Genomic DNA, 57,671 nt, shown 5'->3' on the forward strand with positions numbered 1-57,671 from the left:
AAGCTAAAATGTGCACCATTGGCAGGTGAGGTTGACGATGAATCTTTCGAAAGAGTGCTGGATGTTTGCGCAAAACTGCTCCACGATGTGCCGCCTATTGCGGCTAATGTCAAATAGAATGTTTTTCATTAAGTTGTATAAAGTTATTGCAGTTGTACAGGGCGCCTGCTGTATTTCCGCGGTTTCAGATATTACGTATGCTGGACAAGGTTTATTACACAGGGGCTGTCTTAACATGCCTGATTCATGGATATTTAACAACTTTTAACAGGTTCAATACTTTAACATACGGCATGAAAATGACAAAAGTTATAATACGGATGATTAACCGGGAATGGGCATGGGCCAGCATTTTAATGCTTAAAACAGAAGTTTAGGCTATTTTAAGAATTACCTGTAAACGCGTGCATAGATATAGTCCAACTGAGATCTTCACAATAGCGTTTTACAGTTTATGTGTTAAGCAGTTCGGCCTGAATGACAGGAACTTCAACAGGGAATTTTAATATTATTGTCAGTCCTTTATTGCTGTCAACAGAAAAGGCACCTTTTAGCTGTGCCGTCAGCCCTTTTAAGAGTGTAATTCCGAGTGTCTTTGTACTTGCCAAGTCGTAATCGGCGGGTAATCCTACTCCATTATCGCTGATCTGCATTTCTATAAACATTCCTGTTCGTTTAACAAGGATTTTAATGGTTCCAATCTGGTCATTTGGAAATGCGTATTTAAGTGCATTGGTGACAATTTCATTTAATATGATACCAACAGGTATGGCCTGGGATACATCCAAAGCGATATCTTCAATCTCGCACACGATCGCCACATTATTAATTTTTTGATTTAAAGAACCGTTCAGCGAAAGAATCAATTCTTTAATGTAGGATGAAAGGTTGATCTGTGTAATATGCTCGGTTTTGTATAATTGATCGTGAATAAGCGCTATCGAGCGGACCCTGTTCTGGCTTTCCAGAATGGCCTGTTGCGCGCTTTCGTTAGACATATAAACGGATTGCGACTGCAGCAGGTTCATGACGATCTGTAAATTGTTTTTGACCCTGTGGTTAACCTCTTTTAAAAGCAGGTCTTTTTCCAATAACAATCTGTCCTTATCTTCCAAAAGCTCATTTTTGTCCGTTACCAGGTGTTGAAGAGCGGTATTCTTTTGATCGATCTCCGACTTTTGCCGGGTAAGCAAAATATTGCTGCGTTGCTTCAATCGATAACGGCTATAGATTAAACCGGTGATGGTCAACAGCATGATACAGCCGCCAATCGTTACGTTTTGGATTAATTGATTTCGCTTCAATCTGCTGTCTTTTATCTGCGCCTGCCGGGTAAGTGAGTCGATATGCCTGTTTTTCTCCAATGTTTCATTTTCAATATGCAAGAGAGAAATCTGGTATGCTCTTTCGACATTTTCGATGGAGTCCTTGATCTCCTGTTCTTTAAGAAAATGCTGCATGGCAGACTTCAAATCCCCCTTTAAGGAAACCAGCTTATAATAACGGTATTCGGCAGTTCTAATACCTGCAATATAATTCAGCTTGTGTGCCATGGTGGCATATAACTCCGTATAATGATAGGCAAGTTTCACCTGTCCTGTCTCCGAATAATAGGAAGCAAGCGAATTGTATGCATTCATGAGTTCTTTAACGTTACCACGGGGAATGCGCGCTATTAATTCTTTAACTTCCTGTGTATATTTCCCGGCCTGCGACAGGCGTTTTGCATAAATCAGGTTATTAAGAAAGTCAACGCTTACCGATAGTTTTTCCAGATCATTACCGGCCCGGCTTTTCATTTCATTGAGTATAGCTAAAGCTTTGGAGAGTTGGTTGGTGTGGGTGTATTCCAATGCGAGTGCCGAAGACTCTGTGTTAATAAAGTCCCTGTCGTTGTAGCGTTTAGCCATCCTCAGTACTTCGAGTGAGTACGGGATTGCCCGTCCATAATCTTCCATTTTGACATAGGTGGAAGCAATTAGATGGTTTATGACGCTAACCTGCAGGGTGGTATCATTAACCTCCCTGGCCGTTCTAAGAGCTAATAGGTTGTATTTTAGCGCATTGTTATAATCGCCCAATCTAAATGATGTCCTGCCGATATTCCAATAGATACCCTCTACAGTTCTGCGACTTACACCTTTTCCCAGATTTAAAGCTTCAAACAGTAACCTAAGTCCTTCCGTAGTTCGTCCCGCCTGGAATAGCAGGTCTGCGTTTGCTGTTAGCAGAAAGGAGAGCCAGAGGGCGTTTCGGTCTTTCCTGAATATGGAAATAGCCTTGTTAATGTAGAATATACGGTCAAGAAGGGTGATAGGGTCTGAAATCGGGTAGTACTGAGCGATAAGGTGATACGATCTTGCCTGCCCGTCACTATTATTGTGATTCTGCGCAAAAGCAAGTGCGTTTTTGGCAATCTTTAAGCCTTGCGCCCTGTCACTTCGTTCGTAAAAAGTTTCTGCACTAAGCAGCATAGCGTTGATGATGCCAAAGTGGTAATTTAGTTTACGGCTGAGAACTGCGGCTTGGGCTGCTAAGTTAATGGCCGAATCAATGTCTTTTTCTCCCTTAGTGGGTTTATAGATCATTAAATGCCCCAAGGCCAGTTGTAACTGAACTCTGTTTGTATCGGCGGTGCTGTTGGCCAATTTTTGCCTTAATACGGGCAAAGGCAATTCGTCGAAATTACTGGTTTGCGCGACTGACTGTATGGCAAATAGAAGCAAGAAAAGGCATAAAAATGCGTTTCTCATGAATTGTGTCGATTATAGGTTCATATAAGTCCGGAACCTTTATTTCCCGAATATAAAACAATAGCAATTAAATGTAAAATTACACCTGTATACGGTAGCCTTACCCTGTTTATCCCATTGATTGTAGGGTAGCTGACGAGGTACCTAATTGCTTTGAATATGTTATAAAAATACAGATATCAGTTGTCGTTTTTTTGATAAAACGGACTGAAACTCTTTACTTTTTCCGTTCGGGATCGCTGATAAGACGGTGTAACCATCACCTCGTCAGTGTTTTCAAAAAAATGGAGGTCAAAGTGAAAGATTTCAAAGGAACTGACCCGCCAGCCCGGGTCTTAAAGATCAACTTAGCGTTTTTCCTGCGGAAAGGGAATGAAGTGGCCGGCCCTGTTCTGCAGAGGGTCTGCTTTATAAAAGAGCAATATACTGCACTTTTTGCTTGGCTTCTTTGTAAAGTCTGAAACTAACATTAAAAAGTGTACTTTGCTGCACTTTTTAATGTTATTACAACTATAAATAATATATTTGTAGTAAATAGAGCAGCATAATGCACTTTGAAAAACTTATAAAGATGATAAAGGAGCGGCGGGAGTCACTCCAGGTTACACAAGAAACGCTGGCAGAATTGTCGGGCGTGGGATTGAGAACCGTTAAGCAATTTGAAAGCGGCAAAGGAAATCCAACATTGATAACGTTGCAAAAACTTGGAGATGCATTAGGCCTCGAAATAACCATGAAAATAAAGACGAAATCGAATAATTAATGAGAACGGCACAAGTATTATTTAAAGATGAAGCAGCCGGTACATTAACCCAGCATGACGATGGATCGTTCTTATTTGCGTATGATCCTTCCTGGGTCGACGATCCGGGCAAAGCGGCCATTAGCCTTACTTTGCCAAAGAGACACGAAGCATATCATTCCGAATTTCTTTTCCCCTTTTTTTATAACATGCTGCCGGAAGGCTCCAATAAGCAGGTCGTGTGTAAACTCAACCGCCTGGACCGGGATGATTATTTCGGGTTATTGATGACTATTGCAAAAAACGATACCATCGGCGCGGTAACCATACATAAAGTTGAAAACGAATGAGTATACCAGAAATTGAATATTGCCCCGGCACATTAGCGTCCGGTTACGATACTTATAGCCGTACTTGCCTCGTCCGCGTTTTCAATGGCAAAAAGGTCAGCCACATTCTACCTTACGATTCACCCGCTTCTAATCCGGAAACTGATGAATTATTTGAAGAAAACAGGAAACGAATGTCCATCTCAGGTGTACAGGAGAAATTCTCGGTCTTGCTGGAAAAGAACAAACTTAGGCTGATTAGCGAGAGGGAGCGCGGAAAATATATTCTTAAACCGATTCCAAATGCTGGCCGAAAATCGGATCAGATGCCGGCAAATGAGCATGTAACGATGCAAATCGCCCGCCAGGTCTACAGTATTGAAACTGCCGAGAATGCCCTGATTTTTTTTAAAAATGGCGCGCCTGCATATATTACCAAGCGGTTCGACGTTAAGCCGGATGGCAGCAAACTGGCGCAAGATGATTTTGCTTCGCTTGCAGGCAGGACACCTCAAACGCACGGTGAACATTATAAATACGAAGGAAATTACCTTGAGCTATTCCAACTGATGGAAAAATTCGTGCCGGCATATAAACTCGAAGCACCAAAGCTATTGAAACTATTAATTTTCAATTATTTATTCTCGAATGGAGATGCCCACTTTAAGAATTTCTCGTTACTGGAAACGCCGCTTGGCGATTACCGTTTCAGCCCTGCTTATGATCTATTGAATAGTCGCATTCATATAAACGACCGGGACTTCGCACTTGATGACGGTCTATTACCAAAAAACATGGCACAAGGTAAATTAAGCCATCAATTCAGTGTGTTGGCCAGGGAAGCAGGTATCGCGGAAAAAGTATTTAATGAAATGATGGAATTAATGGTTTCACAATCAGACGTTGTTGAGCGGTTCACATTTTCCTCGTTCTTAGAAGAAACCACAAAATGGCACTACTGGCAATCCTATCAAGGCCGGCTCAAACAATTGCAAAAGAAATAAGAAAGCTTGTGAACAACCGAGCCTTATTCAACGCTTAAGCAACAAAAGCGCTTAGCCGGATCAAATGTCAAGGGCGGGCCAACCGCTGGAAGCGGACACAACGGCCCGCTTGTGTACCCTTGACGTTTGATTCCGGCGTGGGCTATCTTCGCGACTGCGGTGAATAAGGATTTTATTTTTTCTCACCAGGAGGAAAATCCACAATGCATAACTGTGGCTTGTCAATTAAACAACCGTTGCTTTTTATTCCAAATTTCCAGGTATAGTGCCTTTTTTTTGGGGCTCAGGAATGATGCTTCAATCATCTTACCAACCTCCTTATTACCGGAGGAAAATTTGTTATAGGTATTCCGAACGGCGGTTTCAGGTATATTCATACTTCTTGCCAACACATCAAAATCAGATAATCCAATTCTTTTCTTTTTGCCGTTTATCGTCAGGGCCAGTTCTTCATCGTCCTGTGGATTAACAAGATTTACATTTAAAAGGTCATAGGCAGGGCTTAGGCTTACTCCTTCGTCCCCGTACAGCACAGAGAAGTTCTTCAGGTGCATATCATTGTTGCCTGTCAAAAAAGAAAATAACACCAGTTCAAAATAAGTCAGCGCATCAAAACCAGTTTGAGTACAGTATTTCAGGATAAGCTTACCGATCTTTTCATAAGATCCCTTGTATTTATTTTCTGTTAAAAATTCAGAAAGCTGGCAGAAATCTTCCATGTGAACCTTATGGCCTTTCACCCGGTCAAATCTACGGGCAAGATAAACCAAACTGCCGTCTGATGCCTCCATTAAAGTATGATCACAAGTTGGCATTTTAAACAGGCTTGCCAAATGCATAGTCAGATCTTCTGATTGCGGCATTTCCGGAAAATCAGGATGCTGCGGTTTAAGTATGTATTCTCCCCAAAGTCCTACTATAGTCAGACGGTTGTGCCCCTTCGTTTTTTTCAGGGTAACAGAAAGCTTGGGCTGAACTCCGGTTACAGCGATCCTCTCGTTGATGGTCTGTTCGGCCAATGTTTTAAAAAGTTTATTATTCAATTCCAGCTCAGGGACCTTAGCCGTACCGAAAAATCGCCTTGAACATTTTTCATGATAAGACGATGTACCTGCATCCTGATAACAAAACCAACAATTTGCCATAGCTTAATCTATTTCGGGAATAACCGTTACAGCTCCGATTGCATCCCTGCATGTTAATAGTAATAATTCAAACCGGTCATTGCTTTTGACCTTCCAGTGTGTTGTTGCCAAATCCAGCAGCCAACCTTCCGGTATCAAGCCATCGAAAAAAGCAAACAATACTTTACTTTCATATTTCCGGGTTGACAATGGCAGCGTTAAGCTTACCGGCTTTGCGTTCTTATTCTCTAAATAATCAGCCTGGTAAGTAAATTCGTAACCATCATCAGTTTCCGCTAGTACACCAGCCAGCGTGTCCTGAAAATACACCAAACCTTTCCTACTCATCATTTTTTACCTTTAATACCACTCCGAGTTCTGCGCCAAATAACATCAACACCTGATTCACTTTATCCATCCGCAATGTTGGTTTTCCCTGTTCCATCTCACGAACAACCCTAAGCCCAACACCTGCCTTTGCCGCCAAGTCTTCCTGTGTAAGATTTAACGACTTCCTTTTTTTCTTCAAATACTCTGACAACATATTTATACCCTTTCGGGTACAAATATAACCTAAATTTGTTAACTATACCCTATCGGGACCATACCTTCTATTAATGTCATAATTATACCCTATCGGGACTATATAGTAAAATTATGCTTGTTTTATACCCTATCGGGATTAGTGGTTAGTTTAAAAAAAATCCAATACTGTTACTCTAAGTACCAGTACGCTCTTTTACCATTCAGATTTTCAAATAACGGGGCCTGATGAATCAGCATCGCTACACACTTTTCCGTGACAAATCCTATAAGTTAAAGTTTTAAATTATTCGATAAACGTTTAGCATATCCCGAACGGATCGTTGAAATTTATGGTGTAAACGGAAAGTGTTTTTGTATTAATGTGTCCTGAATACTATGGGTATTAGGAGAGCGACTTTTCTGTAGGGTTTCTGTCAACAAACAATATTCAGATAGCCAATAATGGGATGATAAAAAGTGCAAAAATATTCGGCGAATAAGAAAAGTAATAAGTCAACCCAATTGTTAATTGATCAATTAACAATCGGTAATGTCGATTTTATCATTTGTTAAGTACGTTCTGAACCATTGTTTATTGACAAAAAGACATCCATACTATAACTTTAACCAGATGGGATAAAACTCACGTTTTAGCTAAAAATTGCGAAAAAAGGGTAGGTAAAGCAACTTCATTTGTGATGTATATTAATCCATTTATTAAGGTAGAACGACCTTTTTTGTAATGTAGATCAACTCATTTTGTAATGTAATCGATTGATAAAAGATTTTCAGGAGCATAACTTTAATCTGATAAAATACAGTGTTAACACTTTAGCAAAAAATTGCAAAGAAAAGGATAGATAAGATAAGTGCACGATCATCTGAAATAAGGAAACAGATAAGTAGGAGAAAATTAAAAGGATACTTCGCCGGAAGATTCTCCCGATACATATCAGAATAAATGGTTCGGTTATGATGAAACTGCTGTCATAGAGAGAAGAATTTTTTTACAGGGGTAAAGGGTAGTAACTATTTTTTACTTTTTTTCATCGCGAAGAACCCCAAAAGAGCCGATTTATGCAATAATTGTTGGCGTTGAAGTGATAATCAGGCAAATTATTGGGTGTTTGCTCCCTTTTTCGCTCCCAAAAGTTACCACCCTTTTACCACTGTTTTCGCATTAAAAAAATGCATTTATTCAACCCTGAAAAAAAATTTACGCATGTCACACTTTTGAATATAAATAACGCCGAGATTAAGCAGCTTAATTAAATAAGCTATTGCAATATTAAAATTATCTATGATTAAACACATCTAAGGCAGACTCCTGATACAGATAGGGGGCAGCCAGATTTTTAGCAAGCCTATGAAAAACCCTATCATCTTATATTTTTCTTCTCCGGTTATTTCCCGGAGCCCCATTCGTCAAAAACCGCCAGGGTACAGTCATTACCCGGTAAACTATACCGATGCCGAGTTGATCCGACTGGAAGGGGGTACATTACTTCGCCAGTATCATAGCCATTACCTGTTTTATATTGAATTGTATGAATTTAAACTGGACAAGGAGTTGTCTCTGAGTTACCAGGTGGAGGAATCAGCCCTGTTTCTTTTTTTCATGTTGGAGGGGTACATTCGTTTTTCCACTCCCGATGGTACGCTCATTACCGAAGCAGACAAGGGCACATGCTATGCCACATTCAACAAGCCAGGCGAGTATATTGGCCAGCTACAGCCGGGCATTCACCGTATCTTTTACATCGCTCCAAGAATGGAGTGGCTGAAAAAAGATATCGGCCAATATCCCCAACTAAAGATATTTGTTTTTGACCTCGATAATGGCAATTCTTTATATGGACATATGCCCCGATGCCCGATAGCAGGACCGATCTACCGGACATTGCTCCAGTTATACGAGCTGAATGATCATAAGGCAGCTGATATTGAAGCAGAGCTGCTCCGGTTCTTCAAACAGTTACTGGCCCAATACGACGAGATGGTTTCGATCAAATTGGAACAACCGGTATACCGCGTTAAAAACTTTCTGGAAAAAAACTATACAGACTCCGAACTCAGCAACCAAACACTGATCCGGACTTTTCATATCACGGAGAAAACGCTGATCGAAAACTTCAAAGAAGAATTTGGCACCACACCCCATGCATTCCTGATCAATCTGCGTTTACAGAAGGCAAAACAATTGTTTGCGGCGGGCCAGCTATCCACCAATGAAGTATATATGTTAGTGGGATATAAGGATGTGCAAAGTTTTCGCATACAGTTCAAGAAATTTTTCGGATACCCGCCTTCTGATAGTCTTTAGGGCTTGTTTTATGCCCATTCTCCCTTTTTTCTCAAAAACAGGCATAAAAAAACTTACCCTTTTTAGTGGTTTCCCTCCCTTATTATCTCTGTTTTTTTATGCTTTAGGGGAAAACAGATACCGAGATTTACTAAACGCAACGATCAATACCGTTGCAAAGATACGTAAGGAGAGTACCGGGAGCCGAGCCGCCATTTCCTGGCGGTAAAGTATCAGCAACATGATAGCAGCCCCTAAAGTAAAAACTATCAGAGGGATATCCGGCCGGTACTGTTAAGATGGCACCGGATGCTGATGCATGGAACGCGGGTACAGCGATAAAGTGCACAAACCCAGGACAGGTGACGCCAAGGCTGCGCCGCTGGTGTTAAGTTAATTAACAAGAAAAAATGTAGAGGATGAAAACGTTTGATGCAGCAACAATCAGGGACATGGCAGAGGATTATAACTCAAAGGTCATGCTGGCCGCTATGGCAGCACTTTGCATCCGTTTTATCCGGAGGTACATGGCAGCATGTCTGTGGTTTTATACCATCAACATCCGGCCTCTTTTTAATCATGCTTACGTCCGAAAGAGAATTACCCACACCAGTGTTCACGACCGTAAAGATGCATTATTCACGAAAAACCCGAATAGCCGTGCCGGGCTATTCGGGCAAATGGAAACAGCAGCACCCAGGGCGCAAAAGTTTCCGGTGAGGCCTGCCTAAAGGCAAAACGTCACATAACTATACGAATATAAAGTTTTTGGAGCCCTTTTTTGCTATTATAAAAAGTTCATACCTGTGAAAAAAATCACATTAAAAAATAAAAAAGTATGGCTGGGAGCTATACTTTCATTAGCCTTCGTGGCAATTATAGGCGTAGCTTTCGCCTTTAAACCGGATGTAAAAAAAGCAGTTCCGGTTAATACCACAAAGGCAGCAGCCCTGTATTGGTATCATGTAGATGCAAGTACCAATGAAACAACAGGGGCCTACTCTTACAACGATACCAAAGCAAATGTTATTAATGCCCAAAGTTGCAAGGACAATGCAAATCAGCCTATTTGTTTATTTGGGTCCACAAACGCGTCATTGCCGGTGGGCACCGATGTTGGGTCGCCGGCTCCCGATAGCCGGATACTGGAAAGGAATTAAGACCCAGTTTCCGGTATAATTTTATTGACAGGGAAATTGGCATATCGCCAACTTCCCTGTTTTTTTAGTGTTAAAACCTTAATTTTCTTTTAGAGAAAGAACAGTTAAATCAACATCTTTTTCAACCAGATCAAGATCATAAATTTTCAAGGCACTACGCAGATTTCCTAAAGCAATCCCGTCCAATGCATCTGCTTTGAATTGAATATCGATATTGCCATTGTACCCCGTTTGATCTACAAAAGGTTTTTTGAGCCCGTATTCTATCAACGCTGTCAGCCTTTTCGAGAATTTGCTGAATGGCTGATTGATTAAAGAACGCGTTGGGCCATAGTCTTTACCTATCCTGTCTGCGTTGAAAAACGAATCAAGGGGTTTATGCCCCTGTGTTTTTATTTTATCAATATTACTTGTTCTGACCAGGACAAGGCATCTTACCGGTCTTTTTTCAATACCGGCATTTAAGTGAAAAGCGCGGTTTAAATCCTCCTTCATTAGCTCATAAGGATTATACGGTTTGTCACTGGGAATGGAAGATTGGTACCAATAAAGATTATTCTTCTGCCATACCTGTTCATCATAGCCGTGAAGGTTCTTAGGCTTGATGTAGCTGCTCGAATCTTTTGTTTGAACAACTGTCCTGCCTGGTCTGAAAAACCCATACTTCCCGTTTGTTAATCCTTCCCATGCCCTTTGATACAAAAACATAATGGTTCCACCTTCTGAAAAACTTTGACCAATTTTAGATTTCTCTAACTTAAGGCCCAGATCCGCGCCCTTATAGATATAGGAGGAATATACCATATCATCGCTCCAGCGTTTATCAAACAAGGATTCAACGTAATTATTCTTAACAGCTTCGGGGACTTTCATTGTTTTATTGAAAAGGACAGCCTCAATATGGGATTGTGTAATTGGCACATCATCTAACAGCATCTTTCCATCTTTTCCTATCCAAACGATGTAAGGATTACCCTGGTGAGGGAAGGTTTTTTGCAGTATGGTATCGCCTGTAATAAACGGCAAGGAAGGCAGGTAAACTTTTGAATGGCTTTTGAAAAACCGCCTGATAGAATCCCTGTCTAGGGGATTAACCGGAATTATCTGAATTTCATTATTGAACATTTTTTGCAAAGAATCAAGCTTTGGAAATTCCTCAATGCATGGAATGCAGAACACGCCCCAAAAATCCAGTATGACCAGCTTACCGCGCAAGTCAGATAATTTGATTTCTGCATTGCTGCTGTTAAATATGTTTTTGAATGTAATATCGGGCACTTCGTCACCTACTGTTAACGGCTTATTTTGCGCTTTCAGACAGGTCTTATTTATTAAAACGATCAGTATGATCAGATGTAACAGGACAATTGACTTTCTCATGGTGTTGAACTTTGGCTGATGCTATTAATAACCGGTGTTTTGTATCAGTTTAACATTGTAGGTTAACTGATCTAAAGGGAGGGGAAATAAGGCTGCATAAGGTTTCCAGTCAGGCTTTTCAGCCCCAAGAATGCTATCTATGGTTCCCCATCTTTTCAAATCAAACCAGCGGTTACCCCACTCTGTAAAAAGCTCTAAGCGCCTTTCCTTTTGTATCGCCAGTACGCAATCTGCCTGTGACATGGAAGTGGGGTAGGCAGACAAGCCAGCCCTGGTATGAATTATATTCAGATCATTGACTGCTCCAGGCAAATTGGTGTTTTGTTGTGCCCTTGCCTCTGCGCGGATTAAATATTGTTCAGCAAGCCTGAAAACCACATTGTATTCAGTAATAGAGGTTGTGCTGCTGTTTTTAAACTTGTTGGGATAATAATAAGTCGCACCGCCGATAGTGTTGCTACCCAGCCAATTGGTTTTGCGCTTATCATTGGCATCAAACAAATTGAGTAAATAGGAATTTATGGCGAATGTCGGTTCCACATCAGATGATTCGGGGACAAAAGCGCTGGCCTCAGCCGAATTTGCGGCATTGTTTGCCGGTGCGATCTCCCAAATGGTTTCCCCACTGTTGATCAGGAAAACAGCATTTAGATCAGGCAGAATATTATACAGGTTTGAGTTGATAACAGCTGAAGACTGCACTTCTGCGTTAACCCAGTCTTTTTTAAATAAATATATCTTTGCCAGTAATGCAGTGGCCGTTAGTTTATTGGGCCTTAGCTTACCTGTGCTTGGATATGTATCTGTAAGCAGCCCCTGTGCATCGGTCAGGTCAATGATCATTTGCTGATAAACCTGTGAAACCGGCGTTCTTCCGGCAATAGCATTTTGCGCATAATCAGGGGAGGTAATCAAGGGAACATCGCCATACAGGTTAACCAAATAAAAATATATCAGTGCCCTGACCACTTTCATTTCCCCTTTTAACTGATCCTTAACTGACGAAGTAAGGCCGTTGCTTTTATCCAGTCCCTGCAGAATAGTATTAGTGCGGTATATGGTGTTATAGGCTGTAGACCAGAAATCACTGATATTCCCATCGTTTGACAGGATATTATTATTGTAATATGGATCGTAAGTCGAGCTTGATGAGGTATTGTAAATCTCATCGGCAGTAAGCCCCGTGTAAATACTAATGCCACCATTGGCAAAAGATGGGTTACCGGAACGCATCTGAACATAAACGCCGCTTACCGCGGAAAGGGCAGTATTGTCATTTGAAAAAATTGCATCTGTAGCGATTAACTGTGGTGAGGGGGCAATGTCGACAAATTTTTTACAGGCTGACATAGCCATGCCCAGCAATAAAATGAGCAGTAGCTTTTTATATAGGATTTTCATGTTGTAATGTTTAAAGGGTTAGTTGGATACCTGCGGTAACTGTTCTTAATGGAGGCAGTACAAAAAAGCTTTGGTTTTCAGGGTCGGCTCCGATGTAATTGGTCATCGTCAAAAGGTTCTGTCCCTGTAAATAGATCCTGCAATTAACCAAATGCAGCTTTTTCAGTAACGATTGCGGAATACTATAAGACAGCGATACGTTTTTAAGGCGTATATAAGAAGCATCTGAATAGATCGCGTTTGAACTTCGCAGGTAAAGATTGGAAGCTGTTAATGCAGGGCCGCCTGCACTGGTAAACTTTTGTATGTCGGCGATATCTCCGGGATTTTGCCAGCGGGATAAGACGATTACAGGTTGATTATAATACTTGTACCCCGGAACGGTTCCGGCAAGGTTCGACAGGTAATTAACGCCGTTTTGTTTTTTAAACTCGAAAAATATATCCAGCTGGAAATTTTGATAACTTACACTGTTCTGAAATCCACCATAAAATTTAGGGTCGGTGTTAACAAGCGTGTTCCTGTCTGCCTGATTATACTTTCCATCATTATTAACATCCTGGAACTGATAAACGCCGGTTTGCGGATCAACACCTAAATAGTGATAAACCAACCTGCTCGATACGGACTGGCCAATAATATAGGTACCGGCATAGGTTGAACTTTCCAATCCAGGAAATGCAAGTAGCTGATTTTTAGGTATGGTTAAATTAAATGAGCTGTTCCAGGTAAAGGCGTGTGAACTGATGTTTTTACTGCTTAACTGAAACTCCCAGCCTTTATTGACAATAGTGGCATTGAGATTCTCTAATATGGATGTAAAACCGGTTTGTGTCGGTAAAGTATAGTTAACAAGCTGGTTCTTTGAAAGCGATCTGAAATAAGCGGCAGACAATAATATCCGGTTATTTAAAAAACCTAAATCCAATGCAAGCTCAGCCTTTTTATTTTTCTCCCACTGAAAAGACGGATTATACAGCGAAGTCGGATTTAAACTGCTGACGTTTTGATAAGTGTCGGACACCGGTGTCCAGGTATCCAGGTATTGATAATCGCCGATCTGGTCATTACCTGTAATGCCATAGCTTCCCCTGAGTTTCCCGAAACTGATGATGTTACTAAGCTTATTTTTTATAAATTTCTCTTCCGAAAAAATCCAGGCGGCTCCTAACGCTGCAAAATTACTGAACCTGTTTTGTGGGCCAAACCGGCTCGAACCATCTCTTCTGCCGCTTATATTTATGATATATTTATCCTGTAAGTTATAATTTATCCTCCCATAGATTCCTTCATACCGGTACTGGCTGTAACTATTGTTGCTCTGTATAGTACCTGCCGCTGCTATGGAATTTAACAGCAGATCATTATTGTAATTTGTGGCGGCTACGGTCAGGCCGTTGCTGGATTGATCCTGCCATGTTCCCCCGATCAGGACATCCAATTTTCCAATACCGAGCGTTTTTGTGTACTGGGCTTGTGGTTCAATTATCCAGCTTTGGAATGTCCGATTTGCAAAATTACTATAAGGTAGTTGCAACGAATAGGGATTAATAGATGTGCTTGGAAAAGTAGCGACCTCATTACTGTTTACCAAGTTATACCCCATGCTTACTTTTAGGAGAAGATCAGGTATGATATGATATCCGATCATTAAATTGCTATTCAGGTTGTTAAACTTTCCTGTGTAATTCTGATACTGAAACGCAAGCGGATTGGGGTTCAGGATACCGAGGCTCGAATAAGCCTTGCCTCCTTCTGCCCAGTTTAACTTCCCGTCAGGCGTGTACAATTGCAGCATTGGGTTCGAGTTGATATAGCTGCTGAGGTCAGTCGTTGTCAGGTTATTTTTATTGGTGGCATAACCTGCGGTGAATGCAATGTTCAATTTATTATCAGTTGAATGATGATTTAGGCTCAAATGAAGGGAACCGCGTATATCGCCCAAATCAGTTGGGAATACGGTTGTTTCATGATGATAGCCCCCTCCGATAATAAATTGTGTATTAACATTCCCTCCTGATAAGGAAAGCTGTGCATCAGTCGTATGAGCAGTACCTCCGATCAATAGTTTTTTAAAGTCTGTATACCTCGTGGTATCCCAAAGCAGCAGGTCAGGCGCATTTGTTGTCGTTGGTGTAAGCCCGCTATTTTTGAACCCTTCCCGCCGCATTTGCAAATACTGCTGCGTATTCAGCATATCCATTGTCCGTGACACTTTGCTCACACCGGAATAGGTATTGAAGTTCACTTTAACAGATCCGGGTTTACCTTTTTTGGTGGTTATTAAGATCACTCCGTTAGCACCCCTGCTACCGTAGATAGCTGTTGCATCGGCATCTTTCAATATCTCGATGCTTTCTATATCAGCAGGATTAATTAATTGGAAAGGGCTCATGCCGGTGCCGCTTGAAGAAGAACTGGCAGCAGATGAAATCTGGTTTAAAGCAGAATTACCGGTTACAAATGGAACACCATCAACAATGTAAAAAGGGTCTGAACCTTGTAAAAGTGAGCTTTGTCCGCGAATCTGAACCTTAAATCCTGCTCCGCTAACCCCGCTGCTTTGTGTGACAGATAATCCGGGTACGCGCCCTTCTAATGCTGCTAAAGGATTAGATACAGGTTGTTTTTCAATGTCGGCTGCTTTGACAGAGGATACATTACCTGTACTTAGTCTTTTAGTCGTGGTTCCATAAGCGATTATTTGTACTTCATCCAATAACCCAGTATTGTTCTTTAAACGGATGTTGAATTGTTGTTTTTGAAGTTCGGATAGTCGTATTTCTATTAGTTGATAGCCTATGAAACTAATTACAAGTATGTCATTTGTAGAAACAGGGCCAATCGTATAAGTTCCGTCTACGGCTGTATTTACGGCAATTGAGCCTCCTTTTAATTTAACGGTTGCTCCGGGAAGCGGGGTGCCCTGTTCATCAGTGACTTTTCCGGTGATGATTTGACCTTGTGGCTTATTTATGATTTGTCCTGCCGCCCTGAAAAAAAGGCAAAGCGCGGCCAGCACTATAAAAAGTATAGTTTTTTTCATGAAATTTCTTTAGTTGAGTTGATTAAAAGATTAGTCAGATAAGACTATGAAAAGGAAAACGACAACCTGAAATTGACTATTAACTATTAAGCTGATCTTAGGTTGCCGTTTACCCTGGCAACTCAATCCGGAGATTTGATGATGTTTTTAAACCGGTTTTTAAGAAATTGAGATCGAATTTCTTGAAGAAATGAAAAATGCACTAAATGACCGTCGCTGTAAATAGCAGTCCTTGCATAACCGAAGTGCGACAGTTTTAAACTCATTTTTTATTGATAATGAGTCTTATATTGGTAAGTAAAAAGGATGAGCCTTACCAACCACCGCCCTTCGTTGACACCCCAAGAAGTGGAATTACGGCAAGCCCCATCCCTTTCACAAAATACAAAAAAGTATTAAGCAAAGGATATGGGCATTTAACTTACCGTCTCGCATCCTGGGTGTCAACGAAGAGCGACGAGACTCTTTCAGTATTTATAACCTAAATTTTAATAACCTTTCATTAGCTAATTTTATTTAAAGGTAAATAATAAATTTATACTTGTCAATATTGACAAGAGAATATTTTCATAAAGGGGCGAAATTTCCCTTATGAAGGAGAAGTATCTCAAACACTACGAAACTATCGGGAATAATGTTAGAGAATTGAGATTAAAGAAGAATTGGACCCAAGCCGAATTGGCAAATAGATGCAGTGTAAATGCAGAACAAATAAGCAGAATAGAAAACGCAAGAAGAGACTATATGCACTCGACTTTACTGGAGGTATGTGATGCATTAGAAGTTAGCATAATGGAAATCATGAAGGAAAAATGATACGTTGATTGATCCCTTTTCCATAAGGGACAGGTCACGGCAATACCCGCCCAGAATAATAATATTTTATTGGCTTTGTGATTAAGTTGCGAGAAAGATTTTAAATCATCGTTACCTTGTATTAGTCCTTGCCTGTCTTTTCCTATGGCGATTTCTCCCATGTATAGCCTCATCATCAACATCATCCTTGATGTCGACATGGACAGGACTAATAAAATCTTCAAGAGGCTGATCTATGGTGGGAAAATATGGATGAATGCCGAGTGCTAAGTCTATACCGGGCTGATCTTCTGCAAGGCCGATGCCTGAGTGTATGGCTTCTTTTTCCTGATTGCGGGTTTCCATCAACACCCGTTCGGCAAGGCTACCGTTTTTCTGAACATTGGCATAGGCCATTGTATCTTTCAGTAGCCTGTCAAACTCAAATAATTCATCGAACAGGGTTTCGCCACACTGTTTAAAAGCCACCCGATCAAACTGCCCCATCTTTTTAGAATGATCTTCATTCCTCCCTCTTGATGTATTCATCGGGCTAAGCTTGATTTTGTTGGTCGCATCTTTTCTGCTGACAATGACCTGCACATGCATCTGCTCACCTTCCTTGCGATCGCCCCGCTTTTTGATGGCTTGTTTAACCTCCGGGTCATTGTGGGTGTAATAACGGTAGTTTTCCAGCTTCCCAAACCATATCAGATCTTCATGGCTGTTAATGCTCTCCCGTTTAAAATTCTGCGCGTAGGCATCCATCACTCTGACAGCAAACCCTTTCATTTGGTCTTTGGCACCACCCTCGCCGTATTGCTCCTTTAAAAAGGAGATTTCCTTTTGACTGGGGCTGATATTAAGCAGGAAGAATTTCGCATCGTCCTTCCCTAACTTAGCGATATTGTTATCTATTGTCCGCATAGCCACGTATGGATCTATTCTGACATGTAGCCCATTGAACCAATACTCGGGTTCACCCTTATTATATATCCGGTTCTCCTTTTCCAGGTAATGAACCAATCCGCTGCTGCTGCCCTTGTTAGCAGCTTCTTTACTGTCGGTAATATTTATAAACATAAAGTTGATTCGTTATAATAACCTGATCTGCTCTTTCGTAATAGCGATCAGTTCATCTTTTTCCCTGCCCGATGTCATCATGCCAAAAGCCTCCCTGGATCTGATATAACCATCCAGAATAAACAGGAACTGTTCTTTCAGAGTCTCCTTACTTTTCATAACCTTCAAGATCGCATCCATGACGCGGGCTACTTCCCCGAAGGCTTTGGCATGGCTTTGCAGGTTATTTAACACATCCACATTATGCTTCAGCACTTCGGAATTAAAGCGGTCGATGATCTTCCGCTGTGATTGGGAAACCCTATCCATCTCTGTTTTGATAGGAATGAGCAGCATAGTTTCCTGTGCCTTAATAAAACCGATGTACTGCTGATGGTTCTTCATCAGCGCATTTTTTAAGAGTTCATCATTCAGGTCTATAGGATCTTTCTTGCTTTTATAGAAATAATCGACCATCTGAATAAAAAGCAGACGCTTTGTGCGGCCCAGTTTAAGGGCGATCTTTTCAAACTTCTGATCAACGGAAACTGGGTACCTTACTGATCTTACATTAATATCTTCCATCGTTTAATTTTTAACGAGGCATTAGACTGTATAACAGGATATGCCTTTAAATATCTATACAGGATACCGCCGGGTATCCTGTTTTCTTCTTTTTTGCCGGTAAAAACGCGGTAAAGTATCCCCGGAGGATACGCAAAACCCCATTTGCAGCGCAAATGGCAAGCAAAGTAGGGCTCTGCCCAACTTCCGCTTGCTCCTTTTCTTCCAAGAAGAAAAGGACGTTTTGACTGTCGCACATTCCAGATCGCTGCTACAGGAAAGTTGATAGAGTTAATGCTGCTAAACTTCAAAAACGGACTTGAACAATTACTCTCCATAAAATTATTTGATTTGCGCATACAGGTTATTGCATTAGGGATGTCTTCGTTTTTAAAATCTTTTGGAAATAGCGTTTCGCTATTGGGGGCGAAGCATTCATTGTGTGGGTTCATTTCGTATCTGGGTATCAACATATCTAACGATCTTTAGATCATGTGATCAACTGATCTTGCTATCCTTAGATCAAGTGATCAGCCGATCTATTATCATGCTTATCCTCTGGCCACTCAACCAGGCTGCCTTTTACCGGGTGATACGATGGGTAATAACAGATGTACCCAAACGTTTCCAGTTCCTTTATACATTTATGATAGGTAGCGGTGGATGCGATCCGGCTATAGGACATTAGCAACTGTCGGCTAACCGGAAACGGGTTACTATACCCACTCCGTTGCCAGCAGACAAACAAAGCTGCATACATGCTTACGTGGGTAGCGAGCAGATGCGGATTCTTACCCATTTGCCTTACTCGCTCGGCATAGGCAGCCATTTCTTTTGTTTTAACTATTGGTTTCAATGTTTCCCTCCTTCCAGTACTTTATGAATATCTTCCAGTTTGTAATACATCATGCCGCCAATCTTGGTATAGCTAAGCGCACCGTTGATACGCAGGTTTTGTAAAGTACCAGGGGAGATGTTCAATAGCTTTCTCACATCTTTGCTTTTTAACCATTGCTTGCTTTGTCCTTTCCCCGGCTGAAGAATAATTTCTATTTTTTCAATGAGCCTTTTCTCGAATGCTTCCAGATCCCCTTTTGTAATTAATTCATTTGATGTCATTGTATTAAATTAATAGTAGTCATATGTCTCGCCACTCGCTACTTTATGGGAATGGCTACCCCTAATCCGCAATTAATTGAATTGCAGTCGCTTTCACATAAATCAAATATAAAATATTGTTTTGATAAAATAAAATATGTCAAAACAAATGATTAATTTTAACCTGTTCAATCAGAAAGCACCTTAATTTGGTTTGCTTATTTTTGATTAAGCTTAATAAATAATCATCGGTTAGTTAGAAGCAGTGAACACCGAAAACAGCCAAATAGCATCAAAAAATATTTTTTAAAAAAGTGAATAAAATCAGTTACAAAACCTACTTAAATGACCGTCTGAAGCAGGTTGACTTTCACGGACAGCTTACATATCCTTTATATGTGCAGGTAACTTTTGAGCGGAAGACCATATTTTTTAAAAGTTATTATTTCGAGTTGTTCTCTAAATCTAGGTATGCACTGGAGTTGCCGGATGGTAGTGTTAAAGGGGTCGATATGGAGCAGATCATCGAAAAGGAAAACGAAGTAATCCGTTTTGTCATTGATAAACTGAAGGACGGATTTTCATTGGAGGCATTTAAAAAAATCTATGCCTACTTCAGTAAGGATCTTTGTGATGTAACCGAATTCGATTTTATCACTTACTTGTATCTATTCTTTGATGACAAGAAAATGCCACACATGGCGGAATTAATAAAATGGGGTACCCTGCATGTGGTAACTTATGATCTAATCATGGATTTTAAAAAAATACTTAAAGAAGCTTTATATGATGAGCTTATTGAGCAAGCATTTGAAAAGGCACCGCCATACCTCCAATTATATAGTTTTATGATGCACACCAAAAAATGGCCGATGCTTTGCCTCACAGCGATGGAATGGGATAATATTGAAACGATTAAGTCTTTTAAAGAATACGTGGAATTGCATTATCCGAAGTTGAAGTCTACTACTTTGATTGGACAAGTGAATAGCTGGCCGAATTATCGAAGAAAGGGTTTTTAGATTAAATATTTTCACTGTCCCAGGTTCGAGCCCCAGGTGGTAATAGAGATGGTAATAAAGAAGTAATAGAGACAGTGGCTTTCGATTGGTGATGTTAAATTGCAGCTATGAATATAGATAAAAACACGCGTTTGATTGACCTGACCGTTGCGGATTTAATGGTCATTATAAAAGAATGTATGACCAGGTTCATGCTGGTTGATGAAACCTTAAATGACGAAGACGAAATTGGCGGATATGAGATCGCCGAAACAATAACCGGGTATTCCCGTCAAACGCTTTACCAGTTAAAATCTGCCGGAGAATTGCCTTATATAGGTTTACCCGGTGGGGGTATCCGGTTTTCAAAAAAGATGTTAATGAACTGGTTGCAATCCCATCAAAAGCTTACGCACAGGGAAATACAGGAAAAAGCGGCAACACTGAAACTTAAGCGCAAGCTGCGAAGAAAATAATGGTTAGCACAGGTTATTCAGATAGTATCCTGTACAGTTCCAGATTTAGGTAATAATTGCCTTTACCGATTACTCTCTTTTCCAAAACACCCATGTCTGTTAACTGGTCAAGGTATTTTCTGGCTGTATTTTCCGCATAAATATTGCCGCCGACCAGGTGCTTTACCCGCGTGTAAGGTTGGGTGAATATGGCGTTGACCAGCGATTCGGGGCGTGCGATGTCGGTATCTTCGATGATGGCTTTTAAAATGGCATCCTTTGCACTAACGATGTCATTGATCTTGTCATAGGTGATGTTCGAAGTCACCTCGACGGCTTTCAGCATATACAACAACCAGTTCTTCCAACTTCCTCTTTGGGTTACCCCGGCAAGTCCGGCGTAGTAATCTTCTTTATGGTCCATGATATAACGGCTTAAAAAAAGGATCGGATAATCCAGCAAGCCTTTTTTGGTCAGGTAGTGGATATTGAAAATCCTGCCAGTGCGGCCGTTGCCATCGCGGAAAGGGTGTATCGCCTCAAATTGAAAATGACCAATGGCCATTTTGAGCAATGGATCTACCGAATAAGTTTTGTCGTCATTCAAAAATTCGATCAGATTGTGAAGTTTAGCTTCGACTATTCCTTTGCCTCTTGGCGGCGTATAGGATACTTTACCGGCATTGGGACCGGTGCCGCCCTCTTTGATGACGATCTGGGCGATGGGTGTTCTGATGCCATCATTAAACTGGCTAACGATCCGGTACATTTTCACAAAGTAATCTTCGTCAAAAACCTGATCTTCATTCAAATAGGCATAACCTTCCCATAAGGCCTCACGATAATACAGCACTTCTTTAGACGGTCCGGTGAGTTGCTGAATTTGTTCTTCACTGTAGGCCTGGTACAATTCATCATCAGTTGTAAAGATGTTTTCTATTGCGCTGGATGCTTTCGCTTCCTGTAAACTAATAGAATTAATGAGCAGCCCTTGGTTTGGAATGACGATACTTCTGCCCTGTAAGCGGCCAAGCGCCGCTTTGGCATTACCCAATTGACTGTAAATTTCCACATCTTCATAGAGGTGTTTGTCAATTGGCAGTTCCGGCAAGGTATTCCAGGGAACATTCCGGTCAGGGTTTACTCGGTATGGCATAAGCAAATGTACATTATTGACATTAAAAATCAAACATTTTAAGGCGAAAGGCTTTTGTGGCATTAATGCCATGCCAGAGGGTATCGATGACCTTAAAATTAGAAAGTTTTAAGGTATAACTCGATTTTCGCTTTAATATGTTTTTGGAAACTTTATAAATGTAAAGAAGTTCTATTAAGCAATTACTTGTTTAGTACACTAAATTTTTCATGATGGCACGTAAAAATGTCTACAATTTCTGTTATGAATACGGTTACCGAGAAGAAGGTGACGGTATGGCCGTGGTGATCTGCCGGCAATGGGAGATCTATTTTTGAAAACAGGCACCGCCAGACAAGCGCTCACTTGTCTGGTTCCGGCTCAAACCCGGATCATCTGCTATTACCTAGATACCTTTACTTTTCCGAATGATTCCAGTTCCAGGAATTTAGAGTCAAAAAGGTGAGGTGGCATTTTCTTTTTTAATAGGTTATGAAAGTTTGAATCATGCGTCGAAAGTATTATCTGTTTGTTTTCATTGACGATGATGCTGCGGAATAAGTCGATTGTTGATAAAACATTAATGCTATCCATTGACTGGACCGGGTCATCGATAAAAATGCAATCGTATTCGGGTGAATTAAGTGCTGACGCCAAAAATATGCTGAGGCTCAAAATATTGATCTGAGCAGAACTGAAGTAAAGGTTCGGCACAAGGGACTGTTCGCTTTCGCCATTGGTGACAAAAACGTCGAGCGTCGGCGTGGCGGCATCAAAATTAGCTTTGAATTCTACGGCTTTAAATTCCGGGTGCGGGTCGATCTTATTATAGATCTGGTTGATCAGGCCGGTATAAAAAAATGACTCGATCTTTTCCTCCAGACTTTTGCGCACGGCTTTTTTTTCCGCTTCCAGGATGGGTAAGATCTCTTTTTCCAGCTGCTTGAGTTCTTCCTGGATAGCGACGGCCCTTAGCCTTGCATTTTCAGACCGCAAAAATGGCAGCAGGTTTTTGGCATAGCCGGACAGGGTTTGGTAAACCGTATCCAGTTCCTGTTGCCGGGCGATTTCTTCCATGCTGATGCGCCGTAGTGCCTCCAGCTCGCGGACCAGGCGGTCTTTGTCGGAACGGGCAGTATCCATATTTCCGAACCGGGAAATATAGGTCTCGAAGTTAGCGATCGCTTTGATTAGCGTTTCCCTGGACGCCGCCAGTACTTTTTTCCGGGCAAGCAATTCCTGTTGATTCGCTGCCGCCAGTTCTTTTTCAGCGCGTTCACGTTGCTGTTCGAGCTCAGCAACTCGGGCCAATAGTTCAACAATAGCGACTTTAAGTTGATTGATGCGGGTTGTGAATGGCAGTGGTGAGGGCTCGGTATTGGGTTCGTTGGTCCTGAACCAGTCCAGGATCAGTAAGTAATCCGGGTTTGCCCTGAGTTGCGCGATATCCTCCTCCAGCAGTTTGATCTTGACTGCTGAGATCTGCTCCGTCTCGGCCAGCGGTGCCATTTTGTTTTCCAGTTCCTTTAATTCAGCCAGCAAGACTTCCTGGGTCCGTTGAAGATCGGCAATTTCTGATTCGATCTTTTTGACATAATCTTCCTGCGACTCGCTTCCCAATTCTTTGTTGATCCGGTCGAGGTCTGCCTTTTTATTGGATTTACTGGCATTGACCAATTTCAATTCATTATTCAAGTTATCGCCATGTTGCTTCTTCTGGCTAAGGCGGGTGTTGAGTGCGGAAATGACGCCATCGATGATCACCCGCAACTCACCGTCATGAACAGCGATCTTTGTTTTGAGCGTATTAAGTTCCGTTTGGATGAGCGTTTTCGACTTGATCAGATCTTGCAGCGCGCTGTCAAGCAGGTTGTTGGCAGCCACTTTGCCGGCCAGCGTTTTATAGGACTCGTAGCCTTGGTTACATAAAGGGCAGATATCTGTTTGTGATTGATTGATAAGGTCGAGGCCCATTTTGATGAACGCCTCCAGCTCTTTATTGAAAGATTCCTGCTGACTGATCCGCTGGTCAATTTCATTCAGGGTCTTGGTCCTTTCACTGAGCCGGCTTTTTTGATCCAGCAACCTGGCAAAGAGGTCGGGGTGCGATTCCTGTATGGCTTTCATGAGTCTGCCGTAGTCACCCGAATTAACATGCTCCTGCTGGGCAGTGGCCGTTTTGATCTCTTGCTGCAACTGCTTAATGTCATTGGTAACTGCCGAAATCTCTCGGCCTATCAGCGTGATGTCGACATCGGATTTTTCCAGGTTTTCCTGCAAGCTGTCAATGGCCAGCTTAAGCGTTGGAAAATTTTTCAATTTGGCTTCAAGATCTATCCGACGGGAGTATTGGTAATCATTTTTGTTGCGCAGTTCCTGTCGGGTCTTGCGCATTTCGTTCAGGGGCTTGCGCGTTGTCGTCAGGATCTCCTGTTCTTTAAGCTTGGCTTTTCCCTTTTGGTTCAGGGTATCTACTGTTGTGCGGTAACCGGAAAACTGCAGCTGCAACTTTTCCAGATCATCTATTTTCGCATAATGCTCTTCCTGGATCTGCCTCAGATTTTTGATCTCGCTGATACTTTTATCAAGTAAGGTAAAGCCAGCCAGCATGGCGTCGGTTGACTTGAGCTCGGTTTCTGACGCTTCTTTCTGCTCCATGTGTTCGAAATAAAGATCAACCCCTGATATTTCTTGATTACCGGTCATTGCCGCGCCCAGTTCCCCGTATAGTGTCCGATGGGTCTTGACGCGCTCCGTGATCGAAATTTGTCGGGCAGCGATCTGGTCGATCAGGTCGAGCGCTTCTTTATTGGTCGAAGTAAGCTTGATCGGTGAAAGTGATTCGTTTTGACGGTGTAGACTGGCGATGGACGCATTGACACTCTCCAGTAAATTACCCTCTTTGATCTCCACGATATTCTCTTTCTCCTTGGCCAGGTCGGTGTTTAAGGTGGCCATCACGGCGGCATTCGCATTGATCAGGTCGGTCAGGTTGCGATAATAAGCGTTCAAACCTGCCAGGTCGGGATTATCCATAAAAAGGGCCAGCCTTTTTTCACCGTCGACCTCCTTTAAAAACGCCGATATCCACTCCTGGGAAAGGATCACTTTGCGGAAACCGCGGTTCTCACAACTGTCGCTATCAGCGATATCCCATTTTTTATTGCCATGCGCCTTCAGTACACGGTTCTGTTCAGCGGTATCGGTCGTTATCTTTACGTATGATGGCGTTTTCCGAGTCGAAAATGTATTCCGGAGGATCTTGACCTGTTCATCCGAACTCCCTTTTTGGGAGGTCATGGCCTCATGAAAAAGTTCGTTCTGCCAAAAACGCTGGATATTATCCGTCATTCCCCATTCGACCGCGTCATAGAAAGAGGTTTTCCCAAACCCGTTTGGCGCGTAGAGGGATATAAAGTCGGCGGCTTTGCCGGTCTTTAAGGTGAAATCAAAGGTTGCATCGGCCGGCTTGTCATAGATCCGGAAGGCAGAAATCTCCACTTTTTTAAATCGCATCTTTTGGGCTTTTAAGGGTTGAACGGATATTCTGCAATACATCCTTGGCATCGGGCCTATAGGTGCTTTTGCCGCTTACGGTTTTATTTTCAAGAGCTTTGGCGATAATTGGATTTTTTACGAATTCTTCCTGGGCAACTGGCGCTTGCTTAACAGCCACCTTCAGGTCACCGTTGAGAACGTGTTTTTGGATGATCTCCTGGAAATCCATATCGTTTTCGATAACGATCTTACGGCTGGAGAAGGTATCATTTTCGATCTTATACTTCAGATCCCGATTTACGGGACCGGTATTGATAAAGAAGAGGTAGGTATTCCATTTTCCGAACTCGTCAGGCAGCTTGGTTTGGAAATAAACTGCTATGGCGTTGGATAGCCTGCGCCAGCCATCCTGTAAAGCCTGGCTGTTGCTGAACCGGATCAAAAAAACATGAATGGTCCCGCCGAGTTTCTGCTGGTGGTATTCAACATCCGCCGCCGGAAAGTCTTTTTCCAGTACCGCATCCAGGGCGTCATTATTTGATGTACTGCTCATATTTTTGTTTTAACAGGTTAAGGATAGCTTTCGGATCGCTCAATTCCGCGTAATCGTTAAAGTCCTCCACAATCAGTTTGCGTTTAAAGTATTCAATATGGATAAATTTGAATTTGTCATAGGGGAAACTTGTCCCGCAGTGAATATCTATCGCCTCCGGCCCGTAACTCGGCAATGCCGGCTGCGTGTCCTCATATTCCTCGCGGACCCAGCCAATCTCATCCAGTATCTGCGCCTTATCCAGGATATATTTGCCCGGCCGCGGCACGTTGCGGGAAGATATAATGACAAGGCCATCGTCAGCCAGTGAGCCGAAGTCCGTCCTGCCCACATCATACAAGTGTTCTACCCAAAAATCATTTTCCGTTTCCGAATGTAAAAGCCGCAGTTTGTTAAAGAGCTCGTTAAAATCCGCCTTGACCACCGTTTTTCCCGTAGCGACCGCCACCATAGCCATCAGCTCCAGCCAAAGGACCCATAGGGATTTCAAATACAGCAGCTGGGGATCCTGTCCAGACATCAGCAACTGACTCTCGCCGAGGCTATTCTTGATGCACATCGGGGTAAAATCACTATCGCAGGCCGCGGTGAGTTTTTGGTTGATGACCTTGGTGATCTTCCCGATCACCGTTTTGGTTTCCAAATCATAGGGCAGGACAAAGGCGTTTTCTTTTAAGCAGCCGAAACCCTTCATATAATAGGGGACCAACTGCTCCAGTAGTGCCTGATTGGATAGGATGATCTCGCCGAAAACTTCGATGGGTGTAAATTCGACCTTGCCGAGTTGTTCGTCCTCGGCGGCGATCTGGGCCTGGATACCGGCAACAAACAGCTTCTTGTCCTTGATCTTAAAAAAGCCTCCGCCTGACTGCCCTTTGAGCTCTTTTAAATTCGGATTTTTACTGATGTCTGCTTCGCGTCTTTGGAATTCTTTATCCTGCAGGATGGTGACGTCGGAGTCCAGTCGGATCCGGTTCAGCCCCTTGGCGGAACGCCTTAACTGGGGAAAGCCGGCCAGTAGGTAGTCGTGGTCGTCATGAAGGACGTCTTCCTTTAATAACAGGTCTGCCGGAGTATCGAGGCGGTCGATCTTTAGCAAGGCGATATCGGTGCCTTCGACAGGATGCGGGAAATAATTCACATCTGGCTTAAGCGCGAAGGGCGTAACTTCTTTAAACCCGGCGGTGGCTACCTCATAATATTCGATTTTGACCGTACCCGCGAAGCCGGTATCGATATCCTCAAATACATGTTTAGCCGTCAGTATATAGGTACTGGAAGCATCCATTGGCTGGAAGATCACGCCGCTGCCGCCGTTGATGCAAACTATATATTTCTTGATATCGTCTTTGTTCATGGCTGGATTTCCAGGGGCTTTTCTGCATAGACCAATTCGAAATCCGGAAAGTCCTTTTTGTCCTGATCCGTAAAGATCGCTTCCATGCGCCTTTTATAATTAAAAATAAGTCTGGCGTTGCGTTTGAGATTGATCAGCCTTGCCAGAAGCTGTTTGTGCGGATGCTGGCTAACGCTCCCGTCGGAACTGATCACATAATTGGCACTCTCAAGGCAATTGAACAATTTGACGCTATTATTGCCCTTACTGCCGTGGTGCGCCAGTTTGACCAGCTCGGCATTCAGCGGATGCTGCGGCGTGTAATTGAATATTTTCAACCCTTTAACGATAACAGAGGGGTGGGCATCACCCAGAAACAGCAGGTTTTTGCTGCCGTAAACCAGTATAAACGCGATCGAACTGCCGTTGGGATATGCGCCATCCTGGGTATATTTATCCTGGGCGATATGCTCCAGTAAGCTTTTACGATAGTCATCCAGCGCTGTCGCCGTTTTAAGGTCCGGATCCTTCTTTTTCCAATTGCGTAATAGTAGTTCCAGTTTAGGTTTACTTGGCGACAAAATCTTAAAAGTCAAGCCAAAACGTTTCAATACATCGCCCTGAAGGATCGCTTCCCTGTTCCCCTTATTATATCCCTGGATGTAGTTGGCGAATTCGATGCCCTGTGCGATGGATGTCTGCGGGCCAGTAACCGGCCTGATCCAACTCTTAAGGTCAGGGTTCTCTTTAGCCTTAAGTGTGGTTGCAATGATCTTTCCGGAATTGAACCAGACCTCGACGATCAGCCCGTGAGCCTCAGGGTCCTGTTCAAACCACTTGAGAATGCCGCCGATATGGTCGTCATCCACGTGGGTAATGATGAGCAGATCGATCTTTTGGTCATTACGCCGCAGGTCGGCTACCAGATCCTTTAGGTCGCCGTCCTCCGTACGTCCTTTACTGCCCTTATCTACTTGGTAAGTGTCGGCGGTCCCGCCATCGATCAAAATGTTTTTTATGTGGCCGGCCGTATCCGGAAAACAGATCCGGATGCAATCGCCATAAGTGGCCTTTAAAAAAAATATCTTCATCATTTAAGTAAAAAACAAAACGGACAGCATTCTTTCTCAAACTTACTATCCATGGCGCACTGTCGGGAAATATTGAAAAATAAGGTTAAGATATGGGTTCGCCTGTAAAGATATGCAAATAAATAGTTAATTATATTTGTGCAAACCTTTGGGCCGGCAAGCACTGGCCCCTGCAACAAGACAATGGAAAAACTACAATATTTACGGGCACTGACCGAGCAGCCGCGCCTTTCCTATAGTGAAATGGAGGTGGTTTACCCCCTGATCTTAGCGCTGTCCCCATCTGAAGCTGCCATGTTTTTCGATCTTTCCTTCGAACAGCATTACCAGGTGAGGCAATGGGCGGCTCGGAAAATCAGCGGGGATATGGCCGAAACGGCTGAAGGTCTTCATTTGGAACTGATCGCCGAACTCATGTCAATGGTCAATTTGACCGGATTTGCCAAACGGGAAAGCTGTGGGTATACCCTAATGTACCTGATCGGTAACGTCCACGAAGAGCTGCAGCGTGAGGTTATCGTTGCATTGTTGTCCTCGCGCTACCGTTGCGTACGGGAGCGGGCATATAAACGGTTGCAAGAACATTGGGATACATATTTTTTAAAGAAGGTCGCGGACAATTGGGAAATATTTAACGACAAAATGTGTTTAAAACTGATGCTGAAGCATTTTCCGGAGGGTCATTTGATCGCGAATTTTGACACGATCAGGGAATCGCTGAGCAATTTTCAATTGACAGGGCTGTTCTTAAAATACCAGGATGGGTTTAAATACCATTGGGACATGCTGAAGTCGAATGATGGGGTGAGCTATGCTTATTTATTGACCAAACTCGGTTCCACGCTAACCCCGGGGGAAGCTGCGCAGATCCTTGCCGAAAATTATCTGAACGACAGGATCGGTCTGCTGTTATGGTGCTTCGGAAAAATGGGCCTTTGGGAAACTTTGGTCAGCTATAACGATACCTACCGTCAAAAGATTCTGGACCATAAGCTCGGGCAATTTCAGGTGAGCGTATTATAAACCCTGAAGCTAACGTAACGGTAGTTAGTAAACGATTTTTGCAATGGGCTATTCATGAACCTAACATCACATATCTAAATAAATAACTACGGCCTGCGCTTGCCCGGTATAATGTGCAATGGCAATTCATAAAATTGATATATTAGCTTGTTACACGATAAACTAAAATATGTCCTACCAGTTAGAAGTTTTAAATGATAAAGATTTTGAAGAGCTTTGCAAGGACCTCTTAGAGCGGGAGATTGGCCTGTTGTTCCAGATCTTTAAAACGGGAGCAGATAAGGGCATCGACCTGCGTTATGCCGCTGACCAGGAAAACCAGGTGATCGTACAGGCCAAGCATTATATACGTTCCAAGTATTCGGACCTGAAGACGGCTCTGGTCAGGGAGAAGGCCAATATGGACGACCTTTCCCCGCAGCCTTCACGTTATATCCTGATGACCACGCTGGATCTGAGCGTTGACCAGATCGATGAGGTCACCGCTTCGATGGCGCCGCACTTGTTAAATTCCCAGGATATTTATGCCAAGGAGCGCATCGTCAACCTGATCGCCAAGTATGGAGACGTGCAGAAGAAATATTATAAGCTGTGGCTGACCAGTACGAGGGTCATGGAAACGGTGTTGCACAATGCGGTGAACGGCCGCTCAGAATTTTTTCAGAAGAAGATCCTAGATAAGGTAAGCCGTTACGTCCCGACCATCAGCTTTCAGCAGGCGGTCGATAAGCTCAACGAGCATCATTTCCTGATCATTTCCGGGGAGCCGGGTATCGGTAAAACGACGATATCCTATTTACTGATGTGCGATATGATGGCCAACGGTTATCAAATGATCTATGTGGACGACCTGCTCAGTGATGCGGAGGATGTCATGGGCAATGACCCCGACCGCAAGCAGGTCGTTTTCTTCGATGACTTCTTCGGGCATAACCTTTCGGAAATACTGAACCCGCGCAATTCAGAAAGCAAGATCGTGGGGTTTATCGAACGTATCAAGGATACGCCGAACAAGATGCTGGTCATGACGACCCGGACAACGATCCTGAACCAGGCCGAGGCACGCTTCGAAAGGTTCCACCGGGCGAAGTTCGGGGAAATGTCCAAATACGAACTGTGTATCGAGGCCTATTCCCAACTGGACAAGGCCAAGATCCTGTACTATCATCTCTATCACTCAGGATTGCCGGCGGCGCAGTATGACATATTTTTTAAGTCCAAAAATTACCTGAAGATCATTGACCACCGCAATTATTTCCCACGGCTGATCGAACATATTACGACCAAAGAGAACCTGCAGCCGATCAAAACGGAAAAAGTAGAAGACCAGATTTTTTACTGGCTGGAAAACCCCAGCCTGATCTGGGAGTATGCTTTTAATGAAGAACTGACCGGAGAGGAACAATTCCTGCTGATCACCTTGTTTAGCCTCGGTGGCTACCAGGTGGGCTACGCTACCCTTGAAAAGGCTTTTGAGGCGCGGCTCAGTTACGAGATAGAGTTCAATGGCTACCAGCGAAAACTGGACATTTTCCGGAAATCGCTGAAGAAGCTGATGAACGGATTTATCACCGCTCACAAGCACCTGGAGACAGGCTACCAGACCTTCAGCTTTTTGAACCCTTCAGTGGGTGATTTCATGATCCATTACTTGAAAGCCCGGCCGGCAGAGCAAAAACGGATCTTATTCTCCGCGGCCTACACGCGGCAGATCACCAATTATTTTATGCCGGGGATCACCAACGGGATCGTATTCCCCGCAGAGCATTTGGCAGAATTTTATGAGCGGTTCCAAATACTGGCGCCGAAGATGATCGGCCATGCTATTAATACGAACGCTTGCCGGCTCATCATCTTAAGGATCTATGTGACATTTTTCCTGTACCATGTTGACCAGGATACCTTAATGTCAGAGCTGACCGCTATCGATCCACGCGCCCTGGACGGCGTGGCTTTTAGCGAACTGAAAGATGTATTGGATCAGTTAGATGAATTTCCAGACGCGGAGGCCCATATCCGGGGGCATTGGACGGCCTATTTTATCGCGATGGTTGAGCTCGCGGAAGACAGTATGGATATCCACCGCATCATCAGGCTCTTGCGCATCTATGGTATAGCGCAAGAGGAATGGGAGGCAGAAGAGACTTTTATGAAGGTACTCATGCGAAAAGTCAATGAATGTTATGCCTCTACCGCCAATGACCTGGACATCCAGGCCGATGAGGAAGAGATCGTTACGGCCTACCGGGAGTCCGGGCGGTCTGACGCGATCTGGCTGGTCCAGGAAAAGATGCAGGAAGACTACTCTGTTTTTCTAAAGGACTGCGGCCTTGAAGATTTTCACGATGAATTTGTGACCGAGGTTGATTTCGACGGTGATATCCTGTTCTCCAAAGTCATCGACGAAGACTATGATCACGATGATTATGAGCCGGGATTGCAAACGCCCGCCGAGTCCTTTCCTTGGGATGATGAGGAAAAGAAGATCGAGCGTTTGTTTGAAAGGTGAAGGCGGGCGATTTTTTGGAAAAGACCTCCAGGTGTGAGAGCCATTTCTTCGTCAGATCATCGATGATGGTCGGGTGATCAACGAGAAAGTCAAGCGTCGAGATCAGGCCCACAAAGTTTTTATACTGGGTTAGCCCGGGGTGGCTCTTCAACTTGCCGGGAGGTCTGATCAACGATGGGTTCTTCGGCCTCGTCTTTTGGCGGCAAGGGCGGCTGTTCCACTGCTTGCCGTGTTTGAGCCTGGCCCAGTTCTCCTGTTCGGGCATTGGGATATCGCGTTCGTAGCACCAACGTTTGATATCCCAGCTTTTAACGCCCCATTTTGCAACTAAATGCGAGACGGATTTAGACCAGACGGCATTGTACAATTCTTCGCGGCTTGCTGCATACGTTCAAAATACGAACGCAGGACACGCCCCTGTAAAAAATTGCGATTTAGGCATATTGCCTGTGTCCGCTGCAATTGGCAGGCATTTGGACAGTTCCAGGGAGTGGCGATAATACCTGTATAAAATAATTAGTTGAAACCGACGGTCAAGTCATCAATAGTTTTGAACGATCCCTAAATTACAGCCACTGCCACAGGGCAGGGTGGGAATGGTGCCATCGGTTAAAGCGATGTGGCCGCCGGTGGTATCTTTCCTATTGCTGTGTCGGTGCGCGGTAACAGCTGGCGCGCGGGGATGACCATAACTGTTTCCCGCACCAAATGAATAAGCGATGGCATTTCTGCCCTTGGCTCCCGGAACGGGCGCGTTCAAGGCATCGAATTCTGCGCCATGGTGCGTCGCCACAAGCCCATCGCAGGTTCCGTGCCCGGGGATGTAGGTATAAGCAGCATCAGCAGGCAGTAGCACTTCCGCTATCGTATTCGAAACGGGTGACAAAGAGGCGATCATCGCCAGGCCGGAATGGTTTTTCTTCTTCGGATCGGGATGAGTACAGCGCTTGATCGTTCCCCATTGGAAACTGCGGCTTCCCAGGGTTGCCGGCCAGATCAGCGCCTTGCCTGCACTATTTAATTGAAGGAAAAACTTTTGATGTGCCGGGCCGAATCTTTGGCGGGGAACTATCCACGTTCCGTTTTGATAAGCAGTATTCCTTTTGGCGCTCTCATAATGGTCAGTATCCCAATGGGAGAGAATGATGATCGGCCGGTAAGTCATGCAAAAATTAAGCGTGCTGGGATAGGTTCCTTTATTTTTATAGCAGCCGCCGCCAAGATCGAAGTACAGCAGCGGGCTGCCCTGGTCATTACAAATCGCATTGCTGTTACCCTGCCCTACATTATAAACGGCTATAAATTCAGGGTTCCAGCCAGCGTTGTGCCGGAGTTCTGTATCAATGACGTCCACTTCAGCATCTTCCACATCATCGATGCTCGTAAGTCTGTTCAGTGCATCTGCAGTTTCCGGTGGCAGCGGTATCAGTTCTTCGATAAAAATAGGATTCGCTTCAGCATTCTCATCCGGGAAAAGATCGGCAGGCAGGCCACGCTGCTGGGTGTTAGTGCGCAAGCGGTACCAATCCGATTCCAGATCCCCTGCCTGCTGAAAGGGTAAACGTTCGCGTAAACCGGCCTGAGTGCTGCCTAGACTGATCACCGGAATTTTGCTTTCGAGCAATATGTTCCGGAATTGTTGACTACCCAGTGTGGGCCAGTCACCGGCTGTCAGCACAGGCAGGCAATGGAACTCCAGGAAGATATTTTCTTCCTCTGCGTTCGACTTGTCCACATAAGCGTAATAGTCGCTCATAGTCAGGTGTTAAATGTTAGCTCAATGAATTCCTTGTCTATTTTATAACTGGAGGTAAAGGCGTCCGCATCGGCTTTGCTAAACTTTGCACGCTCGGCTAATGCCTCTGGTGTGGCGATCAGCCCATCGTCTATGCGGAATACACGGCCCCTGGCTTTGCGGATCAGCGTACTGAGCACACCAGGCGACGGCATGGTGTTTTTCCAGATCGTATTGATATGTCCATAATCGAGTGTGGCTACCGACATCAATTCCTGGCTTTCCATCAGATCAAGGCCGCTCCGGGAGGCGGTACCGTTATGGCTGAGATGATGTCCTACTTTATAAAATACAGTACGCCGCAACAGGTCTTTTACGGTAACAGTAACCTGGCCGCCATTTTTTTCAATGAACCATTTCAAGTTAGGGTCATGCCAGCTTTCCCAGTTGCCGGATTGCGCATCGCCTGGGAAAAGCAAAACCTTACCGCTGTCGGCAAATTCGATGGCCAGTACCAGGCTGGTATTGTTAATGTATTTTTCCAGCCGGATAGCCAGGCTGCCTGCGTAATTGAGCCAGTCGCAGTCGATATTCCGGTATTTATTATCAGGCTGTCCGAAAGCTTGTATATAGGCCTGCTGCTTTTCATTTTCGCTTAGGGCAAAGCAATTTAAAAAAGGCAGGCAATCTTCATCAAGGCTGCCGGCAAGGGCCGTATCGAAACCTAGGTTATCGGCAAACGAGGTTTTACGATCGTAAACATCGTCCTTGACCACTTCCGTTTTAAGGGCGGTTTCGTCCTGCGGCGGCCCTAGTACATAAAAGCGGATACCCTCGGTTCCGGGTAATGCAGGTACAGGCGCGCCTGGCTTACAGTAAAACGGTGACTGCCCACTTTTCTCGCTCAGCACTTTGAGGACATAATCCATCGCGCGCGACATCTCGGTTCGTCCGCTGCCGCTCTTCGCTGGCAGCGGTTCCTGATAAAGTTCGAGAGATTCCTGCAAGCTGGCAGCAAAGGTCTTTTTTGCACCCAGGGTTTGGCTCACGCCGAATTCCCCGCCGAATTTATCCGCATAACCCGGGTCGTCCAGGAATCCGTTCATTTTTGAAATGGCTGACTTCAGCGCCGCTACGTTTTTGCCGTATTTCTTTTTCAGGTCAGCGGCAAGCCCGTTCGTCGGGTCCTCTGTCCAGCCAACCCAAACCTGGCCTATGTTCATCTTGTCGAATTCCGCCTGCGCCCTGGAGAAGCCGATGATATGATCCAGGTGTTCGTGCGTAATGACCAACAAGTCTATCTTCCCCTGAAGATCCGCATTGATGGTCTTTACAAAGCCGCTGAAATAAGCGCTGTCGCCTTTGCAGGAACCGCAGTCGATCATCATGGTAAAAGAAACCGTTCCTTTTTTCAGGAACTTGAGGGTGAAACAATCTCCGGTACCGATGCGGTACGTACGGAAGACGATCTGTTCTACATGTTCTATCATCGTTAACAGCTTTGGTGGATCAGGGCAAAAGGCTCGGCAGGCGCGCTTTGGAAAGCATCGCTGAAATAAAGACTGAAGGCATTGAAGTTATCCTCATTACACATAAATCGGAACTGCTTACGCAGTCTTTCGTCATTCAAGACTTTGATATTACTGCCCAGCTTAGCCAGGTCGAGCAAAGGCTTGGCAATGACATATTTCAGTTTCAGGGTATCCAGATCGAAGATCAGGGTACAGGAACCGCGGAACTCAAAACAATCCGGGGGCAGCGGGGCCGCAGGCTGCGGGTTGGCACCCTCAAATATGGCAGAGTCCCGGTCGTCCGGATCAGTAAAACGGAAGCGGATCACGCTGCGCTGGATCATGGTCAGAACGATCTGGTTGATGATCTTACCATCCGGTCCAACCCGGTTCGCCAGTTTAAGACTGTCAATACTGAAGGATGGCGCATCGAAGTGGTGAGCCTTGGAAGTTTTAATGCCCATTGCCTGCCAGTCATCAGTAAAAACGAGTCCGGTGAGTTTTTCAAAATCCCAGGAACCATCAAACTTTTTGGTGATCCGCTCATGCAGTCCCTCGATATAACCGTTACCAATATTTCCGCCGGCGATGAACGCGTTGGTGACCTCAAATATTTTGGAGCGGACATCTGTATAATAGACCGCTTCCCGGAATTCCCGCAAAAACCGGCCGAGGATATCGAACTGCGTATCCAGTGTCGGTATGTTTTCGGCTTTGTAAAGGAGGCTTTCGACCGAAAGGGTTTTGATCCCGGCCGGGTAGATACCCCGCTTGCGGAAAGCGTCGATAAAAGCCAGACGGTACCCCCGGCTGTCTTCGTGGATACTGTCGACATCGGCCGTGATCAGTGCCCTCAGGTAATCCCCGAAATTGAGATCTGTCGGCGGACAGTAGTCCAGCGCGCGGATGCACATGCGGAGAACATGTCCGGAGGTCTTGGCAGCTTCGTCGGCCAGCCGGTCGACCAGGTCGGGGTGGATCTGACCCTCAGGTAAAATACCTGTACCACCAGTATAGATCCGCAACAGGTCTGCTATCCGGCTTTTATAGATGGAAAGAAAGGCTTCGAAAACGGTAGCGACCAGGATACTTCCCCGGTCATGAGGTTCCATGGTATTGATATAGGCGGCCGGGTCGGGCACCTGAGGTTTCCACTGTTTGGTCACCGGATCGATCCCACCGATCGCGTCGCGCAGTGCGCCGTAGTGTCCGATCGCCTTGCCGAATTCCTGAGCCAGTTCTCCCAGCAAGTTCTGGCTTTCCAGGTCGCCGCGGGTTTTGCAGATCTGGTGCTTGAGGACTTCCGGAAAAGTGAAGTGCTGGAACAGGGCGACGATATCGGCAAAAGCCTCGTGGAAGGCGAGCATATCGGGGTTAGACGGACTGGTATAACTACTGTGCATACCGTCTAATAATGCATGGCTCGTCTCGTGCGCTACAATATCGTGGCTAAGGCACGTAAAGACAAGGGAACCCGGCATTTGCAAGGTCACGTCTTCCGGACTGGCTGAAAAATAACCGAACAGCAGGGCCTTTTTTTGCGGACTGTAGTAAGCATTCGCCTCGCGGAGCGCGTGGGGATATATCCGCAGCTTTTCGACGAATTGCAAATAATAGGAACCTTTGTCATTGTCGATCTTGCGGTTGCTCCACATCGCCCTGCGCCCCAGGGCCTTTTCGAAATTCTGAATCGTGGTCATTGCCACGGCATAGACCATTTGCTGATGGAACATGGGATTGCTTTCGCTGGTATCCAGCCCGTCCGCGGCGAGGATATGGGCGTGGTTCAGGTCGACCGGCATATAGAAAATGCCAGTAGAAGGATCATAATCGATGACCTCGATATATTCGCCTTTAGGACCCGGCAAAAGCCCTTCTTCCCAGTAGACCTTATAAACGATCTGATTGATCTGAACGGTATCCATACGAAGAGATAACGAAGGGTCGAAGGCATAGCCCCGCAATTTGCGGTAATCTGGCTTCCGGATAAGGTAAGGTGCGCTGCTCATGGTTTTAAAATAAGGATGGACAGTAAAGACGTAGCTGGAGTTCGGTCATAGCGGACGAATGTGTGATCATATCATTGATCAGATCGCGTTTCAAACAGGTCAGATTAGTTCCGATCTGCCTGATCGCCCGTAAACGCTCAGGCGGCAACAGACAGTCTGAGATGGTTGCATATTGAGCGTTCAATTCCAGTTGTGCACTGATTTGTTGCCGGTAAGTTTCCGGTGCCGCTACCCAGTCTTCAGGCAATTTGTGTGCCGCGCTCAGAGAGGCGGGGATATTCCCGCCGTTCATGTTATCGACAAAACCGCTGACCAGTTTATCCAGGTCCCAGCCAAGGGAAATATAGGCGATCTCCTTGCTTTGGTGGTTCTCATAGACATTGCGGCTGATCTGCATATTTTTGATGCGTGTCATGAACACCTCGACTGTGCGCAGGAGAAGCGTAAACGTATTATTGTAGGCGCCTGAAAAAGGCAGCTTATTTCCGGCATCACTTACACAGACGATATCGCAGTTGTATTCCGATTTTTCCTGGGTCAGTTTGTGGATGCCCTGGTTATCATAAACGCCGCCATCTACAAGTCTGGGGTCTATTTTTTCCGCTAATTCAGGTTTTTCAAAGAATTCGGGGGCAATAGTGACAGGTGTAAAAGCGAAAGGCACACAAGAGGATGCCATTACCGCACGGGCAATAGGAAATTCACCGGCTTTGAATAACACCGGCGCAACCCTGCTTGAATAAGAAGAATCTCCCATCCGGTCGTCAGAAAACGTAAATGGCCGTGCGCTTTGCAGGTTTGTCGATCCAATGGCGATCTTCGGGCCAAGGGTAAGATCCTTCAATGTCTTACCCTGGTAGAAATATCGGTCATAAGCCCTCTCGATCACCCTTCCGGCAGGGAAAAGCCTAAACTGGAAGCGCACGAGCACAATGCCAAGAATAATCACTGGAATCACTCCGGCCGGTGCCCAGGAAGACAGGCTAATGGCTACCGAGGAGCCGATGAACAGCAGAGCCAGTAAAACAGTACGGATGAACTCCCAGGAGCGCAGCGCAAAACCGATCGTGTTTTTTTGACATAAAGCAGCGATCATTTCTCTTTCGAACGTTGGGTATGGCTTGCTACTCAGACATAGCGCTGCCCCGGTGATCGAACCGCCCGATATCGTAGAAAGTACGGCTACCTTTTCGAGCAGTCCTAACTCGTGCAATTTGCGCAAAGTCCCCAGATGAAATCCGGCTGCGCGGTAACCGCCGCCAGAGAGGGCCAGCCCGAAGCGTCTTATTCCATTCGGTGTTGTGATCAAACGGTTTTCCATGCTTTTTGTGCATTAAGGTTGGCAGACTTATCGATCACTTTCAATACGAACTCCTTTTTTGAGGCTTCTGCGCCTTGTGGCTGGTAATCAAAGGAGATCAAAGTAGCTGTGATTACCGGCTGATTGACAGGTTGATCATTGATCGTGACCGTAACTGTTTTCTGGTCAATATTTTGACCGGGTATCTTCACCGGGTTAACCGCCGCGGGATCGATCTTTTCCGGAGTTACTTTATAAATATCAATTGTCGTAGTTTTAGCCGGAGGCTGGGTAGTTACCGGTGGAGCACTTTTATCAGCCGGCTTGAGGATAGCCTCAAAAATAACTTTAAGTTTTTGGGTGGCAATGTCAGTAAACAGCCCCGCTAAACCTGCTGCCAACATGATGGGGAATAAATTAATTGGGCCGGTGGTTGCCGCGCCGCCACTGTTGGTCGCGAAGTAAATCAACAGCGCCAGTCCAGAAGCGGTAAAAGGCTTGATGAAATACCAGGGTATCCAACTGCGTTGGAACTGCTGCATGCCAATATAATAGGTAAGAGATCTGCTGACATGGATCAGATTGCCCAGAAAGCCGCAGGCGGCGACCAAGATCAGCATCAGGCTGCCGAGCTGAATAGTCCAGCGGCAATCCTTGGCCGGGCTGACCGCAACAGTAGCCGGGTGATTGGTGGCAGCTTTTATTTTTTGCTGGATTTCTGTTAATTCCTTTTTGTCAATTGCCAGCTTATGCTGGGATGCCGTATCGGTCGCATTGCCCAGCTTGGTGATCTCTGCATTAAGCGTTGCAACTTTTTTATTCAATTCGGTGGTTTCTGCGCTGGCGGTGCTGCTGGGCGCACCGGTCTGGGCAACGGGCCGGACATGAAATGGCTGAAAATAATATAATGCATTTTTATCCGAAGTAGGGTCGGCCGGCCACCAGGCAATGATGATCAAAAGTGCCACGATCATCGCACTGAGGATGATCGCTACAGCTCCTGCGCGCTCATTCGGTGACAATTGAGGGTTGTCAGGCATGTTGCCTGAATTGTTTTGGTCGGTAGTATTTGCCATGATGTGATGGTTTAGCTTTTATGGATTTTCAGGTTGCTTAAAAACTGAACAGCGAAGGCTCGGTCTCGACCGGGTGAGCTAATGATCGGTCTTCTGTTGATTTGGAATATGCGACATCGGTTTGATTTAGGTAAGTGGTTTGATTACAACTTGTTGTGCTAAAATTAATAAATATTAAATATGATTTATCGAAAATGATGTTTTTTTTTTCGAGGATGTTTTGTGCCCGGCCCGGCGGCTGCTTCGGTACCACGGCCAGTAGCCAATTTGGGCCGCGATCTAGATCATGACCCAGCAGTGTCCGGGCACTCCGCAAAGCCAGCGGACGCGCTCCTGTCTGTGGGGTAAATAGAAATAATTTCTCGGGTATTGTCAATGTGCTGGATAACACTATCTTAGCACTATCTTAACCTGAAGCAATTATCATATATGTCCAAATCCTCTGACCGCGTTTCGTCACTGAAAAAAATCGCAGACCTGCTTACGGGACTTTCCTTACAAGTGAAAGCATTGACCCTGTCAGGCGACAGCAGCGTGAACGCGCATATGGAAATGATATATATGCAGATATTAAACCATATTTATGGTCTTCAGCTCAAAAATCTTAACCACCTCACGCTGAACTATCCCGCCTTGGATCTGGTGGACGAACAGAACCGCGTGGCTGTACAAATTACGGCATCGGCTAATATGGGACAGATCGACAGGACCCTGGAACAGTTTTTCAGTCATAACCTTCATAAAAAAATAGATCGGCTTTTTATCGTCTTGACGACAGAGCGGACGGCGGCATTTTATCCGGCACAGCTCAAAAGGCGCACCGAGCGTTTTGGGAAGGATATCCCGTCCGAGAATTTCCTGACTGTGCTTGACCATGCAGCAATCTACAAGGAAGCGGTGGCCATGAATGACCAAAGAATCAATTTAAGGCTGATCCAAATATTGGAAAAGGAAACCGGCGGACTCACCGGATTGCGATCTGCACCGGCAAGTCCGCCTAAGACCATATTAGTAGCATTCTCTGAAGATAATTACCACGTCGTCCTGGGGGTCGTTGAAAAATTGCTGAGGTCGAATGTACAGGTCTATCACAGCAGCAGCCGTTTACAGGCAGAACTAAACGAATTCGTTAACCTCTACCTATTACGTTCAGAAACGCAGCAACCCATGGATTTTTGCGTATTGGTTCTGTCAGATGACTTCATCGTTAACAAGTGGCAGTCTAACAGACCCTGCCATATCCTTACTTCAGCATTTAACCAAAAATCGACGGTGATCATTCCGTATTACCATAATCTAACCATACGGGTACCGGCGTCGATCTCTTCGAACTATCAGGCGATCCCTGTTGAACTGACGCTGAACAACGTCCAGCAGATTGTCAATGAGATAATCGGCCGTTTTGACCCGCACAGCAGTACCAGCGTTGTCCGGCAGTTACAGGAACATAAGGAATTTGAAAAGATCCTGCAACTAACCGGTTCCGGTTACACCTATCGGCCCGTAGCCGAGGAGAAGGGTCTGGGCTTCCACATATTTGAACAGATCAACCCCTTTAACGATCTCAAGATCCTATTTATTTTTATCCTGCCGGGAGCTAACCAGCAGCGGAGTTATCAGCATATTGTCCAGGAATATGGCAGCGAAAATCTGCTGCGGTCCTGGATCTTATTGTTAAAAGACCCTGACCGTAAAGAGTCGAACATCCGTTTTGAAAACATCAGGAAACTGTTTAACCCTTATCGTATCATTTATCTCGATCAATACGTTTGGGAGTTTTGTACACCCAAAGAATTCCGGGAAAACGCACAGCGGTTCAACATTAAGAATTTCGTGACACCTAACCTGTATGATGAATCTGAACAACCAATCAGTGTCGAAAATTTATTTGAATGGCTGGTCAAGCCGCAGCTGCCCGTACTGGTGCTCAAAGGCTCAGGGGGGATCGGTAAGACCACTTTGGCCCAGATGCTGGGGGATCGCTTCCTGGATGACAACCCGGCTTCCCGGGTTATTTTCATCAATTCCAGGGAGATCCTCAACAACCTGCGGAACCAGCGCCAACCCAATGTGGGTATCGACCTTTACAGTTTCTATCATGCGACGATCGATACCGATACCCATTTGGATTCAGAGAAGTTTATGGTCAATATGGACCATGGCAACATTTTAATGATCATCGATGGCCTCGATGAGGTCATGGCCAGTATCCCACAATTCGACGCTAATGATTTTTTTAATTCGATTCGCAAATACACCCCTTTTATCGGCAATGCCAAGGTACTGATCACCTGCCGGAATTACTTTTGGGACAATTCACAGATTCAGCGGACGGATGATCTGTCTTGTATCGAAATACTGCCCTTTGATGATGGATTGGCGAAAACCTATTTTACCATGCGCCACGCCAATTCGCCGAACCGCGTGCAGAAAAGTATGCGTCTTGCCCATCAGTTGGCCTATTATAATGAAAACACCGGCCCTGCCGAATACCTACCCTTTGTGCTCTCTATTATTGACGACTGGGTAGAAAACCAGCAGATCGAGGAGGAAGAACACGAACCGGATAATTTTTTCACCTCGATTTACCTGAACGAAAAGAACCCATCGGATTTTATTCTTCACGGTATTTGTACCCGTGAGCAGCTGAAAATGAACGAAACAATGACCGTTGATAAGCAGCTCAAATTGTTCATTGATTTCTCATTGTGTAATATCACCCCTACAAATCATGCAGATCCGAATCCACACCTGTTAAAAGGTCAGTTCATAGCCCTGGCCAATGCTATTTTCCCTAATATTTCAGAAAGTGCGCTATTGTCTTTACTGGCACATGCCTTTGTCGAGATAGCTGGCGAGATCGTCTCTTTTCGATTTGATTTCCTGGCCGATTATTTCAAAAACATTTTTATCAGCCACGCTTTGCGCACCGAAACTGATCCAGACTTTAAGTTGATCATGATCCTGGCCAGCCACGCAAAATATTACTCGTCCTTCATGAAAGAGATCGCAATCCGGATCGATCAGGTTTTGGATGATGATAGCCCGCTGATGTACCGGATCTATGATCTGCTGGATTACATCCGGCTAAACGAAGACGGCCTGGACATTGCGTTTATCCATAAGGCGGTTTCGGGTCTCTTCTCCACGGCCTTACACCTGAAAAACCGCCAAAATACACCTAATATAACCGGCAACACCCTCCTGCTGAAGAACCTGTTTGAAAAAGACAAACAAATCAACCATTTGGCCTTGATCGATGTGCTGAGTTTTGATGACAGTAAACGGATCCTTTTTGATTTTTCCGGCCTGCGATTCATCAATTGCCATTTTAACAATTACGCCTATTTCTGGAACTGCAAGATGGATAGCGATACCAGGTTCGAAAATTGTTACTTCAGGAACATGCGGGCGGATGAGATCAGCAATAATCTCCGTATCGGCATCGGGCAATTTCCGGACTGTGACATGGACGATTCTTTCCGGGAGGTATTGGAAAAAATTCAGCCCGATGATGTCCTGGAAAAAGATCTCAAATTGCAAGATTTAAGAAAGTTGCTATTATTATTTCAGGTACAAGGACGCTTATCGACACGCTCACGGGAACATGTACTGGAGAAGAAATATGTCAAAAGGATTTTTTCCCTGGAGCAACTACTGGCCTTTTTGACCAAGCATGGTGTACTTAACTTCAGCATTGATCAAAAAGACGGCTTGCTGGTTACCGAAAAGTTCCAGTCAGATGTTCAGCGCTATTTAAATGAAGGCGTCCGAGCGCCTAATTTGAAGAGAATCATCAATGCTTTGATCAACGAGCCCGCTGAACCTTAACCACAGGCTTTCGTTACTTGCGCGACTGAACAGAAAGGAACGACCATAACTGTCATTATTAACAGGCATTACCGACTTTACCTTAACTATGAAAAAAATTACCCTTCCGGAATTATACAAGGTCGAAAAGCTTGGTAAAAATGAGATCACCCAGTTTATTGCTGACGAAACCTCTTTTAAACCTGACAGCATGGAGCTTGGCGATACTTATATCGTAGCGATGGATGGCGATAGGCCGATTTGTATCGCGCAAAAAGGCAAGGCATTTCCTCATACTTATACGCGTGTGTTGGTCGCGGATAAAAAACCAACTACGGAGAATATCTATGCCCAGCCCTTAACCTGGCTGAAGCACCCCCAGTTAAACCGGGACTTTGATCCGGCAGAAGCAAGAGAGTCCTGGATCAATGCGTTTCAATTCAAAGAAGAAGATCTAACGGAAAATATCTTCGGTCTTCGAAAGCCGCAGATCGCGGCGATCTTTAGTGTCCTGGCGCATTGGCGTGTAGGTGACGAGATCGGCACCGTGGTCATGCCGACGGGTACCGGGAAAACGGAGACCATGTTATCGTTATTGATCGCGCAGCGCTGTGCGAAGGTTTTAGTGATCGTACCAACCGACCCTTTGCGGGAACAGATATCGGAGAAATTTATTTCACTTGGGTATTTGCAGCAACCTGAATTTGGAATTGTGACGCCCACAGCTCAAAAACCGGTCATAGGCGTTATTAATGAAAATTTTAAGACCGTTGGGCAACTGCAGGCTTTTCTGGATCAGTGCAACGTGGTCATTACCACGATGGATATGATTAGTTCCGGAAGCACGGTCATGCAGCAGCATTTGGCAGATAATGTGACGCAGGTATTCATTGACGAAGCGCATCACGTCAAAGCACCGAGCTGGTTAAGATTTCGCAGCCTGTGTCAGCCGATCAAGGTATTACAGTTCACGGCAACGCCTTTCCGGAACGATGGTCAGGGCCTCGACGGTAAGTTTATTTTTAATTATTCGCTGAAAAAAGCCCAAGAAGATGGGTATTTCAAAAAAATAAACCTCATCCAGGTCAATGAGTGGGATAATGCGAAAGCTGACCAGGTCATCGCCGATGCCGCTGTCGCGCGTTTACGAAAGGACATTGAAAAATATGATCACATTTTGATGGCCAGGTGCAATACGCAGGCGCGCGCCGACAAGATCTATGAACTTTATCAGCAATACCCGGAATTCAATCCCGTGGTCATACACCGGGGTATTAGTGGCCGGGAAAGGACGGCAGCTAAAGAAAAGATCTTAAAAAAGGAAGCCAAGATCATTGTCTGTGTCGATATGCTTGGTGAGGGCTTCGACTTGCCTAACCTGAAGATCGCCGCCTTTCATGATATCCGCCAAAGTTTGCCGATCACCGTACAGCTGGCCGGCCGGTTTACCAGAACAAAATTCGATGAACAATTGGGGGATGCGAGTATCGTCGTCAACTTGAAAGATGCGGACGTGCCCAAAGAATTAGAGGAGTTCTATGCATTAGGCGCCGACTGGAACACGATCCTGCCGAGGGTAAGTACCAGCCGTGTCCACAAAGAGGTCGATTTTGCCGAGTTCCTGAATGGGTTCGCTGACCTTGATGCCAGCAAGATCCCTTTTCAAAGTTTAAAACCGGCCCTGAGTACGGTGGTCTATAAAAACCATACCGATGGCTGGTTCCCTGGCAACTTTGCGGCCGGTATCCCTCAAGCCGATGATCTGGATTACCTCTTTCCTTCTTTGAATTCGGAAAAGAAAACATTGATCATTATCACGGGCAAAAAACAAAATATCGACTGGGGTTATTCCAAAGAAATCTACGAGATACTGTGGACCTTGTACGTGATCTATTGGGATACTAGAAATAACCTTCTATTTATCAATGCCAGCGACAACGCCGGCCTTTATCCTGAACTGGCCCATGCGCTCATCGGGGAAAGTGCCGAGATCATTAATAAGATCAATATTTTCAAGGCTTTCTATGGGATCGAACGTGTGCGTCTGCAAAACGTCGGTCTGAAAGAGTTTTTGGGCCGGAATAAGTCCTTTAGTATGCACACCGGCTTTGATATTGAGAAAGCCTTGGATTTGGCAGACAAGGAAGGATCTGAAAAAGCTTTCGTCTTTGGAACAGGGTATGAATCGGGTGAAAAAGTGTCCATTGGCTGCTCCTATAAAGGCCGCATTTGGTCCCACGCTAAGGGTGATGTACAGGAACTTGCAGCCTGGTGCAGCGCTGTCGGAAATAAATTGATACGTACGGATATCGATCCAAACACGATCTTGAAAGAAACCCTGATCCCTAACTCCATACCCTTGCGTCCGCTGGTCACGCCGTTCGCGGTCGACTGGGACGAGTCGGTTTTTTTGGAACCCGAAACACGGATCACTATCTTGGTGGGCAACAAAGAATACCCATTCTATCAAACGGAACTGGAAGTTGTCGAGCCAACTGAACGCGGCGAACTGTTATTTGAATTGGTGACACCTATCGAACGGATCAGATTTAGACAAAAGTTGTTCAACAATGGACGCTTTGATGACTTCGAAATCGAAAACATCACGCCTTCGCTCGGCCAGGTCATGGTCAACAAGGGGCGCAAACAGTATAAGTTCGAAGGTTATTTACATGAGAACCCCGTGATCTGGTGGTTTGTGGATGGATCATCATTAGCTGGGAATAATTATGTCGAGCTCAAGCAATTGATCCCTTCGTATCCCAAAGATCAGATCCTTCCTCGCACTTGGGCCGGGGTTAATTTGAGTAAAGAATCACAAAAGATCGATCCTAAAGAAACAGATTCCATTCAATATACGCTGATCAGGGAACTATCCGCAGGGGATTATGACCTGATCTACGATGATGATTACAGCGGAGAGATTGCCGATATTATCGCCATTAAGCAAAACGAAGAGGCGATTAATATCCAGCTCTATCATTTGAAATATGCCAAATCCGGCAAGGTCAGCCAACGGGTGGATGATCTTTACGAGGTTTGCGGACAGGCGATGAAATCTATCAACTGGAAATTTAAAGACGCGAAAGAGTTTTTCGAACACTTGTTAAGGCGGGAAATCAAAACCCGCAAAGGCAAGTCGTGCTCCCGGATCGAACTCGGCTCGAAAGATACGATCGTTTTTCTCAAAGAGATCGCTAAGAAAAGTTACCCTGTAGAATTTGAAATGTTTATCGTTCAACCCGGGCTTTCGGCGAGCAAAGCGTCTGCTGAACAATTGACCTTACTGGGTGTAGCCAGTTCCTATTTAGCCAGCAAAGGCTGCATAGGCCTGACTGTTATCGGTTCTGCTTAAATCTAAGCCTAAATAAAAATAAGATGGCTGGGGGAATGATTGTTACAGGCGATGCCTATCTTTGGAAGAACCTGCCATAGAAAAAACGTGAACCTGCCTGCTCAACCCAATTTGCCCGTCAACCGTTTAGCCGGCTGTTTCAATAACACGGTGCTGACGTACAAATTCTATTGGTTCCTGGCCGTGATCAGCCGCCTGGAACACGGCGCGACCACCATCAGTAAGCGGGAACTGTTCGCCGAAATGGTTGCCCATGCCTGGTTCACCGTGAATTACTTTCATGTTTCTTTCGGCAAACAGGATAAACTCCAGCAGGCTATTGAACGTATCCGGCTGGCAGAAGCCCTGACCGTTGACGCCAACCGTTCCTCGATATTTAACCAACTTTTGAGCACCGGTAATAAAGCTACAGTTCAGCAATTGAAACATTTTGACGCCGAGGTACCGCACCGCTTCCTTAGTCCCTGATTTCCCGCGGGTGATAAAGCGCAGGCTTACGAACTGTCACAAAGTTTTACCAATAATTGTCCTTACGCTGTTTATAAAGAGCATATCGAGATCAACCCGGAATGGGTTACTTATTTGCAGACCAACGCGGGCGTCTTAAAAAGCTTTTGTTATTGGCACCTGGCGCTCTACCTGCAGCAAAGGAATCCGAATGTGCCGGACATCCCCAACAAACTGATCAAGATACCGGTACGCAAAACGCTGACGCAGCAACGCAACTTTTGGGACATGGTCATTGCCGAACTCGGGGGCGTGGATTGTATTTACACCAATACCCGTCTGCAGACGGGCAACTATGCTGTCGAACATTTTATTCCCTACGCTTTTGTTTCGCACGACCTGATCTGGAACCTTGTCCCGGCAAACCAATCGTTCAATAGTTCTAAAAGTGATAAGTTGCCTGACCTCAACCGTTATTTCCAGCCATTCTTCAACCTGCAGTCTCAGGCTACGGAGATCGTTAAGCACAAAGCGCCGAAAAACAAACTACTGGAGGACTACCTGTCCTTATTCCCCCTGTTTGAACACGAGCCACTTGACCAGCAAAAATTCCTGGAGCAGATCCAGCCGCTCGTTACGATTGCCAGCAATAATGGCTTTCAATTCATGTGAACGTATTGCAAAGGAATAACCTTTTTATAAATTTGCGTATGACCCATCCGATCAATTTGCAGATCAAACGTGCCGATAATACCTGGGATATTATTGAGGCGGCGCCTTTGCTGATCGAGGAACGACAGGACCTGGTGTCTACCGGTGTTTTCCAGTCGTACCGCGGCTTCCCGGAGTTTGATAGTAACCTGTTTGACGCAGATGAACTACGCGAGCGTTACATGGAAAGCATGGAGTTGGTAGGTGAGGCCAATCCCGGCTATTTCGGTGAATTGCACTTTACCTGCATTGGTTATTACGAATGGAAATATGAGGGTAACCGCCTAAAGGAAAGCGAGGTCTGGCAGATCGTGGACTGCATTCAGGATTACGCCGCCGGTAAAATACCAGTTACTGCCAATGGGATCATCATGTCACCTCCTGAGAATCCTGAAGAGCTGCCCCTAACATTTAAGTTTGGCAAGAACCAGGTGGTGAGCCAAATTCGTCTGGAAGAAATGGAAGGCCATTTTATCGTGCTAGTCAACGGCGAGCCGACAGCGCAGATCGAATTAATGGGAGAAGACTGGGAGATCACCGGGGGCGATATTTACGACCGTGACCTATTAGACGAAATACTACGCCGCATTAGAGCGAATACTTAGGCGGCCATGGACAGAATTCATCCTGCTATTCTCGCTAACCTACAAGGCAGCCTTATCGGCAGACTTAAGCTCAACCTTTATCGGAAAATGACGGGCCGTGAAGGCATCGCGCCCTCGGCCAAGGAACGCCAGCGTTTTGTTAAACCGTTGGTAGGTAAAGATCAGATCGTGGCCTTGGAGCTCTTCCATTATGTCCTCCAGGACGCGCGCTATGGGGTACTCCAGTTCAAAGACCTGGAAAAGACTGTCGATATGCCGCAATTGCTGGCCAAACTCGATAGCGCTCCCCTGAAACAGCCCATGTTCTACGAGGTCCAGGGTTATACCGAGGCGCCGCTCGGTATCTTGATCCACTGTCATCAGCTGCGAGACCTGGAGGGATACTTTTATGCGCTATGTTTCCTGAGCGAGCGGGACTTTCCTGACAGGATCGCTTATTTTGAGGTCCGCAGCAGCCAAAAACACCCGGAACCAGCATTCGTCTACCATAATGAGCAGGGGATCAGTACCACTGCTGGGCAGTCGGACAGCATTATCCGTGATGACCCTAACCTATGGTTGTGCCTGCAGGCCCTCGATTTTTTGGCGAATAACCATATCGACTCTTTTGTTCCGGTGACCACCGCTGTAAAAAATCAGCGAAAATTCAACCTCAAGGGCCCAGGCCGGGGCCCGGACGATCCGCGTTTTATGACCCTGATCAAAAAAGCCTATCTGCGGCAACTGGCCTGTCATAGCGGCTGGGTAACTATCGGCCAGGTCGTGCCTTTCAGCTACGAAGCCTGCCTGGAGATCCCGCTCCCGGAGTTAGAACATCTTAAACGTGATCTGGATAAGATCCGGCAGTTGGGTATTGTGGTTTATTATAGAGACGGCGTTTTGGTAAGCAGTGATGATTACCTGATCTATTTGGCTTGCCGGGCCTTCGGCGATAAGGAGATTAAGGTGATCCTGTTGGGTAATGAGGGTTTGGAACTGCTAGGCAAACACATCAGTGGTGACGCTTTACTGATCCCAGACCTGTATGTCCGGCCGGCCCGGAACATCGACCAGCTGTCACCGGCTTACCGCGAATTGCTGCTCAACGACCACGTCGGTAAACTGGCGGCCTGTATGAATCTGGAATCGCTGCTGCAAAGCAAGTGCGTCGTATTGTCCGAGGACAGCCTGCTGCAATACTTGCAGGTGCTCTTAAGTGCCAATGGTTTCCAAACGTCGGAGACCACCCTGATGTCTTATGAGAACTGCACCAAACTGGACCTGCTGCCCCTCACGCTGGAAACCTTGCGCCGAATCAATCCGGCCCTGGAATTTATCATCCACCGGGATCGCGACTACCTTTCGGACGAAGCTGAGGCTGCGATAGTCGCCAAGATCAGGGCACTTGGCGGACAGCCACTGATCACCCGCGGCACTGACATGGAATCCTATTTCCTCGATCAACAGCATATCAGCCACCTTTATCCGCAATTGAGTCAGGACACCATTTCCAATATCTTACAGCAGGCCTTTGCCAGGACCCGTGCGCTGTCCACAGAAAAAATGCTGAAGGCACTATATAACAACCGTTATACCGAACATCTTGGCGAACTGCCCGGTCTGGAAGCACAGTACGACGCCAACCCGGAGCGGTATGCCAACGGAAAAGAAACGCTTCGCGCGGTCAAAGACCTCTTGCGTCCATTACTTTTCAGTAACGCCGAACTGCTGGCAGAAAGCCCTTTTCTCAGGACCGGACTACTAACGCAGATCAGCGCGCGGCTCTGGCCATTTTAAGCCCGCGCCAACCTCAAATCATCAATCATCGTACGGAAAATTGATCAATTCTCTAAGCATTAGTCGCAGCATATATTGCAACAATCAGTATTAATGATTATTTTTACATCAGTCATTAGGAATCAAACAATATCAAATTATTTGTGAAAACTTCGGGAGTTTTCATGAAGCAGAATTTGTAAGTTATTGAAAATAAGGATAATACTGAACTGTGTTCGAGTCCCGTCCACCTTCGACCTCCTTCATTAAAATGTCCAAAATCCTATTAGAACACGCGGTACGTAATTCGGTGCATAAACTCTATAAGGTGCCATTTTGCCACCTTATAGAGCTGTAATTATTAAACGGTTAGGTATTTCTGTTTGAGAGCTGCCATATCCTGGCTCACTTTTAAGTCCAGGATTTTAGCGTAGTGCTGGGTTGTTTTGATATTTGTGTGCCCTAACATTTTGCTGACTGTTTCTATCGGTACGCTATTGGATAGGGTAACAGTTGTGGCAAACGTATGTCTCGCCAGGTGAAACGTCAAATGTTTAAGAACATCCGATAAGTCAGCTATTTCTTTAAGGTAGGCATTCATTTTTTGATTACTCAATACAGGTAATAGCAATCCTTTATCTTCACATTGGGGATGATCGTTATAGCGGTTTAATATTGCTAAAGCTACTGGAAGCAGCGGTATGCGGGAAGATGTATCTGTTTTTTGGCGATTGGTAAATATCCACTGCTCACCATCCATGCCAATGCCGATCTCGCTGCGTTTCAGCTTCTTGACATCGGCATAAGACAAACCGGTGTAACAGCAAAAAACAAAAATATCTCTTACCTGCATCAGGCGTTCAATCGTAATCTTTGGAGATGTCGTAATATTATCAAGTTCCTGCTGCGTGAGAAAAGTGCGTTCTTTTGCCTTTGCCGTGGATTTAAAATTGATGAATGGATTTTGCTTTAGCCAGCCATTAGCAATACAGTGATTAGCTATTTTTTTAAGATGTTTAATGTACTTGGCGGCAGATACACTGGTAATTTTACAATCTGCTTTCAGGTAAAACTCAAATCCTGTAATAAAGGCGTAGTTTAATTGGCTGATCTCTATATCTGTTTTGCCATATTTTTTTTGCAGGAAGCCAGTAAGGTGTTTTTCGGACGTATTGTACCCTTTTAATGTATTTGCTTCAAACCCATTACCAATCAATGCCTTTACTTTGGCATTATGTTCAGCAAACAGTTGCATCAGATAGCGGTTCTTTTCTGTTTTTCCTGTGAATTGGTTCTGTAGGCTTTCAGTGGTGATGCGCTGGTTTGCATCAATCAGCACCTGGTGCGCATTTCTAACTTTGGTTAGCAGGCTGTCCAGATAATTATTAAGCGATTTGATCTCTTCTTTTGCGCCGATAGCCCGACCCGCATGGCTGTTCCATTTGGCCGGATCACATTCACGTCCGGCAGACATTTCTACGCGTTTACCGTCTACAGTAATGCGCATGTAGACGGCCATAGGGCCGCCTTTGTAGTTTTTTTGCTTTCTCAGGTAAAAAAGCAGGTGGAAATTACTTTTCATAATTACAAGCTTAAAAGTGAAACAAAAGTAAGTTTGTAGCCTGCCATTATCAAGATGTTTAATGATTGAACATCTTGATAATCAATTAATTATAAGCAATTCGGTGCGTAGCATTTTTCCATTTAGGTACGCACCGAATTTGCGTCTTTTTTGTTGCAATTTGGTGCATAAAATGGTGTTTTGATATAAACAAAAAAACCTGCAATCATTTGATTTGCAGGTTTTTAGCATCTTTCGATATTGTTTTTAGTAGCCCGTAGGGGAATCGAACCCCTGTTTCTAGAATGAAAATCTAACGTCCTAACCCCTAGACGAACGGGCCTTTTTTATTTTTGTTTCCCTTATTTTGGGAATGCAAAGATATAGCTTTAATGATAAAAATAAAATAAAATTTAAATTTTATTTGTTTGTCGCTGATAATGAATGTTGTTTTTTTATTTACCAAACAAAATAGCCCTATTTTCATTGTAAATCTGCAGCTGTTAAGGCTATCTTTACCATAAAATCAATTTACTTATGAAAGCAATCTGGAATGATAAGGTAATCGCCGAAAGCAATGATACTATTATTGTCGAAAATAATTATTACTTCCCTAAAGATAGTGTTAAGGCCGAATACCTGGAAACTACTGATACGCATACCACCTGCCCGTGGAAAGGCCTTGCATCATATTATACCCTTAATGTAGAGGGCAAAAAAAATCCGGATGCGGCATGGTATTATCCGCAGCCCAAAGAAGCGGCTGCAAACATTACCAACTATGTTGCATTTTGGAAGGGCGTTAAAATAACCGACTAAACATGAAGAAATACGATGCCATCGTCATTGGCGCGGGTCAGGCCGGCGCTCCGCTTGCCAAAAAACTTGCCCTGGCCGGCATGAAAACCGTAATTATCGAAAAACGATTTTATGGTGGCACCTGCGTAAATGATGGTTGCACGCCTACCAAAACCTGGGTGGCATCAGCAAAGGCGGCTTATATGGCCGCCAAAAGCGCTGATCTGGGGGTGCCGGTAAAGCGATTTTCGGTTAACATGCCAAAAATTAAAAAGCGGAAGGATGATATAGTGATGCGCTCACGTATGGGCGGCCAGCATGCAGCCGAGAAAACAAAAGGGTTGGATGTTGTTTTTGGTGAGGCTACTTTTACCGGCGAAAAAACAGTTACAGTTACCCTTAATAACGGCAAAAATCAAAGCCTGCAGGCCGATCTTATTTTTTTAAATCCAGGTGCAAAACCTTTAATCCCGGAAATAGAAGGGCTTAAAGAAATTGAATACCTCACTTCAACTACCATACTGGATCTGGATTATGTGCCAAAACATCTTTTGATTTTAGGGGGCAACTATATAGGCTTAGAATTTGGACAAATGTTCCGCCGGTTCGGGAGCAAAGTTACCATATTAGAAAAATCAGCCAGGATAGTTTCTCATGAGGACGAGGACGTGTCGGCCGAGATGCAAAAGATACTGGAGGCGGAGCAGATCAATATCCATACCAATGCGCAAGCCACCAGATTTAAGCAAAAGGCCGATGGTAAAATAACAGCCACGGCAACAATTAATGGGGAGGAAAAAAAGATTAAATGCACACATGTTTTAGTGGCTGTTGGGCGCATTCCACAAACCGAAACGCTGGGTTTAGTTAAAGCAGGTGTAAAAACAGATGAACAAGGGCATATTAAAGTAGATTCAAAGCTGGAAACCAATGTGAAAGGTATTTATGCTTTAGGTGATGTAAAAGGAGGCCCGGCTTTTACACATATCTCTTACAACGATTATACCATTGTATACCGTAACCTTATCGAAAAACAAAACCTAAATACTATCGATAGACCTGTGCCCTACTGCATGTTCACCGATCCGCAATTAGGCCGGATAGGGATAGATGAAACCGGGGCCCAAAAGCAAGGATTAGATTACAAAGTAGCCCGGCTGCCTATGACACACGTTGCCCGTGCTATTGAAACTGGCGATACCCGGGGATTTATGAAAGCGGTGGTTGATAAAAAAACCAAAAAGATCTTAGGCGTTACCGTATTGGGTCCCGAAGGTGGCGAGATCATGACGGTGTTGCAGATGGCTATGGAAGGCGGTATTACTTACGACAGGATCCGCCATTGTGTGTTCGCGCATCCACTGTATTCCGAATCATTGAATAATCTTTTTTTAGCTTTGGAAGATTAGTTTTACCATATGATAAAGGTTGAAGGTATAAGTAAACAGTTTGGCAATATTAAAGCCGTTGATGCTATATCTTTGGAGGTGCAGGAACAGGAGAACCTCATTTTGCTAGGCACCAGCGGCTGTGGTAAAACCACCACGTTAAAAATGATAAACCGTTTGATAGAGCCTACCAGCGGCAATATCTATATCAATAACAAAAATATATTTGAGCAGCAACCCGAAGCTTTACGGCGGGGTATTGGCTATGTATTGCAAAATAACGGACTATTTCCCCATTATACCGTTGCCGAAAATATTGCTGTAGTTCCGCAATTGCTTAAATGGGATAAAACGAAAACCATACGCCGCACTGCCGAATTGATGGAAAAGCTGCACCTTGATGCCAGCTACCTGAATGTTTATCCAAATGAACTCAGCGGCGGGCAGCAGCAGCGAGTTGGGCTGGCAAGGGCCCTGGTATCCGATCCGCCGGTTTTGCTGATGGACGAGCCTTTTGGCGCCCTTGATAATGTAACCCGATCGAACATTCACAAGGAATTTAAGGCGCTTGATGAGTTGAAACGGAAAACCATCATTATGGTTACCCATGACGTGCTGGAAGCCTTTGAACTGGGCGACAGGATTTGTTTGATGGACAAGGGTAAAATTGTACAATCGGGCACCCCAGCCGAATTATTGTTTGAGCCTGCCAACGAATTTGTTGAAGGTTTCCTAAAGGATCAACGCCTGCAGCTGGAATTTAAAGCAGTACGATTGGATGACCTTTGGGATTTGCTGCCTGATTTGTATAAGGAGACTAATACCTCTTCGTTATCATCTGATATGGATGTTTGGACTGTATTGGAAAACTTCAAATTCAGTCGCCAGGAAACCATCAACATCGCTAAGGATCAAAACAGGCAGAAACCAGTGAGCTTTGAACAACTGATGTCGGCTTTTTATCAATATAAAAACAAGCGGTAGCATGAATGAGCAGCAGCAAACATTGTTTGAGTTTATGGGCCAGCAGGCCGATAAACTTGCAGTGCAAACACTGCAGCATATCGGGCTTACTTTTATCTCGCTTTTTATAGCAGTGCTTGTTGGCTTGCCGCTGGGCATTTTTATTACCCGTAAAGTAAAACTCTCGGGGCCGGTTTTGGGCATTGCAGGTGTGTTACAAACTATCCCAAGCATTGCGCTATTGGGTTTCATGATCCCGGTTTTAGGAATAGGTGCCAAACCCGCAATTGTTGCTTTATTGCTTTACGCATTGCTGCCTATAATTCGCAATACGTATACCGGCATTACCGGGGTTGATGCCGCGGTAAAGGAAGCCGCAGTAGCTATGGGGATGAATAAGTGGCAGACATTATTTAAGGTGGAGCTGCCTTTGGCTATGCCCGTTATCTTAGCCGGTATCCGCACCGCCACAGTGATCAATGTGGGCGTGGCAACATTGGCTTCGTATATAGCCGCGGGTGGCTTAGGTGAGTTTATTTTCGGGGGCATCTCGCTTAACAATACCAATATGATACTGGCCGGGGCAATTCCGGCGGCATTACTGGCTATCATTTTTGATTTCCTGTTATCCCGGGTGCAAAAGCTTAACTTCAAAAAGATTAAGGCAAGCGCCTATGCAATACCTGTTCTGTTGATATTGTTGTCGTCGTTTTACTTTATTCCATCGGCTTATGGCGGCAAGCTTACCGCCGGCTTTACGCCCGAGTTTATGGGCAGGCAGGATGGCAACCTTGGATTGGAGCGTAAGTACGGTTTAAAGATTCACACCATCGTAATCAGCGATGCTGTGATGTACAAGGCCGCGTTTGAAAAGCAACTGGATGTTATCAGCGGTTACTCAACCGATGGCCGGTTAAAGGCCTATGACCTGGTGGTACTGGATGACGACAAGGAGATTTTTCCACCCTATTACGCTGCGCCTATCATCCGCGAAGAATCGCTCAGGAAATTTCCTGACCTGGAAAAGACATTAAACCTGCTATCGGGCAAAATAAATGATTCCGTTATGACGGAATTAAACTACCGTACCGACTATCTTCACCAAAGCCCGGAACGTGTAGCCAGGGATTTCCTGTCAGCCAATAAACTGTATAAGTCATCCCGTGAGGGAAATGCTGGAATCGTTCGCATCGGTTCAAAAATATTTGGCGAGCAATACATCCTGGCCAATATATATAGTATGCTGATAAAGGGATATACCAATTATGATGTATCCACAAAAACAGGGTTGGGGGGCACCAAAATTTGCTTTGATGCCTTGACTAATGATCAGATTGATTTTTACCCCGAGTATACCGGTACAGGTTTGCTGGCCATATTACAGGCATCGCCGGAAACAATTGCCAGGGTAACAAAAAATAATGACAGCACATACAACTATGTGCAGCAGGAGTTTAAAAAACGCTACCAGGTAAAATGGCTAAAACCAATTGGTTTTAACAATGCTTACGCGTTAATGATGAGAAGGCAACAGGCAAAGAGTTTAAATATTAAAACAATTTCAAACCTTAAACGATATTTGAATAGTAAGTAATTCGATGGATTTAGCCAATTGTTATAAAAGAGTTCGCCAGCGTACGGAGCAGATCTGCAGCCCCCTGCAAACGGAAGATTACGTGGTACAGCCGGTGGTTGATGTTAGTCCACCCAAATGGCATATAGGGCATGTTACCTGGTTTTTTGAAACTTTTATCCTGAAACCATATTTTATGGGTTACCAGGAATTTAACCCCAATTATAATTACGTTTTTAATAGCTATTATGAAACAGTTGGCAACAGGGTTATTCGTACCGACAGGGGTAATTTAAGCCGCCCAACGGTTGCCGATATTTACCAATACCGCACTTATGTGGATGAGGCCATGGCAAAATTCCTGTGTGAGGAGCCATCGGCAGAAATAAAAGAGTTGCTTGTCCTCGGCTTTAATCACGAAGAACAACACCAGGAGCTTTTATTAACCGATATCAAATACATTTTGGGGCATAACCCATTGTTCCCGGCTTATTCTGATAAGTATATCTCGCCAAAGACCCAAAAAGCCGGCAGTCCCGGTTTTATTAAGATAGATGAGGGGGTATATGAAATAGGCCATACCGGCGATGGGTTTTGTTTTGACAATGAGCTAAACCGGCACAAGGTTTATTTGAATACGTATGAAATAAGCCCAAACCAGGTTACCAATGCAGCGTACCTGGAGTTTATCAATAGCGGCGGTTATCATGATTTCAGGCATTGGCACGCCGAAGGCTGGGATTGGGTGAACGCCAATAAAATTGAATCGCCGCTTTACTGGCATTTAATTGATGGCGAATGGCAAAACTATACCTTCCATGGCTTGCTGCCGCTTAATTTAAAAGATCCCGTTTGCCATATCAGCTATTTCGAAGCCTATGCTTATGCCTCATGGAAAGGCCTCCGTTTGCCTACTGAATTTGAGTGGGAAGCAGCAGCAACCCAATTTAGCTGGGGTAAAAGCTGGGAATGGACCGAAAGCTCATACCTCCCTTACCCCGGCTTTGCAAAAGCTCCCGGTGCAATTGGCGAATACAATGGTAAGTTTATGGTGAACCAAAAGGTGCTGCGTGGTGCATCTGAAGTAACTTCGCCGGGACATAGCAGGATAACTTATCGCAACTTTTTTCAAACACATTTACGCTGGCAATTTACTGGCATAAGACTTGCGCGGTAAAAGCACAAAAA

46 protein-coding genes and 1 tRNA gene (1 of these 47 cut by a window edge) are annotated in these 57,671 nt (G+C 44.7%); 21 read left to right on the forward strand and 26 right to left on the reverse strand.

The window, feature by feature from the left end; translation table 11 throughout:
• Both AC1DQW_RS00495 and AC1DQW_RS00500 read right to left on the reverse strand, forming a co-directional pair.
• A protein-coding gene (locus AC1DQW_RS00495; RefSeq protein ID WP_477452342.1) for a hypothetical protein crosses the window boundary here: on the reverse strand, nt 1-113 show its start. 340 nt of this gene lie to the left of the window's left edge; only the first 113 of its 453 coding nucleotides appear in the window; the start codon lies at nt 111-113; the stop codon falls past the left edge of the window.
• 339 nt (nt 114-452) lie between these two features.
• The gene (locus AC1DQW_RS00500; RefSeq protein WP_477452343.1) at nt 453-2,753 is read right to left on the reverse strand and encodes a histidine kinase dimerization/phosphoacceptor domain -containing protein; all 2,301 of its coding nucleotides are present in this window, start codon (nt 2,751-2,753) and stop codon (nt 453-455) included.
• 547 nt (nt 2,754-3,300) lie between these two features.
• Here AC1DQW_RS00500 and AC1DQW_RS00505 point away from each other — a divergent pair.
• The 3 genes from AC1DQW_RS00505 to AC1DQW_RS00515 are packed head-to-tail and all read left to right on the forward strand — an operon-like array spanning nt 3,301 to nt 4,828.
• Entirely contained in the window at nt 3,301-3,516 is a 216-nt protein-coding gene (locus AC1DQW_RS00505) for a helix-turn-helix domain-containing protein (RefSeq protein ID WP_477452344.1), read from the forward strand.
• On the forward strand, nt 3,516-3,845 hold the full coding sequence (locus tag AC1DQW_RS00510) for a HipA N-terminal domain-containing protein (RefSeq protein WP_477452345.1): 330 nt from the start codon (nt 3,516-3,518) through the stop codon (nt 3,843-3,845). Before AC1DQW_RS00505 ends, AC1DQW_RS00510 begins: the two co-directional genes overlap by 1 nt.
• Nucleotides 3,842-4,828, forward strand: a complete 987-nt coding sequence (locus AC1DQW_RS00515; protein WP_477452346.1) for a type II toxin-antitoxin system HipA family toxin — start codon at nt 3,842-3,844, stop codon at nt 4,826-4,828. Before AC1DQW_RS00510 ends, AC1DQW_RS00515 begins: the two co-directional genes overlap by 4 nt.
• 221 nt (nt 4,829-5,049) lie before the next feature.
• On the opposite strand, the gene AC1DQW_RS00520 is transcribed toward AC1DQW_RS00515, so the two are convergent.
• The 3 genes from AC1DQW_RS00520 to AC1DQW_RS00530 all read right to left on the reverse strand — a co-directional run bounded on the left by AC1DQW_RS00520 (nt 5,050) and on the right by AC1DQW_RS00530 (nt 6,496).
• Nucleotides 5,050-5,847: a HipA domain-containing protein gene (locus tag AC1DQW_RS00520; RefSeq protein WP_477452347.1), complete on the reverse strand. Its 798-nt coding sequence runs from the start codon at nt 5,845-5,847 to the stop codon at nt 5,050-5,052.
• 129 nt (nt 5,848-5,976) lie between these two features.
• A complete protein-coding gene (locus AC1DQW_RS00525; RefSeq protein ID WP_253952241.1) occupies nt 5,977-6,303 on the reverse strand; it encodes a HipA N-terminal domain-containing protein in 327 nt (108 codons plus the stop codon).
• A complete protein-coding gene (locus AC1DQW_RS00530) occupies nt 6,293-6,496 on the reverse strand; it encodes a helix-turn-helix transcriptional regulator (protein WP_477452348.1) in 204 nt (67 codons plus the stop codon). The genes AC1DQW_RS00525 and AC1DQW_RS00530 overlap by 11 nt, the downstream gene beginning before the upstream one ends.
• A 1,347-nt stretch (nt 6,497-7,843) precedes the next feature.
• Between AC1DQW_RS00530 and AC1DQW_RS00535 the strand changes: the two genes are divergently transcribed.
• The 3 genes from AC1DQW_RS00535 to AC1DQW_RS00545 all read left to right on the forward strand — a co-directional run bounded on the left by AC1DQW_RS00535 (nt 7,844) and on the right by AC1DQW_RS00545 (nt 9,939).
• The gene (locus AC1DQW_RS00535; protein WP_477452349.1) at nt 7,844-8,800 is read left to right on the forward strand and encodes a helix-turn-helix domain-containing protein; all 957 of its coding nucleotides are present in this window, start codon (nt 7,844-7,846) and stop codon (nt 8,798-8,800) included.
• Between the two features lie 398 nt (nt 8,801-9,198).
• On the forward strand, nt 9,199-9,510 hold the full coding sequence (locus AC1DQW_RS00540; RefSeq protein WP_477452350.1) for a hypothetical protein: 312 nt from the start codon (nt 9,199-9,201) through the stop codon (nt 9,508-9,510).
• Between the two features lie 75 nt (nt 9,511-9,585).
• Entirely contained in the window at nt 9,586-9,939 is a 354-nt protein-coding gene (locus AC1DQW_RS00545) for a hypothetical protein (protein ID WP_477452351.1), read from the forward strand.
• A gap of 78 nt (nt 9,940-10,017) precedes the next feature.
• Here AC1DQW_RS00545 and AC1DQW_RS00550 read toward each other — a convergent pair whose 3' ends face one another.
• The 3 genes from AC1DQW_RS00550 to AC1DQW_RS00560 are packed head-to-tail and all read right to left on the reverse strand — an operon-like array spanning nt 10,018 to nt 15,766.
• Entirely contained in the window at nt 10,018-11,319 is a 1,302-nt protein-coding gene (locus tag AC1DQW_RS00550) for a TlpA family protein disulfide reductase (RefSeq protein WP_477452352.1), read from the reverse strand.
• Nucleotides 11,320-11,343: 24 nt separating this feature from the next.
• Nucleotides 11,344-12,720 (reverse strand): RagB/SusD family nutrient uptake outer membrane protein, encoded by a 1,377-nt coding sequence (locus tag AC1DQW_RS00555; protein WP_477452353.1) that lies wholly within the window; start codon nt 12,718-12,720, stop codon nt 11,344-11,346.
• Between the two features lie 10 nt (nt 12,721-12,730).
• On the reverse strand, nt 12,731-15,766 hold the full coding sequence (locus AC1DQW_RS00560; protein WP_477452354.1) for a SusC/RagA family TonB-linked outer membrane protein: 3,036 nt from the start codon (nt 15,764-15,766) through the stop codon (nt 12,731-12,733).
• 591 nt (nt 15,767-16,357) lie between these two features.
• On the opposite strand from AC1DQW_RS00560, the gene AC1DQW_RS00565 reads away from it, so the two are divergent.
• Nucleotides 16,358-16,582: a helix-turn-helix domain-containing protein gene (locus AC1DQW_RS00565; RefSeq protein ID WP_477452355.1), complete on the forward strand. Its 225-nt coding sequence runs from the start codon at nt 16,358-16,360 to the stop codon at nt 16,580-16,582.
• Nucleotides 16,583-16,693: 111 nt separating this feature from the next.
• Here AC1DQW_RS00565 and AC1DQW_RS00570 read toward each other — a convergent pair whose 3' ends face one another.
• The 5 genes from AC1DQW_RS00570 to AC1DQW_RS00590 are packed head-to-tail and all read right to left on the reverse strand — an operon-like array spanning nt 16,694 to nt 19,306.
• Nucleotides 16,694-17,644 (reverse strand): DUF5712 family protein, encoded by a 951-nt coding sequence (locus tag AC1DQW_RS00570; RefSeq protein WP_477452356.1) that lies wholly within the window; start codon nt 17,642-17,644, stop codon nt 16,694-16,696.
• 12 nt (nt 17,645-17,656) lie between these two features.
• On the reverse strand, nt 17,657-18,208 hold the full coding sequence (locus AC1DQW_RS00575) for a BfmA/BtgA family mobilization protein (protein ID WP_477452357.1): 552 nt from the start codon (nt 18,206-18,208) through the stop codon (nt 17,657-17,659).
• Nucleotides 18,190-18,660, reverse strand: a complete 471-nt coding sequence (locus AC1DQW_RS00580) for a hypothetical protein (protein WP_477452358.1) — start codon at nt 18,658-18,660, stop codon at nt 18,190-18,192. The genes AC1DQW_RS00575 and AC1DQW_RS00580 overlap by 19 nt, the downstream gene beginning before the upstream one ends.
• Nucleotides 18,661-18,704: 44 nt before the next feature.
• A complete protein-coding gene (locus tag AC1DQW_RS00585) occupies nt 18,705-19,043 on the reverse strand; it encodes a hypothetical protein (protein ID WP_373015893.1) in 339 nt (112 codons plus the stop codon).
• Nucleotides 19,040-19,306, reverse strand: coding sequence for a helix-turn-helix domain-containing protein (locus AC1DQW_RS00590; protein ID WP_477452359.1), 267 nt, complete (start codon nt 19,304-19,306; stop codon nt 19,040-19,042). Before AC1DQW_RS00590 ends, AC1DQW_RS00585 begins: the two co-directional genes overlap by 4 nt.
• A 293-nt stretch (nt 19,307-19,599) precedes the next feature.
• On the opposite strand from AC1DQW_RS00590, the gene AC1DQW_RS00595 reads away from it, so the two are divergent.
• Complete coding sequence (locus AC1DQW_RS00595; protein WP_477452360.1) at nt 19,600-20,307, forward strand: hypothetical protein; 708 nt, start codon at nt 19,600-19,602, stop codon at nt 20,305-20,307.
• Nucleotides 20,308-20,414: 107 nt separating this feature from the next.
• Nucleotides 20,415-20,762, forward strand: coding sequence for a helix-turn-helix domain-containing protein (locus AC1DQW_RS00600; protein WP_477452361.1), 348 nt, complete (start codon nt 20,415-20,417; stop codon nt 20,760-20,762).
• Between the two features lie 13 nt (nt 20,763-20,775).
• Here the strand turns inward: AC1DQW_RS00600 and AC1DQW_RS00605 are convergent, their stop codons facing one another.
• The 5 genes from AC1DQW_RS00605 to AC1DQW_RS00625 form a co-directional block, all read right to left on the reverse strand.
• A complete protein-coding gene (locus AC1DQW_RS00605) occupies nt 20,776-21,897 on the reverse strand; it encodes a Fic family protein (protein ID WP_477452362.1) in 1,122 nt (373 codons plus the stop codon).
• 381 nt (nt 21,898-22,278) lie between these two features.
• Entirely contained in the window at nt 22,279-25,377 is a 3,099-nt protein-coding gene (locus AC1DQW_RS00610; RefSeq protein WP_477452363.1) for a hypothetical protein, read from the reverse strand.
• A 4-nt stretch (nt 25,378-25,381) separates the two neighbouring features.
• On the reverse strand, nt 25,382-25,927 hold the full coding sequence (locus tag AC1DQW_RS00615) for an ABC-three component system middle component 1 (protein WP_477452364.1): 546 nt from the start codon (nt 25,925-25,927) through the stop codon (nt 25,382-25,384).
• Nucleotides 25,908-27,284, reverse strand: coding sequence for an ABC-three component system protein (locus AC1DQW_RS00620; protein WP_477452365.1), 1,377 nt, complete (start codon nt 27,282-27,284; stop codon nt 25,908-25,910). Before AC1DQW_RS00620 ends, AC1DQW_RS00615 begins: the two co-directional genes overlap by 20 nt.
• Nucleotides 27,281-28,357 (reverse strand): ComEC/Rec2 family competence protein, encoded by a 1,077-nt coding sequence (locus AC1DQW_RS00625; protein WP_477452366.1) that lies wholly within the window; start codon nt 28,355-28,357, stop codon nt 27,281-27,283. Before AC1DQW_RS00625 ends, AC1DQW_RS00620 begins: the two co-directional genes overlap by 4 nt.
• A 180-nt stretch (nt 28,358-28,537) precedes the next feature.
• Between AC1DQW_RS00625 and AC1DQW_RS00630 the strand changes: the two genes are divergently transcribed.
• Nucleotides 28,538-29,377: a hypothetical protein gene (locus tag AC1DQW_RS00630; RefSeq protein WP_477452367.1), complete on the forward strand. Its 840-nt coding sequence runs from the start codon at nt 28,538-28,540 to the stop codon at nt 29,375-29,377.
• A 169-nt stretch (nt 29,378-29,546) separates the two neighbouring features.
• The gene (locus AC1DQW_RS00635) at nt 29,547-31,886 is read left to right on the forward strand and encodes an nSTAND3 domain-containing NTPase (RefSeq protein WP_477452368.1); all 2,340 of its coding nucleotides are present in this window, start codon (nt 29,547-29,549) and stop codon (nt 31,884-31,886) included.
• A 541-nt stretch (nt 31,887-32,427) separates the two neighbouring features.
• Here the strand turns inward: AC1DQW_RS00635 and AC1DQW_RS00640 are convergent.
• The 5 genes from AC1DQW_RS00640 to AC1DQW_RS00660 are packed head-to-tail and all read right to left on the reverse strand — an operon-like array spanning nt 32,428 to nt 39,517.
• Nucleotides 32,428-33,642: a ComEC/Rec2 family competence protein gene (locus AC1DQW_RS00640; RefSeq protein ID WP_477452369.1), complete on the reverse strand. Its 1,215-nt coding sequence runs from the start codon at nt 33,640-33,642 to the stop codon at nt 32,428-32,430.
• A 2-nt stretch (nt 33,643-33,644) separates the two neighbouring features.
• On the reverse strand, nt 33,645-35,111 hold the full coding sequence (locus AC1DQW_RS00645) for a ComEC/Rec2 family competence protein (RefSeq protein WP_477452370.1): 1,467 nt from the start codon (nt 35,109-35,111) through the stop codon (nt 33,645-33,647).
• Between the two features lie 2 nt (nt 35,112-35,113).
• Complete coding sequence (locus tag AC1DQW_RS00650; protein WP_477452371.1) at nt 35,114-37,141, reverse strand: hypothetical protein; 2,028 nt, start codon at nt 37,139-37,141, stop codon at nt 35,114-35,116.
• 4 nt (nt 37,142-37,145) lie between these two features.
• Nucleotides 37,146-38,462 carry a patatin-like phospholipase family protein gene (locus tag AC1DQW_RS00655; protein WP_477452372.1) on the reverse strand — a complete coding sequence of 439 codons (1,317 nt, stop codon included), beginning with the start codon at nt 38,460-38,462 and terminating at the stop codon, nt 37,146-37,148.
• Nucleotides 38,447-39,517: a hypothetical protein gene (locus tag AC1DQW_RS00660; RefSeq protein ID WP_477452373.1), complete on the reverse strand. Its 1,071-nt coding sequence runs from the start codon at nt 39,515-39,517 to the stop codon at nt 38,447-38,449. Before AC1DQW_RS00660 ends, AC1DQW_RS00655 begins: the two co-directional genes overlap by 16 nt.
• 429 nt (nt 39,518-39,946) lie before the next feature.
• On the opposite strand from AC1DQW_RS00660, the gene AC1DQW_RS00665 reads away from it, so the two are divergent.
• The gene (locus AC1DQW_RS00665; protein WP_477452374.1) at nt 39,947-43,348 is read left to right on the forward strand and encodes an SMEK domain-containing protein; all 3,402 of its coding nucleotides are present in this window, start codon (nt 39,947-39,949) and stop codon (nt 43,346-43,348) included.
• 88 nt (nt 43,349-43,436) lie between these two features.
• Nucleotides 43,437-46,682: a DEAD/DEAH box helicase gene (locus tag AC1DQW_RS00670; RefSeq protein ID WP_477452375.1), complete on the forward strand. Its 3,246-nt coding sequence runs from the start codon at nt 43,437-43,439 to the stop codon at nt 46,680-46,682.
• A 126-nt stretch (nt 46,683-46,808) separates the two neighbouring features.
• Here the strand turns inward: AC1DQW_RS00670 and AC1DQW_RS00675 are convergent, their stop codons facing one another.
• The gene (locus AC1DQW_RS00675) at nt 46,809-47,102 is read right to left on the reverse strand and encodes a hypothetical protein (RefSeq protein WP_477452376.1); all 294 of its coding nucleotides are present in this window, start codon (nt 47,100-47,102) and stop codon (nt 46,809-46,811) included.
• Nucleotides 47,103-47,264: 162 nt separating this feature from the next.
• On the opposite strand from AC1DQW_RS00675, the gene AC1DQW_RS00680 reads away from it, so the two are divergent.
• The 3 genes from AC1DQW_RS00680 to AC1DQW_RS00690 are packed head-to-tail and all read left to right on the forward strand — an operon-like array spanning nt 47,265 to nt 50,221.
• Complete coding sequence (locus AC1DQW_RS00680; RefSeq protein WP_477452377.1) at nt 47,265-47,801, forward strand: HNH endonuclease domain-containing protein; 537 nt, start codon at nt 47,265-47,267, stop codon at nt 47,799-47,801.
• A gap of 38 nt (nt 47,802-47,839) precedes the next feature.
• Nucleotides 47,840-48,445 (forward strand): hypothetical protein, encoded by a 606-nt coding sequence (locus AC1DQW_RS00685; RefSeq protein WP_477452378.1) that lies wholly within the window; start codon nt 47,840-47,842, stop codon nt 48,443-48,445.
• A gap of 6 nt (nt 48,446-48,451) precedes the next feature.
• Complete coding sequence (locus AC1DQW_RS00690) at nt 48,452-50,221, forward strand: hypothetical protein (protein ID WP_477452379.1); 1,770 nt, start codon at nt 48,452-48,454, stop codon at nt 50,219-50,221.
• Between the two features lie 340 nt (nt 50,222-50,561).
• Here AC1DQW_RS00690 and AC1DQW_RS00695 read toward each other — a convergent pair whose 3' ends face one another.
• Together AC1DQW_RS00695 and AC1DQW_RS00700 are read right to left on the reverse strand one after the other, a co-directional pair.
• Nucleotides 50,562-51,782, reverse strand: a complete 1,221-nt coding sequence (locus tag AC1DQW_RS00695; protein ID WP_477452380.1) for a site-specific integrase — start codon at nt 51,780-51,782, stop codon at nt 50,562-50,564.
• A gap of 250 nt (nt 51,783-52,032) precedes the next feature.
• Nucleotides 52,033-52,104: transfer RNA gene (locus tag AC1DQW_RS00700), tRNA-Glu, on the reverse strand.
• A 194-nt stretch (nt 52,105-52,298) separates the two neighbouring features.
• Here AC1DQW_RS00700 and AC1DQW_RS00705 point away from each other — a divergent pair.
• The 5 genes from AC1DQW_RS00705 to egtB are packed head-to-tail and all read left to right on the forward strand — an operon-like array spanning nt 52,299 to nt 57,660.
• A complete protein-coding gene (locus AC1DQW_RS00705; protein ID WP_477452381.1) occupies nt 52,299-52,580 on the forward strand; it encodes a DUF427 domain-containing protein in 282 nt (93 codons plus the stop codon).
• Nucleotides 52,581-52,582: 2 nt separating this feature from the next.
• Nucleotides 52,583-53,968, forward strand: coding sequence for a mercuric reductase (locus AC1DQW_RS00710; RefSeq protein ID WP_477452382.1), 1,386 nt, complete (start codon nt 52,583-52,585; stop codon nt 53,966-53,968).
• 9 nt (nt 53,969-53,977) lie between these two features.
• Nucleotides 53,978-54,931: an ABC transporter ATP-binding protein gene (locus AC1DQW_RS00715; RefSeq protein WP_477452383.1), complete on the forward strand. Its 954-nt coding sequence runs from the start codon at nt 53,978-53,980 to the stop codon at nt 54,929-54,931.
• Between the two features lies 1 nt (nt 54,932).
• Nucleotides 54,933-56,504, forward strand: coding sequence for an ABC transporter permease/substrate-binding protein (locus AC1DQW_RS00720; RefSeq protein WP_477452384.1), 1,572 nt, complete (start codon nt 54,933-54,935; stop codon nt 56,502-56,504).
• Between the two features lie 4 nt (nt 56,505-56,508).
• Nucleotides 56,509-57,660, forward strand: coding sequence for an ergothioneine biosynthesis protein EgtB (gene egtB / locus AC1DQW_RS00725; protein ID WP_477452385.1), 1,152 nt, complete (start codon nt 56,509-56,511; stop codon nt 57,658-57,660).
• The last annotated feature ends 11 nt before the right edge of the window (nt 57,661-57,671 follow it).

The organism is Mucilaginibacter sp. P5_A4, assembly GCF_056400605.1.

What these genes read in the sequence shown, in the direction of transcription:
- AC1DQW_RS00500 (WP_477452343.1), bottom strand. Translation starts at nt 2,753, where the DNA reads ATGAGAAACGCATTTTTATGCCTTTTCTTGCTTCTATTTGCCATACAG.
- AC1DQW_RS00505 (WP_477452344.1), top strand. Translation starts at nt 3,301, where the DNA reads ATGCACTTTGAAAAACTTATAAAGATGATAAAGGAGCGGCGGGAGTCA.
- AC1DQW_RS00510 (WP_477452345.1), top strand. Translation starts at nt 3,516, where the DNA reads ATGAGAACGGCACAAGTATTATTTAAAGATGAAGCAGCCGGTACATTA.
- AC1DQW_RS00515 (WP_477452346.1), top strand. Translation starts at nt 3,842, where the DNA reads ATGAGTATACCAGAAATTGAATATTGCCCCGGCACATTAGCGTCCGGT.
- AC1DQW_RS00525 (WP_253952241.1), bottom strand. Translation starts at nt 6,303, where the DNA reads ATGATGAGTAGGAAAGGTTTGGTGTATTTTCAGGACACGCTGGCTGGT.
- AC1DQW_RS00530 (WP_477452348.1), bottom strand. Translation starts at nt 6,496, where the DNA reads ATGTTGTCAGAGTATTTGAAGAAAAAAAGGAAGTCGTTAAATCTTACA.
- AC1DQW_RS00535 (WP_477452349.1), top strand. Translation starts at nt 7,844, where the DNA reads ATGAAAAACCCTATCATCTTATATTTTTCTTCTCCGGTTATTTCCCGG.
- AC1DQW_RS00540 (WP_477452350.1), top strand. Translation starts at nt 9,199, where the DNA reads ATGAAAACGTTTGATGCAGCAACAATCAGGGACATGGCAGAGGATTAT.
- AC1DQW_RS00550 (WP_477452352.1), bottom strand. Translation starts at nt 11,319, where the DNA reads ATGAGAAAGTCAATTGTCCTGTTACATCTGATCATACTGATCGTTTTA.
- AC1DQW_RS00555 (WP_477452353.1), bottom strand. Translation starts at nt 12,720, where the DNA reads ATGAAAATCCTATATAAAAAGCTACTGCTCATTTTATTGCTGGGCATG.
- AC1DQW_RS00560 (WP_477452354.1), bottom strand. Translation starts at nt 15,766, where the DNA reads ATGAAAAAAACTATACTTTTTATAGTGCTGGCCGCGCTTTGCCTTTTT.
- AC1DQW_RS00565 (WP_477452355.1), top strand. Translation starts at nt 16,358, where the DNA reads ATGAAGGAGAAGTATCTCAAACACTACGAAACTATCGGGAATAATGTT.
- AC1DQW_RS00570 (WP_477452356.1), bottom strand. Translation starts at nt 17,644, where the DNA reads ATGTTTATAAATATTACCGACAGTAAAGAAGCTGCTAACAAGGGCAGC.
- AC1DQW_RS00575 (WP_477452357.1), bottom strand. Translation starts at nt 18,208, where the DNA reads ATGGAAGATATTAATGTAAGATCAGTAAGGTACCCAGTTTCCGTTGAT.
- AC1DQW_RS00580 (WP_477452358.1), bottom strand. Translation starts at nt 18,660, where the DNA reads ATGTTGATACCCAGATACGAAATGAACCCACACAATGAATGCTTCGCC.
- AC1DQW_RS00590 (WP_477452359.1), bottom strand. Translation starts at nt 19,306, where the DNA reads ATGACATCAAATGAATTAATTACAAAAGGGGATCTGGAAGCATTCGAG.
- AC1DQW_RS00600 (WP_477452361.1), top strand. Translation starts at nt 20,415, where the DNA reads ATGAATATAGATAAAAACACGCGTTTGATTGACCTGACCGTTGCGGAT.
- AC1DQW_RS00605 (WP_477452362.1), bottom strand. Translation starts at nt 21,897, where the DNA reads ATGCCATACCGAGTAAACCCTGACCGGAATGTTCCCTGGAATACCTTG.
- AC1DQW_RS00615 (WP_477452364.1), bottom strand. Translation starts at nt 25,927, where the DNA reads ATGAGCAGTACATCAAATAATGACGCCCTGGATGCGGTACTGGAAAAA.
- AC1DQW_RS00620 (WP_477452365.1), bottom strand. Translation starts at nt 27,284, where the DNA reads ATGAACAAAGACGATATCAAGAAATATATAGTTTGCATCAACGGCGGC.
- AC1DQW_RS00625 (WP_477452366.1), bottom strand. Translation starts at nt 28,357, where the DNA reads ATGATGAAGATATTTTTTTTAAAGGCCACTTATGGCGATTGCATCCGG.
- AC1DQW_RS00630 (WP_477452367.1), top strand. Translation starts at nt 28,538, where the DNA reads ATGGAAAAACTACAATATTTACGGGCACTGACCGAGCAGCCGCGCCTT.
- AC1DQW_RS00635 (WP_477452368.1), top strand. Translation starts at nt 29,547, where the DNA reads ATGTCCTACCAGTTAGAAGTTTTAAATGATAAAGATTTTGAAGAGCTT.
- AC1DQW_RS00640 (WP_477452369.1), bottom strand. Translation starts at nt 33,642, where the DNA reads ATGAGCGACTATTACGCTTATGTGGACAAGTCGAACGCAGAGGAAGAA.
- AC1DQW_RS00645 (WP_477452370.1), bottom strand. Translation starts at nt 35,111, where the DNA reads ATGATAGAACATGTAGAACAGATCGTCTTCCGTACGTACCGCATCGGT.
- AC1DQW_RS00650 (WP_477452371.1), bottom strand. Translation starts at nt 37,141, where the DNA reads ATGAGCAGCGCACCTTACCTTATCCGGAAGCCAGATTACCGCAAATTG.
- AC1DQW_RS00655 (WP_477452372.1), bottom strand. Translation starts at nt 38,462, where the DNA reads ATGGAAAACCGTTTGATCACAACACCGAATGGAATAAGACGCTTCGGG.
- AC1DQW_RS00660 (WP_477452373.1), bottom strand. Translation starts at nt 39,517, where the DNA reads ATGGCAAATACTACCGACCAAAACAATTCAGGCAACATGCCTGACAAC.
- AC1DQW_RS00665 (WP_477452374.1), top strand. Translation starts at nt 39,947, where the DNA reads ATGTCCAAATCCTCTGACCGCGTTTCGTCACTGAAAAAAATCGCAGAC.
- AC1DQW_RS00670 (WP_477452375.1), top strand. Translation starts at nt 43,437, where the DNA reads ATGAAAAAAATTACCCTTCCGGAATTATACAAGGTCGAAAAGCTTGGT.
- AC1DQW_RS00685 (WP_477452378.1), top strand. Translation starts at nt 47,840, where the DNA reads ATGACCCATCCGATCAATTTGCAGATCAAACGTGCCGATAATACCTGG.
- AC1DQW_RS00690 (WP_477452379.1), top strand. Translation starts at nt 48,452, where the DNA reads ATGGACAGAATTCATCCTGCTATTCTCGCTAACCTACAAGGCAGCCTT.
- AC1DQW_RS00695 (WP_477452380.1), bottom strand. Translation starts at nt 51,782, where the DNA reads ATGAAAAGTAATTTCCACCTGCTTTTTTACCTGAGAAAGCAAAAAAAC.
- AC1DQW_RS00705 (WP_477452381.1), top strand. Translation starts at nt 52,299, where the DNA reads ATGAAAGCAATCTGGAATGATAAGGTAATCGCCGAAAGCAATGATACT.
- AC1DQW_RS00710 (WP_477452382.1), top strand. Translation starts at nt 52,583, where the DNA reads ATGAAGAAATACGATGCCATCGTCATTGGCGCGGGTCAGGCCGGCGCT.
- AC1DQW_RS00715 (WP_477452383.1), top strand. Translation starts at nt 53,978, where the DNA reads ATGATAAAGGTTGAAGGTATAAGTAAACAGTTTGGCAATATTAAAGCC.
- AC1DQW_RS00720 (WP_477452384.1), top strand. Translation starts at nt 54,933, where the DNA reads ATGAATGAGCAGCAGCAAACATTGTTTGAGTTTATGGGCCAGCAGGCC.
- egtB (WP_477452385.1), top strand. Translation starts at nt 56,509, where the DNA reads ATGGATTTAGCCAATTGTTATAAAAGAGTTCGCCAGCGTACGGAGCAG.